The sequence below is a fragment of the Qipengyuania atrilutea genome (assembly GCF_013370205.1).
GTDB lineage: Bacteria > Pseudomonadota > Alphaproteobacteria > Sphingomonadales > Sphingomonadaceae > Actirhodobacter > Actirhodobacter atriluteus.
Genome location: NZ_JABWGV010000002.1, coordinates 168,638 through 226,308, shown reverse-complemented (window position 1 = coordinate 226,308; position 57,671 = coordinate 168,638). Strand labels below are relative to the sequence as shown.

The 57,671-nt window shown below is 64.4% G+C and carries 49 protein-coding genes and 1 tRNA gene (2 of these 50 running past the window's edge); 27 read left to right on the top strand and 23 right to left on the bottom strand.

Annotation, left to right across the window (positions count from 1 at the left end; all coding sequences use genetic code 11):
• The 3 genes in view from HUV48_RS06115 to thrS are tightly spaced (at most 3 nt apart) and all read right to left on the bottom strand, a layout consistent with a single transcriptional unit that may run on beyond the window.
• A protein-coding gene (locus tag HUV48_RS06115; protein ID WP_176266914.1) for a sulfite exporter TauE/SafE family protein crosses the window boundary here: on the bottom strand, positions 1 to 3 show its 5' end (the start). Its footprint begins 735 nt before the window's first position; only the first 3 of its 738 coding nucleotides appear in the window; the start codon lies at positions 1 to 3; its stop codon lies off the left edge, out of view.
• Positions 4 to 750, bottom strand: a complete 747-nt coding sequence (locus HUV48_RS06110; protein WP_176266913.1) for a TSUP family transporter — start codon at positions 748 to 750, stop codon at positions 4 to 6. It lies immediately after the preceding gene.
• A 3-nt stretch (positions 751 to 753) separates the two neighbouring features.
• Positions 754 to 2,769: a threonine--tRNA ligase gene (gene thrS / locus HUV48_RS06105; protein ID WP_176266912.1), complete on the bottom strand. Its 2,016-nt coding sequence runs from the start codon at positions 2,767 to 2,769 to the stop codon at positions 754 to 756.
• 347 nt (positions 2,770 to 3,116) lie between these two features.
• Between thrS and HUV48_RS06100 the strand changes: the two genes are divergently transcribed.
• The 10 genes from HUV48_RS06100 to HUV48_RS06055 all read left to right on the top strand — a co-directional run bounded on the left by HUV48_RS06100 (position 3,117) and on the right by HUV48_RS06055 (position 15,337).
• Positions 3,117 to 3,287 carry a hypothetical protein gene (locus HUV48_RS06100; RefSeq protein ID WP_176266911.1) on the top strand — a complete coding sequence of 57 codons (171 nt, stop codon included), beginning with the start codon at positions 3,117 to 3,119 and terminating at the stop codon, positions 3,285 to 3,287.
• On the top strand, positions 3,284 to 3,892 hold the full coding sequence (locus HUV48_RS06095; RefSeq protein WP_176266910.1) for a hypothetical protein: 609 nt from the start codon (positions 3,284 to 3,286) through the stop codon (positions 3,890 to 3,892). Before HUV48_RS06100 ends, HUV48_RS06095 begins: the two co-directional genes overlap by 4 nt.
• On the top strand, positions 3,889 to 4,083 hold the full coding sequence (locus HUV48_RS06090; RefSeq protein WP_176266909.1) for a helix-turn-helix transcriptional regulator: 195 nt from the start codon (positions 3,889 to 3,891) through the stop codon (positions 4,081 to 4,083). The genes HUV48_RS06095 and HUV48_RS06090 overlap by 4 nt, the downstream gene beginning before the upstream one ends.
• Positions 4,084 to 4,191: 108 nt before the next feature.
• Complete coding sequence (locus tag HUV48_RS06085) at positions 4,192 to 5,274, top strand: YjgN family protein (RefSeq protein WP_176266908.1); 1,083 nt, start codon at positions 4,192 to 4,194, stop codon at positions 5,272 to 5,274.
• Positions 5,275 to 5,278: 4 nt separating this feature from the next.
• Positions 5,279 to 6,358: a M48 family metallopeptidase gene (locus HUV48_RS14610; RefSeq protein ID WP_176266907.1), complete on the top strand. Its 1,080-nt coding sequence runs from the start codon at positions 5,279 to 5,281 to the stop codon at positions 6,356 to 6,358.
• A gap of 55 nt (positions 6,359 to 6,413) precedes the next feature.
• Positions 6,414 to 7,181 (top strand): alpha/beta fold hydrolase, encoded by a 768-nt coding sequence (locus HUV48_RS06075; RefSeq protein ID WP_176266906.1) that lies wholly within the window; start codon positions 6,414 to 6,416, stop codon positions 7,179 to 7,181.
• Complete coding sequence (locus HUV48_RS06070; RefSeq protein ID WP_176266905.1) at positions 7,178 to 8,062, top strand: tetratricopeptide repeat protein; 885 nt, start codon at positions 7,178 to 7,180, stop codon at positions 8,060 to 8,062. The genes HUV48_RS06075 and HUV48_RS06070 overlap by 4 nt, the downstream gene beginning before the upstream one ends.
• Positions 8,059 to 9,066, top strand: a complete 1,008-nt coding sequence (locus tag HUV48_RS06065) for an LLM class flavin-dependent oxidoreductase (RefSeq protein ID WP_176266904.1) — start codon at positions 8,059 to 8,061, stop codon at positions 9,064 to 9,066. Before HUV48_RS06070 ends, HUV48_RS06065 begins: the two co-directional genes overlap by 4 nt.
• A 157-nt stretch (positions 9,067 to 9,223) precedes the next feature.
• A complete protein-coding gene (locus tag HUV48_RS06060) occupies positions 9,224 to 14,056 on the top strand; it encodes an NAD-glutamate dehydrogenase (RefSeq protein WP_176266903.1) in 4,833 nt (1,610 codons plus the stop codon).
• 51 nt (positions 14,057 to 14,107) lie between these two features.
• Positions 14,108 to 15,337 (top strand): NAD(P)/FAD-dependent oxidoreductase, encoded by a 1,230-nt coding sequence (locus tag HUV48_RS06055; protein WP_176266902.1) that lies wholly within the window; start codon positions 14,108 to 14,110, stop codon positions 15,335 to 15,337.
• Here the strand turns inward: HUV48_RS06055 and queG are convergent.
• Positions 15,321 to 16,397, bottom strand: a complete 1,077-nt coding sequence (queG, locus tag HUV48_RS06050; RefSeq protein WP_176266901.1) for a tRNA epoxyqueuosine(34) reductase QueG — start codon at positions 16,395 to 16,397, stop codon at positions 15,321 to 15,323. The two genes, HUV48_RS06055 and queG, sit on opposite strands and share 17 nt — an antisense overlap.
• Positions 16,398 to 16,442: 45 nt before the next feature.
• Between queG and HUV48_RS06045 the strand changes: the two genes are divergently transcribed.
• The 4 genes from HUV48_RS06045 (at position 16,443) to msrB (ending at position 20,691) form a co-directional block, all read left to right on the top strand.
• Positions 16,443 to 17,468, top strand: coding sequence for an ABC transporter ATP-binding protein (locus tag HUV48_RS06045; protein ID WP_176266900.1), 1,026 nt, complete (start codon positions 16,443 to 16,445; stop codon positions 17,466 to 17,468).
• Positions 17,465 to 18,712: an ABC transporter permease gene (locus tag HUV48_RS06040; protein ID WP_176266899.1), complete on the top strand. Its 1,248-nt coding sequence runs from the start codon at positions 17,465 to 17,467 to the stop codon at positions 18,710 to 18,712. The genes HUV48_RS06045 and HUV48_RS06040 overlap by 4 nt, the downstream gene beginning before the upstream one ends.
• 110 nt (positions 18,713 to 18,822) lie before the next feature.
• On the top strand, positions 18,823 to 20,148 hold the full coding sequence (locus tag HUV48_RS06035) for a cytochrome P450 (RefSeq protein WP_176266898.1): 1,326 nt from the start codon (positions 18,823 to 18,825) through the stop codon (positions 20,146 to 20,148).
• Between the two features lie 33 nt (positions 20,149 to 20,181).
• Positions 20,182 to 20,691 carry a peptide-methionine (R)-S-oxide reductase MsrB gene (gene msrB, locus HUV48_RS06030; RefSeq protein ID WP_176266897.1) on the top strand — a complete coding sequence of 170 codons (510 nt, stop codon included), beginning with the start codon at positions 20,182 to 20,184 and terminating at the stop codon, positions 20,689 to 20,691.
• Between the two features lie 27 nt (positions 20,692 to 20,718).
• On the opposite strand, the gene HUV48_RS06025 is transcribed toward msrB, so the two are convergent.
• From HUV48_RS06025 to HUV48_RS05995, 7 genes are all read right to left on the bottom strand, one after another.
• Positions 20,719 to 22,503 carry a hypothetical protein gene (locus HUV48_RS06025; protein ID WP_176266896.1) on the bottom strand — a complete coding sequence of 595 codons (1,785 nt, stop codon included), beginning with the start codon at positions 22,501 to 22,503 and terminating at the stop codon, positions 20,719 to 20,721.
• Positions 22,503 to 22,928 (bottom strand): GtrA family protein, encoded by a 426-nt coding sequence (locus HUV48_RS06020; protein WP_176266895.1) that lies wholly within the window; start codon positions 22,926 to 22,928, stop codon positions 22,503 to 22,505. The genes HUV48_RS06025 and HUV48_RS06020 overlap by 1 nt, the downstream gene beginning before the upstream one ends.
• Positions 22,929 to 22,958: 30 nt before the next feature.
• Positions 22,959 to 24,566 (bottom strand): NAD(P)/FAD-dependent oxidoreductase, encoded by a 1,608-nt coding sequence (locus HUV48_RS06015; RefSeq protein WP_176267309.1) that lies wholly within the window; start codon positions 24,564 to 24,566, stop codon positions 22,959 to 22,961.
• A 182-nt stretch (positions 24,567 to 24,748) separates the two neighbouring features.
• Positions 24,749 to 25,399: a PilZ domain-containing protein gene (locus HUV48_RS06010; protein ID WP_176266894.1), complete on the bottom strand. Its 651-nt coding sequence runs from the start codon at positions 25,397 to 25,399 to the stop codon at positions 24,749 to 24,751.
• Between the two features lie 142 nt (positions 25,400 to 25,541).
• Positions 25,542 to 25,626: transfer RNA gene (locus HUV48_RS06005), tRNA-Leu, on the bottom strand.
• Between the two features lie 80 nt (positions 25,627 to 25,706).
• Complete coding sequence (locus HUV48_RS06000) at positions 25,707 to 25,985, bottom strand: integration host factor subunit beta (protein ID WP_176266893.1); 279 nt, start codon at positions 25,983 to 25,985, stop codon at positions 25,707 to 25,709.
• A gap of 210 nt (positions 25,986 to 26,195) precedes the next feature.
• Positions 26,196 to 26,537 carry a GntR family transcriptional regulator gene (locus HUV48_RS05995; protein WP_176266892.1) on the bottom strand — a complete coding sequence of 114 codons (342 nt, stop codon included), beginning with the start codon at positions 26,535 to 26,537 and terminating at the stop codon, positions 26,196 to 26,198.
• Positions 26,538 to 26,755: 218 nt separating this feature from the next.
• Here HUV48_RS05995 and HUV48_RS05990 point away from each other — a divergent pair, with 218 nt between their 5' ends.
• From HUV48_RS05990 to HUV48_RS05975, 4 genes are all read left to right on the top strand, one after another.
• Positions 26,756 to 28,450 carry a peptide MFS transporter gene (locus HUV48_RS05990; RefSeq protein WP_176266891.1) on the top strand — a complete coding sequence of 565 codons (1,695 nt, stop codon included), beginning with the start codon at positions 26,756 to 26,758 and terminating at the stop codon, positions 28,448 to 28,450.
• A gap of 76 nt (positions 28,451 to 28,526) precedes the next feature.
• Positions 28,527 to 29,924, top strand: coding sequence for an amidohydrolase (locus HUV48_RS05985; RefSeq protein WP_176266890.1), 1,398 nt, complete (start codon positions 28,527 to 28,529; stop codon positions 29,922 to 29,924).
• Positions 29,921 to 31,306: an amidohydrolase family protein gene (locus HUV48_RS05980; RefSeq protein WP_176266889.1), complete on the top strand. Its 1,386-nt coding sequence runs from the start codon at positions 29,921 to 29,923 to the stop codon at positions 31,304 to 31,306. The genes HUV48_RS05985 and HUV48_RS05980 overlap by 4 nt, the downstream gene beginning before the upstream one ends.
• Before the next feature lie 117 nt (positions 31,307 to 31,423).
• The gene (locus HUV48_RS05975) at positions 31,424 to 31,783 is read left to right on the top strand and encodes a response regulator (RefSeq protein WP_176266888.1); all 360 of its coding nucleotides are present in this window, start codon (positions 31,424 to 31,426) and stop codon (positions 31,781 to 31,783) included.
• A 5-nt stretch (positions 31,784 to 31,788) separates the two neighbouring features.
• Here HUV48_RS05975 and dxs read toward each other — a convergent pair whose 3' ends face one another.
• The 7 genes from dxs to rpe form a co-directional block, all read right to left on the bottom strand.
• Entirely contained in the window at positions 31,789 to 33,711 is a 1,923-nt protein-coding gene (dxs, locus tag HUV48_RS05970) for a 1-deoxy-D-xylulose-5-phosphate synthase (RefSeq protein WP_176266887.1), read from the bottom strand.
• A gap of 59 nt (positions 33,712 to 33,770) precedes the next feature.
• Positions 33,771 to 34,238 carry a Fur family transcriptional regulator gene (locus HUV48_RS05965; protein ID WP_176266886.1) on the bottom strand — a complete coding sequence of 156 codons (468 nt, stop codon included), beginning with the start codon at positions 34,236 to 34,238 and terminating at the stop codon, positions 33,771 to 33,773.
• Positions 34,239 to 34,299: 61 nt separating this feature from the next.
• Positions 34,300 to 34,980 carry a peptide-methionine (S)-S-oxide reductase MsrA gene (gene msrA, locus HUV48_RS05960; protein WP_176266885.1) on the bottom strand — a complete coding sequence of 227 codons (681 nt, stop codon included), beginning with the start codon at positions 34,978 to 34,980 and terminating at the stop codon, positions 34,300 to 34,302.
• On the bottom strand, positions 34,977 to 35,111 hold the full coding sequence (locus tag HUV48_RS14495) for a hypothetical protein (protein WP_263970489.1): 135 nt from the start codon (positions 35,109 to 35,111) through the stop codon (positions 34,977 to 34,979). The genes msrA and HUV48_RS14495 overlap by 4 nt, the downstream gene beginning before the upstream one ends.
• Before the next feature lie 212 nt (positions 35,112 to 35,323).
• Entirely contained in the window at positions 35,324 to 36,913 is a 1,590-nt protein-coding gene (gene purH / locus HUV48_RS05955) for a bifunctional phosphoribosylaminoimidazolecarboxamide formyltransferase/IMP cyclohydrolase (protein WP_176266884.1), read from the bottom strand.
• A 6-nt stretch (positions 36,914 to 36,919) separates the two neighbouring features.
• A complete protein-coding gene (locus tag HUV48_RS05950; protein ID WP_176266883.1) occupies positions 36,920 to 38,812 on the bottom strand; it encodes a heparinase II/III family protein in 1,893 nt (630 codons plus the stop codon).
• Positions 38,809 to 39,483 carry a ribulose-phosphate 3-epimerase gene (gene rpe / locus HUV48_RS05945; protein WP_176266882.1) on the bottom strand — a complete coding sequence of 225 codons (675 nt, stop codon included), beginning with the start codon at positions 39,481 to 39,483 and terminating at the stop codon, positions 38,809 to 38,811. Before rpe ends, HUV48_RS05950 begins: the two co-directional genes overlap by 4 nt.
• A gap of 164 nt (positions 39,484 to 39,647) precedes the next feature.
• Here rpe and HUV48_RS05940 point away from each other — a divergent pair, with 164 nt between their 5' ends.
• The 5 genes from HUV48_RS05940 (at position 39,648) to HUV48_RS05920 (ending at position 44,450) form a co-directional block, all read left to right on the top strand.
• Positions 39,648 to 39,923, top strand: coding sequence for a PqqD family protein (locus tag HUV48_RS05940; protein ID WP_176266881.1), 276 nt, complete (start codon positions 39,648 to 39,650; stop codon positions 39,921 to 39,923).
• A 68-nt stretch (positions 39,924 to 39,991) separates the two neighbouring features.
• Positions 39,992 to 40,138, top strand: a complete 147-nt coding sequence (locus HUV48_RS05935; RefSeq protein WP_176266880.1) for a hypothetical protein — start codon at positions 39,992 to 39,994, stop codon at positions 40,136 to 40,138.
• Positions 40,139 to 40,153: 15 nt separating this feature from the next.
• On the top strand, positions 40,154 to 42,076 hold the full coding sequence (locus HUV48_RS05930; RefSeq protein ID WP_176266879.1) for an asparagine synthase-related protein: 1,923 nt from the start codon (positions 40,154 to 40,156) through the stop codon (positions 42,074 to 42,076).
• Between the two features lie 51 nt (positions 42,077 to 42,127).
• Complete coding sequence (locus HUV48_RS05925; protein ID WP_176266878.1) at positions 42,128 to 43,876, top strand: ATP-binding cassette domain-containing protein; 1,749 nt, start codon at positions 42,128 to 42,130, stop codon at positions 43,874 to 43,876.
• A 94-nt stretch (positions 43,877 to 43,970) separates the two neighbouring features.
• On the top strand, positions 43,971 to 44,450 hold the full coding sequence (locus tag HUV48_RS05920; protein ID WP_225871557.1) for a DUF2141 domain-containing protein: 480 nt from the start codon (positions 43,971 to 43,973) through the stop codon (positions 44,448 to 44,450).
• A 5-nt stretch (positions 44,451 to 44,455) separates the two neighbouring features.
• On the opposite strand, the gene HUV48_RS05915 is transcribed toward HUV48_RS05920, so the two are convergent.
• Together HUV48_RS05915 and HUV48_RS05910 are read right to left on the bottom strand one after the other, a co-directional pair.
• Positions 44,456 to 45,373, bottom strand: a complete 918-nt coding sequence (locus HUV48_RS05915; RefSeq protein WP_176266876.1) for a hypothetical protein — start codon at positions 45,371 to 45,373, stop codon at positions 44,456 to 44,458.
• Positions 45,370 to 46,470, bottom strand: coding sequence for a diacylglycerol/lipid kinase family protein (locus HUV48_RS05910; protein WP_176266875.1), 1,101 nt, complete (start codon positions 46,468 to 46,470; stop codon positions 45,370 to 45,372). The genes HUV48_RS05915 and HUV48_RS05910 overlap by 4 nt, the downstream gene beginning before the upstream one ends.
• 177 nt (positions 46,471 to 46,647) lie before the next feature.
• Here HUV48_RS05910 and HUV48_RS05905 point away from each other — a divergent pair, with 177 nt between their 5' ends.
• Positions 46,648 to 47,049, top strand: coding sequence for a hypothetical protein (locus HUV48_RS05905; protein ID WP_176266874.1), 402 nt, complete (start codon positions 46,648 to 46,650; stop codon positions 47,047 to 47,049).
• On the opposite strand, the gene HUV48_RS05900 is transcribed toward HUV48_RS05905, so the two are convergent.
• From HUV48_RS05900 to HUV48_RS05890, 3 genes are read right to left on the bottom strand one after another with little or no spacing between them, the layout of a single operon-like run.
• Positions 47,046 to 47,267, bottom strand: coding sequence for a hypothetical protein (locus HUV48_RS05900; protein WP_176266873.1), 222 nt, complete (start codon positions 47,265 to 47,267; stop codon positions 47,046 to 47,048). The two genes, HUV48_RS05905 and HUV48_RS05900, sit on opposite strands and share 4 nt — an antisense overlap.
• Positions 47,267 to 51,517 carry a translocation/assembly module TamB domain-containing protein gene (locus HUV48_RS05895; protein ID WP_176266872.1) on the bottom strand — a complete coding sequence of 1,417 codons (4,251 nt, stop codon included), beginning with the start codon at positions 51,515 to 51,517 and terminating at the stop codon, positions 47,267 to 47,269. Before HUV48_RS05895 ends, HUV48_RS05900 begins: the two co-directional genes overlap by 1 nt.
• Entirely contained in the window at positions 51,517 to 53,769 is a 2,253-nt protein-coding gene (locus tag HUV48_RS05890; protein WP_225871556.1) for an autotransporter assembly complex protein TamA, read from the bottom strand. The genes HUV48_RS05895 and HUV48_RS05890 overlap by 1 nt, the downstream gene beginning before the upstream one ends.
• A gap of 85 nt (positions 53,770 to 53,854) precedes the next feature.
• Here HUV48_RS05890 and HUV48_RS05885 point away from each other — a divergent pair, with 85 nt between their 5' ends.
• The 3 genes from HUV48_RS05885 to HUV48_RS14605 form a co-directional block, all read left to right on the top strand.
• Positions 53,855 to 54,955 (top strand): YihY/virulence factor BrkB family protein, encoded by a 1,101-nt coding sequence (locus HUV48_RS05885; protein WP_176266870.1) that lies wholly within the window; start codon positions 53,855 to 53,857, stop codon positions 54,953 to 54,955.
• Between the two features lie 118 nt (positions 54,956 to 55,073).
• On the top strand, positions 55,074 to 55,634 hold the full coding sequence (locus HUV48_RS05880; protein WP_176266869.1) for a PAS domain-containing protein: 561 nt from the start codon (positions 55,074 to 55,076) through the stop codon (positions 55,632 to 55,634).
• Positions 55,631 to 57,671 carry the 5' portion of a chemotaxis protein CheB gene (locus HUV48_RS14605; protein WP_176266868.1) on the top strand. It continues 1,361 nt past the right edge of the window, so 2,041 of the gene's 3,402 nt are visible here — the first part of the coding sequence; its start codon is at positions 55,631 to 55,633; the stop codon falls past the right edge of the window. Before HUV48_RS05880 ends, HUV48_RS14605 begins: the two co-directional genes overlap by 4 nt.

Genomic DNA, 57,671 nt, shown 5'->3' with positions numbered 1-57,671 from the left:
CATCTAGCCGAACGCCTTCCACAAGGCCGCCACGGCTGCGCCGCCCAGAACCACGCCGACGCAAATGCGCCAGCTCCGGTCTGCGATGTGGCCCGAGGCCTTGTCGCCCAGCCAATTGCCCAGCAGAACCGCGGGAAACAGCAGAAGTGCGAGAAGCGCCTGGCGTGGATCAAGCACACCAATAACTGCGCCGCTCGCCAGCCCGCATGCCGATGCACAGGTGAAGATCAGCAGCATCGAGGCCTTTGCCGTCTCGCGCGAAATGTCGCGCCCCACATAGTAAGGCACGACCGGCGGTCCGGGCATGCCCGCATAGCCGGTGAGCAGCCCGCTCAGCACGCCGACGCCGCCGGTGGTGGCAACATGATGCTCGAGCGCGCCGCGTCGGGGCAACAAGATGGCTACGAATGCAGACAGGGCGACGAAAGCGATAATCACGCGGGCGATTGCGGGTGTCGTGGTGCTGAGAAGATAGAGGCCGACAGGCGTCGTTACTGCCACGAGGGCGATGATGATCCATGCCGACCGCTCCGCACCGCGCAGCAGCCGCCGTATCTCCGACAGCCCGATGAATACGGACAGGAAGTTCGCCAGCAGCACAGCATCGAGCGGCGCTACCGCCAGCGCAAGGATCGGCACGAGCAGGATCGCCATGCCGAACCCCGTCAGCCCGCGCACGAACGCGGAGCCGAGTGCCGCGAAGAGCGCAGCTGCCAGCTGTAGCGGCGCATAGCCTGCCAGCAACTCCACTCGTCAGCCGCGTAGGTCTGGCGGCGTCGCTTCGACCTTCAGCATTGCGACCGCCTCGTCCAGCGACATGGTCCGCTGATCCTTTTCGCCGAGCGTACGGATGGCGACCGTACCCTCTTCCGCCTCGCGCTTGCCGACGACGAGCAGGTGCGGGACTTTCGCGTGGCTATGCTCGCGGATCTTGTAGCCGACCTTCTCGTTGCGCAGGTCCGCTTCGGCACGCAGCCCGGCCGCCTTCAGCTTGCCGACCACGTCGTTCGCATAGCCGTCGACATCGGATACGATCGGCGCGACCACCGCCTGCACCGGAGCGAGCCACAGCGGCAGCTTGCCGGCGAAATGCTCGATCAGGATGCCGATGAAGCGCTCGTAGCTGCCGAAGATCGCGCGGTGTAGCATGACCGGGCGGTGACGCTCGCCGTCCTCACCGACGTAGCTCGCATCGAGCCGGTCGGGCAGCACGCGGTCGCCCTGGATCGTGCCGACCTGCCATGTGCGCCCGATCGCATCGGTGAGATGCCATTCGAGCTTCGGCGCATAGAACGCCCCCTCGCCCGGCAGTTCCTCCCAGCCGTATTCCTCGTTCGCCATCCCGGCTTCGGCGACCGCATCGCGCAGTTCCTGCTCCGCCTTGTCCCAATCGGCATCGCTGCCGAAACGTTTTTCGGGGCGCAGAGCGAGCTTCACATCGTAGGTGAAGCCGAAGTCGGAATAGACCTCGTCCGCGAGCTTGCAGAACGCGCGAACTTCCTCGACCACCTGGCTTTCGGTGCAGAAGATATGCGCATCGTCCTGCGTGAACTGGCGCACGCGCATCAGCCCGTGAAGTGCGCCATGCGGCTCGTTTCGGTGGCAGCAGCCCATCTCGCCGAGCCGAATCGGCAGGTCGCGGTAGCTGGTGATACCCTGTTTGAAGACGAGCACGTGCGCCGGGCAGTTCATCGGCTTGATCGCCATCCAGTCCGCATCGGGCGCAACCGCAGGATTGGCCGGCCCATCGCCGAGTTCGTCCACCTCCGGAACCATGTCGGGCACGGCGAACATGTTCTCCGCATATTTGCCCCAGTGGCCCGACTGCTCCCATTGGCGCACGTCCATGAGCTGCGGCGTCTTGATCTCGCGGTAGCCCGCGCCGTCCATCTTGCGGCGCATATAGGCTTCGAGTTCGCGCCAGATGAGATAGCCGTTGGGATGCCAGAATACGCTGCCGTGTGCCTCTTCTTGGAGGTGGAACAGGTCCATTTCGCGGCCCAGCTTGCGGTGGTCGCGCTTGGCGGCTTCCTCCAGCCGGTGAAGATGCGCGTCGAGCTGCTTCTTGTTGAGCCACCCCGTGCCATAGATGCGCGTCAGCTGCGGATTGTTCTGGTCGCCGCGCCAGTAAGCGCCTGCCACCCGCGTCAGCTTGAAGGCCTGTGGATCGAGCTTACCGGTGCTCGCAAGGTGCGGGCCGCGGCACATGTCGAGCCAGTCGTCGCCCGAATGATAGACGGTCAGTTCTTCGTCTTCGGGCAGTTCCTTGGCCCACTCGGCCTTGAAGACCTCTCCGTCGGCTTCCCACTTTTCGATGAGCTGCTGGCGGCTCCAGACCTCGCGCCGGAGAGGCTTGTCGGCCTTAATGATGCGGCGCATTTCCTCTTCGATCGCTGGAAGGTCGTCCATCCCGAACGGATCGCGGCTGTCGGGCGCTTTCACGTCGTAATAGAAGCCGTCGTCGGTCGCCGGCCCGAAGGTGATCTGCGTGCCGGGAAAGAGCGACTGCACCGCCTCGGCCAGCACGTGCGCGAAATCGTGGCGCGCCAGTTCGAGCGCGTCGTCCTCGTCCTTGCTGGTCACGAGCGCGAGCTGAGCGTCGCCGTCAAACGGGCGGTTGATGTCGCGCAGTTCGCCGTCAACGCGCGCAGCGATCGCGGCCTTGGCGAGCCCCGGTCCGATGGCTGCGGCGACGTCGTGCGGGGTGGAGCCGGGTTCCATCTCGCGCACCGATCCGTCGGGCAGGCTGATCTTGAGTAATTCCGTCATCGCACTCGCTCTTTTCTCGTCTCGGCGCGCAATGGCACAGGCCGCGCGAACCGCAAAGTCCGGCGTCGTGAGGAAAAGGCGAATTTACCGGGAAGCGACGCCGACCGCCCGGTAACGCCCGGGCAGCGGTTGCCGCGTCAGATGGCCGCGACGATCCGCCCCCGGGCAGCGCCCGTGGTGGTGGTAGTCGTGCTGGTCGTCAGAATGGCCATCAATGGGCGGGATAACCCCTCATCTCTCTTCGCGCAAGCGACAGTGAAGTTCGCTCGCCTTTATGTAAATCGTGCTTGACACCAAATTGGTCTTGTGACAACCAAGCTTTACACAAAAGAAAGGGAGCTTGACTAATGAAGAACATCGCACCGTTTGCCTGGGGCCTCGCTATCCTAGCGACAGGCCTGCTCAACATCGCTGGCGTGCTTCCGGATTGGACGACGGTCGCCGCCATTCTCACGCTGCCGTTCGTAGCTCTAAAAACGAGCATGAAGTGCGAACTGCCGTTCAGGCGCGCGCGATGAGCGACGCCGATCAGCCAAGCTTGCTGCGCCGACCGGGGGCTTGGGCGGGCTCGATCTTCGCGTCGTTCGGCATTATCGCCGGGCTTCGCATGAGCAGCGCGATCAATGCGACCACCGGGTTCATCCTCATGGCGTTCTCGATGGTCCTGCTGATCCCGCTAGTGAAGTCCGCCATGGCGCGCCAGCGGGCACAGGGCTTTCTAAGCCCGGCAATCACCCGCTATAACAAGCGCTTCCTGCTCGCATCCTTCGGCTATGTACTCGGACTCGGCCTAGCGGTAACGATCAACGACCGGGTTGAACTGAGCCAAGGCGAAACCATCCTCATCGCGCTGTTACCGATCATCCCGATATTCGCGATGATCTGGACCATGGCGCGTTACATCGCGGAGGAGCAGGACGAGTTTCTGCGACACCGCGCAGTGATGGCCAGCCTGTTCGGTCTCGGCGTCGTCTTGAGTATCGGAACATTCTGGGGCTTCCTCGAAACCTTTGAGGTCGTTCCGCACATCTGGGCGTGGTGGGTCTTCCCGGCGTGGGCGCTGGGCCTCGGTTTCGCACAGTGCTGGATGACGTGGCGCGACCGCACGGAAGCAAGCTCGTGAAAAACCGGCTGAAGGTTCTGCGCGCCGAGCGGGACTGGAGCCAGCAGGCGCTTGCCGAAAAGCTCGAAGTCTCGCGGCAGTCGGTTAACGCGATCGAGACCGGACGATACGACCCGTCCTTGCCGCTTGCCTTCCGCATCGCGCAGCTGTTCGAATTGCAAATCGAGGAAATCTTCGAACCGGAAAGGTAGTCAAAACCTTTGCTCTGTATTAAGCGTGCAAGCGAAAGCACAGGGCTTCGCGCTTGACTCGCTGCACGCCGAATGAAATGCCCCGCAGTGTACGGGGGGTCGTTTCTCATGGAATATCAGGATACGGACACCGACAGCGCGTTCGGTTTCGACGGCACCTGGAAGGAGTTCGCGCCGATCGCGTTCACCAACCTGCTGCTCACCATCGTCACGCTTGGCATCTACCGCTTCTGGGCGACCGCGCGCGAGCGGCGGTATCTTTGGTCGCGGAGCCGGTTCGTAGACGAGCGGCTCGAATGGGCCGGCACCGGCATGGAGCTTTTCATCGGCTTTCTGCTGGTCACCTTGCTCTTCGGCCTTCCCTTCGTTCTCATCAACTTCGCCCTGCAGGCGCTCGCCATGCGCGGAGAGCAGGCCTGGGCAGGCGCCCTGACACTAGTCCTGTTGCTGGGGGGTCTCTACCTCGTCGGATTGGCCCGGTACCGGGCGCTTCGATACCGCCTGTCGCGCACGCGCTGGCGCGGCATTCGGGGCGGCAGCAACGATCCCGGCTTCAAGTTCGGCTTCAGCTATCTCTGGAAAACGATCGCCGCGTATATCCCGCTCGGGCTTCTCGTCCCGTGGTCGATGACAAGTCTATGGAACCAGAAATGGCGAGAGATGAGCTTCGGCCCGTACAAGTTCGACGCTCATGCCGAAGCAGGCCCGGTGTTTGCTCGTTATCTGCTGTTCTATCTGGCTCCCGTCGTTATCTTCGCATTCCTCGGCCTGCTCGGCTCGTTCGCGCCGACCCTGAACGCAATGCTCGAAGGACAGGATCCAACCATTGGCCTCGTTATCGGACTGTTGCTTTTCCTCTTCATCTTTTACGGCATCCTCGGCATCATCGCGGTCGCCTTCTATTCGGCGTTCTACCGCGAAGCCGTAGGGTCGACGACGTGGGGGCATCTTCAATTCTCGTTCGGCGCATCGACGATGGACTGGATCAAGCTCATCATCGGCGACGCCGCGCTGGTGGTGTTCACGCTCGGCATCGGGTGGATATTCCTGAGCTACCGGCACTGGAAATTCTTCATGATCCATCTCGAAGCGGGCGGAGAAATCCTGCTCGACGAACTGACCCAGTCGACGACTGCTACTGCGAAACACGGCGAAGGGCTGCTCGAATCCTTCGACATCGGCGCGATCTGAGCCGGTGACCGAGCCCTCCTTCCGCACCCCGGCCCATTGGTACGACGGCAAGACCGCGATCCGCCGCGAAGGTTTGGCCGTATGGGACGGTGCCGGCGGACTGCGGCTGGAGGAGGAAGGCGAGCCGCCGGTCACGGTCGATCTCGCCAGGCTGCGCTATCAGGAAACGCGGCGGCACGAGATCGTCTACAGCGCGGCGGACGAGGCCGATTTCCGGCTCGTCATGCCCGCCGACATGCCCCCCGGCCTCGCCGCGAAGATGCCCGCCAAGGCCGAGTACGGCAGCTGGATCGACCGAATCGGCCTCGGGCGTGCGGCAGTGGGTTTCGCCGTTGTCAGCGCGGCCGCGGTCGCATTGTTCGTCACTCTGCCTGAGTGGTTAGGGCCCATGGTGCCGCAGACATGGGAGCGGCGGATGGGCGATGCCATGGTCGGCGATCTCGGCAACCGGCTCTGCCATACGCCAGCCGGAGACGCGGCGCTCGCCAAGCTCCTGAACGAGGTCGATCCGGCGCGCGACAAGGTCCGCGCGGGCATCGCCAATATCGACATGGTCAACGCGGTCGCCCTGCCCGGCGGTCAGGTGTTGCTGTTCGACGGACTGGTGCAGGAAGCCGAAAGTCCGGAGGAACTAGCCGGTATCCTAGCGCACGAAGTCGGCCATGTGCGCGAGCGCCACGTGATGACCGCGATGCTGCGCCAGTTCGGCCTCTCGATCCTGTCGAGCGGCATCGGCTCGAACGTCGGCGGCGGCATCATAACCGCCGCAAGCCTCAGCTATTCGCGCGATGCAGAAGCGGAGGCCGATGTCTTCGCACGCACGCAGTTGGCGCGTAGCGACATCTCTCCGACCGGCGCGGCGCGCTTCTTCGAACGCAAGCTGGAGGAAGCCGGCGGAGAAAGCGAGAACGCCGTGACCGGATGGATTGCGACCCATCCAGCGAGCGGCAACCGCGCAAGGGCCTTTCGCGAAAGCGCGGTCGAAGGGAAGACCTATCCCCCGGTGCTGACCGATGCCGAGTTCGAAGCCCTCAAGACGATGTGCGAAGAGGATGACGACGTGGAGGACTTCGACCTCTTTTGAGGGTTCGGAATCACGCACGGTTCCTGCTGCACCCATGAGGTGCTACCCTGCGCAAATGACGACAGAAATTGCGCCGCCTCAGTTCCACACCATGTCCGATGGCCGCCGGATCGCCTACCGCAGCAGCGCGAGCAACGGACCGACTATCGTCTTCCTTCCCGGCTACATGTCCGACATGGACGGCGGCAAGGCGACCGCGATCGCTTCGTGGGCGAAAAAGCGCAGACACGGAACGCTGCTGCTCGACTATTCGGGGTGCGGTCACTCGGACGGTGACTTCGCTGACGGAACGCTCACCCAATGGCGCGACGAGGTGCTCGAACTGACGGATGCCTACGCCAAGGGGCCGTTGCTGCTTGTCGGCTCGTCGATGGGCGGATGGCTGATGCTGCTGGTTGCGCTCGCCATGAAAGACCGGCTCGTAGGCATGATCGGTATCGCGCCTGCGCCCGACTTCTCGGACTGGGGCTTCGACGAAGGACAGAAATGGGCACTCGCCGAAGGGAAGACCGTCTACGAGGACAATCCCTATGGCCCCGCACCCACCCCGACCCATGGGAAATTCTGGCAGGATGCCGAGACGCACCGGCTGCTGGACGGCTCCATCGACCTCGCCTGCCCGGTTCACCTGATCCACGGCCAGCAGGATAACGACGTACCGTGGCAGGTAAGTGTGCGACTGGCCGAAGCGCTTCGTTCGGAACAGGTTCAAGTCACGCTCGTCAAAAGCGGTACGCACCGTTTGTCCCGGCCCGAGGATATCGCCTTGCTGCTTTCCGGCATCGCAGCGATCTCGCAGGCCGCCGCCAGAGAGACACCATGATCCTTACCGCTCTTGTTCCGCTGCTCCTCATGCAAGTGGGCCCCGATCCGACCGCGAGCGACTTGCCCGATCTGCCGATCGATCCCGAAGGACGCGCACGTTCGCAGCGGGCGGAAGAAGCAATCCCGCAGGCACGGCCCGCCGTACCTCCGCGCCTGCGCGAATGCCTGCAATCGGTCCGCGCCGATCCTGCCGCCGCAGAACGCGAAGCGATGAGCTGGCTCGGTGAAGCAGGCGGTAGCGATGCCGCGCTTGCCGGTCAGTGCCTCGGCATGGCGCATTACGTGCGCGGAGAGTTCGCCGAAGCGCAGACCGCATTCATGGAAGCACGCGACCGCGTCCCGGAGAGTGATCCGGACATGCGCGCGCGGCTAGGCACACTGGCAGGCAATGCCGCCCTCGTATCGAACGACTACGAGGGCGCTGTAGCCGCGCTCAATGCCGTGGTGGAAGATGCCCGGACGGCGGAAGACACAGCGGCAATGGGGCAAGCCCAGATCGACCGGGCGCGGGCGCTGGTGGCGTTGAACCGCAGTGAGGAGGCAGCCGCCGCTTTGACCGAAGCGCGCGAGGCACTGCCCGAAAATGCCGACGCGTGGCTCTTTTCCGCGACGCTCAGCCGGCGGCTGAACCGGCTCGCCAACGCGCAGGAGCAGATCGAACGCGCGGCAATGCTCGCTCCGCGAAGCGCTGCCATCGGCCTCGAAGCCGGCGTGATCGCGGCGACGGCGCGGCGCTACGATGACGCGCAACGCAGCTTCGAATCGGTCCTGCTTGTCGCCCCTGACAGCAGCGAGGCAAGCCGCGCACGCGCCTATCTGGAACAGCTTGGCGTCCCCCGCGCTGATCAGCCAGACACAGACGAGGCTCCGACACGATGACCGATATCGCCGACATTCCGCTTTCCATACTCGACCTCGTCAGCGTGCGCGAGGGCGGCACGGTTGCCGAAGCGCTCGAAAACGGGATTGCGCTGGCGCAGGCGGCCGAGCGGCTCGGCCTGAAGCGGTTCTGGGTGGCAGAGCATCACGCAATGGAAGGCATCGCGGGCGGCGCGACCTCGGTCGTCCTCTCGCGCATCGGCGCCGCGACCAGCACGATCCGCATCGGATCGGGCGGGATCATGCTGCCCAATCACACCCCGTTCCAGATCGCCGAGCAGTTCGGCACGCTCGATGCGCTCTATCCCGGCCGGGTCGATCTCGGCCTGGGCCGTGCACCCGGTGCCGGGCCGGAATTGCAGCGGGCGCTGCGCAAGGACCTTCACCACGCAGCGGAAATGTTTCCGCAGGACGTCGCCGAACTGCGAGCCCTGCTGACCGGCGAGCCGCGGCTACCCATAGCCGCCACGCCGGGCCTCGGCGCAAACGTCGAGATGTGGATGCTCGGCTCCAGCCTGTTCGGCGCTCAGCTCGCTGCCCGCCTCGGTCTGCCCTATGCCTTCGCCGCGCATTTCGCGCCCACGCATCTGGACGAGGCGCTGGAGGTATATCGCTCGCGCTTCGAACCGTCCGCCGCGCTCGAGGAGCCGCACGTTATGGTGGCGATGAATCTGTTCTGCGCGGAAACCACCGAGAAAGCGGAACTGCTTGCCTCATCGCAGCTGCAGAGTTTCGTGCGGCTACGCACCGGAACGCCCGGCAAGCTGCCGCCGCCGGTCGAGAACTACCGCGACAGCCTGCCGCTTCAGGCGCAGGCGATGCTGCGCCAGATCTCGGTCGCCAGCGCCACCGGAACGCCGGACGAGGTGCGCCGCCAGATGACCGCGCTGGCAGAACGGACCCAAGCTGACGAGTTAATCCTTGCCGGCGCGACCTTCGATCCTGCCGCGCGTATCCACTCGCTCGAACTGGCGGTCGGCGCGTTGACGGCGGAGCATGCATAGGAATGCGCGATTTCGCGATGCGGCGAGCCTTTCATGCGCCCGCTACGCTTGCTTCACCCCTTGCGTAAGCCTAAGCGCCCTAGCGTAACCCGCCCCGTCAAGGGGTAATAACCCGATGAAACGGCCTGCGAAAAGACGGGTCGACGGAGCCGCAGGAATGGGCGCTAAAGCCAAGACGAAACCGGGGCGCGATGCCGCCGGCAAAGCAAAACGTATCTCTCCCCAACTCGTCAAGGAACTGACGCAGCGGATCCGGAGCAGCGAGCTGCCCGGCGACGCGGCTTTCGACGACGCGCATTTGCAGGAAGCGGTTCGCTTCATCCTCGCTACCGGCGGGTCACGCGAATTCGGCAAGGCGGCGATCGGACTGGAAACGGTCAGCGAAGGGCGGCGCTTCATGCGGATCGCCATCGTCAACGACGACATGCCGTTCCTGGTCGATTCGCTGGCGGCCACGGTCGCGGCGCAGGGCCTCTCGATCGACCGGCTCGTCCATCCGATCGTGCCGGTGAAGCGCAAGCCGGACTGCTCGCTGCAGACCATCGTAGATGGCGAACCGGACGACGCCGTCTACGAATCGATGATCTACATGGAGACGAGCCGCGTCGACGCCAAGCACCGCCGGGCGATCGAACTCGCCATCCGCGAAGCGCTGGAAGACGTGCGCGCTGCCGTCGCAGACTGGCCGAAGCTTCAGGACGCGATGGAAAAGGACGCGGACGCCATCGCCGACACGCAGGGCAGCGCCGTATTGAGCTGGCTCAACAAGGGCATGCTGACGCAGCTCGGACATGTCGTGCGGATGCGGAACGGAAGCCAGAAGGGGGCGCTTGGCATCTGCCGCAAGAGCGCGAAGAGCTTGATGGTGGACGAATCCTTCGAGCGCGCCTTCGCCTGGTTCGACGGCGAGGGGCACGAGGGGCGCAATCTCCTCATCATCAAGGCGAACATCATGTCCAAGGTGCACCGCCGGGTGCCGCTGGACCTGTTCATCGTTCCGCGCCGCGACGGTGAGGGCAAAGCCGCCAGTCTGTCGGTCCATGCAGGCGTCTGGACGTCGGCCGCGCTTGCCGCTCCGCCGCGCAGCGTGCCGCGCCTCAGCGACCGGATCGAGGCGCTGATGGACCGCTACGACTTCGATAGCGGCAGCCATGCGGGCAAGGCGCTCGTCCATTCCTTCACCGCCCTGCCGCACGATCTTCTGATCGGTTTTTCCGACGAGGACATCGCGCGCATCGTCACCACCATGATGAGCCTCGTCGACCGCCCGCGCCCGCGACTGGCGCTGGTGGAGGCACCGCTCGCCCGGCACCTGTTCGCATTCGTGTGGATCCCGCGCGACATGATGGCGACGCAGATGCGGCTGCAGATCCAGGCGCTGATCGAGGAAGAGACGGACGCCTCGCTCCTCGACTACAGCCTCGAGGTCGAAGGCGGCAGCCTCGCCATGATGCGCTTCGTGCTCGACAACCGCGAGGCACAGGCGGCGGTCGACGAGGAGCGGCTCGAAGAGCGGCTTCAGGTGATGCTGCGCGGCTGGTCCGAAGCGGTCGAACAGGAACTGGCCAAGACGGAGGAGCAGGGCCGGGCAGCGGCCATCGCGCTTCGCTATGCGAACAGTTTCCCGAGCGGTTACCGCGCGGAATACGGGGCAGCGGAGGCGGCGAGTGATATCATCCGCCTTCGCGCGCTTCATCCGCACGAGGTCCACGGCGAGGGAGAGGACGATCGCCGCGAACCTGACCAGGCGGACACAGGCCGCCGCGTCGCGGGTCGGACCGATACCGGACGGCGCAACAGCCCGCACGGCGAAGAGCGCGACGTACGCATCTATTGGCGGCCCGATGACAACGAAAGCCAGCTGCACCTAAAGATTTATCAGCCCAAGGGCAGCCTCCCGCTGTCGGATGCGGTCCCGTCGCTCGAGAACTTCGGCTTCACCGTCTGCACGGAGATCCCGACGCATCTCGACGAGGGCGATCTCGGCACGATCCACGACTTCAAGCTCGCCCTCGCACCGGGCGTCGACGCATCGAGGCTGATCGACCGGTCCGACGCGGTCGAAAAGGCCGTGGCGACCGTCCTGAACGGAACGCAGGAAAACGACCCGTTCAACCGGCTCGTGACCGAAATCGGCCTGGAAGCACGCGAGGCGACCTGGCTGCGCGCCTTCTACCGCTATCTGCGGCAGGCGGGCATGGGCTTCACCATCTACACGGTGGTCGACGCACTGCGCCACGCCCCCCAGGTGACGCGCGCTCTCATCGCGCTGTTCACCGCGCGGCACGATCCGGAGTTCACGGGCCAGCGCGACGCCGCGATCGAGGAAGCGCAGGACGAGATCCGCACGGGCCTTGCCGCGGTTCAGGCGATCAACGACGACCGGCTGCTGCGCCTCTATCGCTCGCTCATCGACGCGATCCTGCGCACCAATGCTTTCGCCCCGGCGGCAGACGAAGCGCTTGCGTTCAAGATCGACAGCGCGCTGGTGCCCGGCCTGCCCCGCCCCGTTCCGTGGCGCGAGATCTTCGTCTATTCGCAGCGAGTGGAGGGCATCCACCTGCGGGCCGGCCCCATCGCCCGCGGCGGACTGCGCTGGTCCGACCGGCGCGACGACTTCCGCACCGAGATCCTCGGCCTGATGAAAGCGCAACGCGTAAAGAACGCCGTCATCGTGCCGACCGGCGCGAAGGGCGGCTTCTACCCCAAGAAACTGCCGAACCCGGCGCGCGACCGCGAAGGCTGGGCGGCAGAGGGTCAGGCGAGCTACGAAGTCTTCATCCGTACGCTGCTGTCGGTCACCGACAACATCGTGAAGGACAAGGTCGTTCATCCCGAGGGCGTGCGCATCCTCGACGGTGAAGACCCGTATTTCGTGGTTGCAGCGGACAAGGGCACGGCGCGCTTCTCCGACGTTGCCAACGCGATTGCGGAGGCGCGCGATTTCTGGCTGGACGACGCCTTCGCCAGTGGAGGATCGAACGGATACGACCACAAGGCGATGGGAATTACCGCTCGCGGCGCGTGGATTTCGGTCCAGCGCCACTTCCGCGAGATGGGTGTCGATGTTCAGACCGAGCCGGTCCAGGTCGTCGGCTGCGGCGATATGTCTGGCGACGTGTTCGGCAACGGGATGCTGCTGTCCAAATCGATCAAGCTGGTGGCCGCGTTCGACCACCGGCATATCTTCATCGATCCCGATCCCGATCCCGAAGCAAGCTGGCAGGAACGCCAGCGGATGTTCGAATTGCCGCGTTCCAGCTGGGAAGATTACGACGCGAAGCTGATCTCACGCGGAGGCGGCGTCTATCCGCGTACCGCGAAGACGATCGCGCTCTCGAAGACCGCGCAGAAGCTGCTCGACATACCCGAAGAGCACCTGTCCGGTGACGGGATCGAACCGGACAAGCTGATCTCGTCCATCCTTACCGCTCCGGTCGGGCTGATCTGGTTCGGCGGCATCGGAACCTACGTCAAGAGCTCCACGGAAAGTAACGCGGATGTCGGCGATCCGACGAACGATGCGCTGCGCGTGAACGGAGAGGATCTGCGCGCCAAGGTCATCGGCGAAGGCGCGAACCTCGGGCTGACGCAGCCGGGCCGGATCGAATTCGCGATGAACGGCGGCCGCCTAAACACCGACTTCATCGACAATTCCGCCGGGGTCGATTGCTCCGACAACGAGGTGAACATCAAGATCGCGCTCGCCGATGCGCGGCGCGCTGGCCGGATATCGGAAGCCAATCGCAATGCCCTGCTCGAGGAAATGACCGAAGAAGTCGCGGCGCTGGTCCTCGAAGACAACCACGACCAGGCACTCGCCCTATCGATCGCCGAAACCGGCGGCGCGCGGGCCGTCGATTCGCAGTTGCACCTGATCGAAACGCTGGAAGGCATGGGGGCGCTCGACCGGAAGACCGAAGGCCTTGCCGACCGGGAAACCTACGTCCGGCGTTCGGGCGAAGGCGGGGGCCTGACCCGCCCGGAAATGGCCGTGCTCCTGTCTTCCACCAAACTGGTGCTACAGGACGCGATCGAGGGCAGCGACATGGTCAAGGACAAGTCGCTGGAACCGGTCCTCATGAACGCGTTCCCGAAGCCCATGCAGGAAAAGTTCGCCAAGCAGATCCGAGAGCACCGCCTGCGCGACGAACTTATCGCGACCAAGCTCGCCAACCGGGTCGTCAACCGCCTCGGACTGGTGCATCCCTTCGAGCTGGCGGAAGAGGAAGGCGCGACGCTCGATCAGGTCGTCACCGCCTATGTCGTGGCGGAACGTCTGTTCGGCGTCGACACACTGTGGGAGACGCTGGAAGCGGCAGCAATGCCTGAAAGCGCGCGTCTGGTGCTGCTCGACCGGCTCGCCAAGGTGATCCGCAGCCAGATGGCCGACCTGCTTCGCGTGGGTGCGGGAACCGCCTCGCCGAGCGAGACGATCGAACATCTCGAAGAGCCCATTCGCCAGCTTTCCGAAGCGACCGGCGAATTGCTCGGCGCGGAAGGTCGGCACCAGTCCGGACGTTTGGAGGCGGAATTCGCCGAAGCCGGCGCACCGCAAAAATTTGCCGCGGACGTCGCGCATCTCTTCGAGATGGACGGCGCCGTCGGGATCTCTTCGCTCGCCCGAAAGGCGGAACTTCCCGCGGATCAGGTCACGCTCGCCTTCACGCATATCGGCAGCGAACTCGGCCTCGACTGGGCCCAGAGCGTCGCCGCGCTGATGAACCCGTCCGATGTCTGGGAACGCCTGCTGGTCGCAGGACTGGCGCGCGACTTCCAGCAGATGCGGCTCGAATTCCTGCGCCGCATCGCGCGGCGAAAGGGCGCGAAGGACGATCTCGTGCAGGCGGCGGAAAAATGGCTGGAAGCGAACGAGGGCTCGGTCCGCCAGTTCCGCAGCATGATCGACCGCGCGCACGGTCAGGCCTCGGTCGCGCCCGCGATGCTGGCCCAGATCGCGAGCATGGCCCGGAACCTTCTAGCGCGCTGATGGCAGCCTCGTTCTTGACGCATCGCCCGTTTCCCATAACGGTCCGGCGCGATGGATAAGTTCGATGTCATTATCGTGGGGTCGGGGCACGGCGGGGCGCAGGCCGCGATTGCCTTGCGCCAGAACGGGCACGACGGATCGATCCTGATGCTGACGCGCGAGCGCAGCACTCCTTACGAGCGCCCGCCGCTGTCGAAGGAGTATCTGAAGGGCGAGAAAGAGTTCGAGCGGATTCAGATTCGCCCAGCATCCTTCTGGGCGGAGCGCGGCATCGAAATCCGGATGGGCGTCAACGTGTCCGAAATCGACGCCATGGCGCATGAAGTCGTGCTCGGCGACGGAACGCGCATCGGTTACCGCAAGCTGATCTGGGCCGCGGGCGGAGAAGCGCGACGCCTGTCGGTCTCAGGAAGTGACGCAGAGGGCATTCATGCGGTCCGCACGCGTGAGGACGTCGATGCTCTGCGCGCCGAACTAAGCGGCGGAGCCAAGCGAGCCGTAGTCGTAGGCGGCGGCTACATCGGCCTCGAAGCGGCAGCGGTGATGCGCGCGCTCGATTGCGAAGTGACGGTGGTCGAAGCGCGCAACCGGCTGCTCGCACGGGTTGCCGGAGAAGACCTCTCGAGCTTCTACCTCGAACAGCACCGCAGGCACGGCGTCTCGTTCCATCTTGGCGCCGGTGTCGCGCGCATCGAGAACGACGCGTCCGGGCGCGTGAGCGCAGTGATACTCGAAGACGAAACGGTTCTGCCCTGCGACGTCGTCATCGTCGGGATCGGCATCGTGCCGAGCGTAGGCGCGCTGATTGCCGCTGGCGCTGTCGGCGCCAACGGCGTCGACGTGGACGAGTTCTGCCGCACCTCGCTCGACGACATCTACGCGGTCGGCGACTGCGCGGCGCATTCCAACCGCTATGCCAACCGGGCGGTCATCCGCCTCGAATCGGTGCAGAACGCGAATGACATGGCAACGACCGCGGCCAAGGCGATTTGCGGCGACAAGCAGCCCTACGACGCGGTGCCGTGGTTCTGGTCCAACCAGTATGACCTGCGGCTGCAGACGGTCGGTATCTCGACCGATTACGATACGAGCGTGCTACGCGGCGATCCTGGAAGCGGCAAATTTTCGGTCGTGTACCTGCGCGAAGGTAAGGTGATCGCGCTCGACTGCGTCAACAATACGCGCGATTATGCGCAGGGGCGCAAGCTGGTCGAGAACGAAGCTCAGATCGATCCCGAACTGCTCGCCGACGCCGGCACGCCGCTCAAGGAAATGCTCTAAGCCGCTCCGCCGCCCATTGCGCCGCCTCCGCGACGACTGGATCATCGTCATCGGTTAGCGCCGCCACCAACCCGCGCAAATCTGGATTACCACTGTTTCCTGCCGCGATCAGGCAGTTGCGCACGAAGCGGTTTCGTCCGATCCGCTTGATCGGAGAACCGGAGAACATCTGCCGAAACGCCGCGTCGTCGAGCGCCAGAAGCTCGGCAAGGTAAGGCCCGTCCAGTCCCTCGCGCGGAGCGAACTTTGCATTGGCATGCGCGGCATCGGCGAACTTGTTCCAGGGGCATACCGCAAGGCAATCGTCGCAGCCGTAGATGCGGTTGCCGATCGCCTCGCGAAATTCGTGCGGGATCGGTCCCTTGTGCTCGATCGTGAGGTAGGAGATGCAGCGCCGCGCATCGAGCCGGTAGGGCTGCGGGAAAGCATCGGTCGGGCAGGCATCCTGACACGCGCGGCAATTGCCGCAGCGATCTGGGTGCGGCTCATCCGGCGCGAAGGGCAGCGTCGTATAGATCGCGCCGAGGAACAGCCAGCTGCCGTGCTCGCGGCTGACGAGATTGGTGTGCTTCCCCTGCCAGCCGATGCCCGCGGCCTCTCCCAGCGGCTTTTCCATCACCGGCGCGGTATCGACGAAGACCTTGAGTTCCGGGTGTTCGAAGCCTGCCTTCTCCGCCTCGGCGATCAGCCAGCGGGCCAGCGCCTTGAGCGCCTTCTTGACGACGTCGTGATAGTCCTTGCCCTGCGCATAGACCGAAATGCGTGCGCGGTCGGGCGATCCTTCCAGCGCGAGCGGATCTCCCGCGGGCGCATAGCTCATGCCGAGGGCGATGACGCTGCGTGCATCGGGCCACAGGCGAGTGGGCGCGCTCCGCTGCTCCACGCGCGTCTCCATCCAGTCCATGGTGCCGTGATGGCCGTCCGCAAGCCATTCATGGAGGTGCTCGGTGCGTTTGTTGTCCGGCTCGGCATCCGTGAAGCCCACGCTGACGAAACCCAGACGCGCCGCTTCTTCGCACAAGGCATCTTGCAGACCTTCGATTGAAGCGGAATTTACCAAACTTGCACTTGCTCCCTTACGATCTGGCGCTGTAACTCCGCCGCTATGAACCGGGCGCTAAGCGATACGCTGCCGGCAGGCAATGATGCGGAGCTTGGCGCCTCCACCGGCGCCGGCCGCCCGCTCGCGATTCAGGCGCAGGGACTGGTGAAGCGGTTCGAGGGCACACTGGCGGTCGACGGGGTCGACATTGCCGTCCCGGAAGGCGCGATATTCGGCATTCTCGGTCCCAACGGCGCAGGCAAGACGACGACGCTGCGCATGCTGCTCGGCATTATCGAACCCGACAGCGGGACACGCACCCTGCTCGGCCACCGCCGCCCGGCAGACGTCGCGCGAGCAGTCGGGTATCTGCCCGAAGAGCGCGGCCTCTACCCGAGTATGAAAGCGTTCGAAGCCATCGCCTTCATGGGCGCGCTGCGCGGATTGCCGCTCGCCCAAGGGCGCAGGCGGGGGCGCGCTTTGCTCGAGGAGAATGGGCTGGGCCATGCAGCCGACCGGCAGATCAGACAGCTATCGAAGGGCATGGCGCAGACCGTCCAGCTGCTCGGCACGCTGGTGCACGAACCGCGGCTGGTTGTGCTGGACGAGCCGTTTTCGGGCCTCGATGCGATCAACCAGGGCAAGCTGGAGCGGCTGATCCGGCGGCTCGCGGCGAACGGAACGACGGTTATCTTCTCCACCCACGTCATCGCCCATGCAGAGCGGCTGTGCGAGGAAATCGCGATCATCGCGGGCGGCAAGGTGCCGTTCGCAGGCGGCGTCGACGAAGCGCGCGATCGGATTCCCGCGCAAGTCCGCCTCGAAACGCGGCGCGGCGAGGGTAGCTGGCGCGCGGCCCTACCGGCAGATACCGAGCACGACACCAAAGCGGACGGCACGCATCTGTGGAGCTTCGACCTTCCCGATGGCGGGCCCGAACCGCTTTTGCGTAAATTGATCGAAGGCGAAGCGGGCATCCTGTCGCTCTCGATCGAGCGCGCCGGCCTGCACGATGCCTTCGTCGAGATTGCGGGCGAAGCAGCCGCGCGGGCCCTCGAAGTCGATGAACAGGTAAAGGCGTCCGAATGAGCGAATCTGCCGCCCCGCCGACCGAACGCCTGCCGCTGTGGCGCGCAGCATGGGTGATCGCCCGCCGCGACTTCGCCGCGATTCTGTTAAGCCGCGCATTCTTCTTCTTCCTGCTAGGTCCGCTGTTTCCGATCATCGTCGGCGGCCTTGCTGGCGGGATCGGTAGCCAAGTGCGCGAAACCGCACCGCCGCCTGTTCTGGCTGTAGCGATGACTGCAAGCGATACCGAGCGGATCGAGGCGGCACGCGACAGCCTCGAAGGCAGCGCCGGGCTCTCGCTGCCTGAACTTGCCCCGGTTGAGGAGGGGTCAAGCAGCCCAGAAGAGGTGCTTAAAGGCACCGAGCGCAACTATGGCGCGGTTCTGAGCGGTTCACTTGCCGAGCCGCGCTTGACCGGATCGAGCGGGCAACTCGAACGCTGGCGAGGCGACATTGCGCTGCTGCTGTCCGAAGCGGTCCGCAGCGAAGCGACGGTATTTCCTGCGATCGAGGAAAGCGCTGTCGCGGCCGCCACCTCGGACCTCAACCGCAGCCGCCTGATCACCGCTCAGGCGAGCCAAGTACTCTTGTTCCTACTGTCGATGCTGCTGGCCGGGATGGTTTTGTCCAACCTCGTCGAGGAAAAGGCGAACAAGATCATCGAGATCCTTGCAGCGTCGATCCCGATGGATGCGGTCTTCCTTGGCAAGCTGTTCGCCATGCTCGCCGTTTCGCTGGTCGGTATCACCGTCTGGGGCGGAGTTGCCGGCATTTTCCTGCTTCTCGGAGGGGATGCCCTGCCCGCCTTCCCTGCGCCCGTCATCGGCTGGACCGGGTTCATCGCGCTCGGCATCCTCTATTTCGCGATGAACTACCTGCTGCTCGGTTCGATCTTCCTGGCGATCGGTTCGCTCGCGACGACGGTGCGCGAGGTGCAGACGCTCTCCATGCCGGTGACGATGAGCCAGATACTCATCTTCTTCGTCGCCAGCCTCGCCGTGACCCAGATCGAGGGATGGATGGGGATCGCGGGAATGATCTTCCCCCTGTCGTCGCCCTACGTCATGCTCGCCTATGCGGCGCAGGAAGGCGCGCTGTGGCCGCATGTGCTGGCGCTCGCGTGGCAGGCGCTGTTCGTTTATTTGTTCATCAAGATCGGCGCTTCGCTGTTTCGCAAGCGGGTGATGAAATCGGGTAGCCAGCCACGCGGTGCGGGGCGGCGCTGGCGCTTCCCCGGCATGGGCCGAAAAGCGGAGCGCGTCTGACCGTATCGCTATTGACATAGCTGTCAGTTAGCGCAGGATACGAGCCAGCGCCTCAGTATGCGCGACCGCCGGGAACAGGCGGCGCCGCGGCGCGAAGCGGAGACAGGAACATGGCTACGAACCCCAGCGCGCCTGCGCATCAGTGGCGCACCTCGCCCACCCCCTACGAGGCGCTGAATGCGCATTTCGCAGAGCACCCCGAACACAGCCTCGCGCATCCCGAACCCTTCGACACCAGCCGCAGCGACATCTATGTCGAGCACCGCTGGCAGCCCATCTTCGCCGAAATGCGCCGCGAAGGCCCGCTGCACTACATTCCCGAAAGCCCGTTCGGTCCGTATTGGAGCGTGGTGCAGCACAAGGCCGTGCAGCACGTCGAAAGCCTGCCCGAACTGTTCTCTTCAAGCTGGCAGCACGGCGGGATAACGATCCTCGACCGCGCCGAACCGGCGGAGGGCGAGGAGGCGTTCGAGCTGCCGATGTTCATCGCGATGGACCGCCCCAAACACACCGGGCAGCGGCGCACCGTTGCGCCTGCTTTTACGCCGGCCGAGATGAAGCGGCTGGAAGGCGATATCCGCGCCCGCACCGGCGAAGTGCTGGACAGCCTGCCGCGCGGCAAGACCTTCGACTGGGTCGATACGGTCTCCATCGAACTGACGACGCAGATGCTCGCGATCCTGTTCGATTTCCCGTGGGAAGACCGGCGGCTGCTTACCTTCTGGTCCGACTGGGCAGGCGATACCGAGCTTGCCGCCGTGCCCGGGCTCGAAATCGAGCGGCGCGCAATCCTGTTCGAAATGGCCGCCTATTTCCAGCAGCTCTGGGCGAAGCGCGCAGAGCTCGGTGAGGCACCCGATCTCATCTCGATGATGATCCATTCGCCCGAAATGAACCAGATGAGTCCGCAGGAATTCATGGGCAATCTGGTCCTTCTGATCGTCGGCGGAAACGACACGACGCGCAACACGATGTCGGGCATCGTCCACGCGTTCGACCGCTTCCCCGATCAGCGCAAGGCGTTCGAGGAGAACCCCGACCTCATCCCCAACGCGGTACAGGAATGCATCCGCTACCAGACGCCGCTCAAGCACATGCGGCGCACGGCGAGCGAGGATACCGAGCTGTTCGGCCAGCAGATCAGGAAGGGCGACAAGGTCATCCTGTGGTACAATTCGGCGAACCGCGACGAGCAGGTGTTCGACAACGCCGACGATCTCGACATTCGGCGCGAGAATGCGCGCCGCCACCTCGCCTTCGGTTATGGCATTCACCGGTGCGTCGGGGCGCGGCTGGCCGAATTGCAGCTGCGGATCCTGCTCGAAGAGATGCACCGCCGGCGGATGCGCGTTCATGTCGCAGGCAATGTCGAGCGGGTGCGCGCGAACTTCGTCGAGGGGTTCCGTAAGCTCGAAGTAGAAGTCACGCAGTTCTAATCCGGTTCAGCTTGGCTGCGCTATGGTGAGCCCATGACCAAGACACGAGACGACACCCCCGAAACGAACCGCCGCACACTGCTCGGCTGGCTGGGCGGAACCGCCGCCTTTACCGCGCTGACCGCCTGCGGATCGGGCAAGGCGAATGCGAAGGAATATCCGGTTTCGCTAAGCGAGGCGCAGTGGAAGAAGCGCCTCACCGATCAGGAATTCCGCATTCTGCGCAAGGCCGGAACCGAGCGCCCCTATTCCTCGCCGCTCAATGACGAGAAGCGCAAGGGCACCTTCATCTGCGCGGGCTGCGACAATGCGGTCTATTCCTCGTCCACCAAGTTCGACAGCGGCACCGGCTGGCCGAGCTTCTGGAAAGCCATCGGCGGATCGGTCGGAACCTCGACCGATTACAAGATCGGCATTCCGCGTACCGAAGTGCATTGCGCGCGGTGCGGCGGGCACTTGGGTCATATCTTCAACGACGGACCCAAGCCGACCGGCAAGCGGCATTGCATCAACGGCGCCGCACTCGACTTCCGTCCGGCGTAACCGGGCGCGTTCCCGGCTGCGGAGCCGTCAATTGGCGACCCGGTAGACCTTTAGCAGCTCGCTGGAATACTGCGGCATCGGTGTCAGCCAGTTCGGCGTATCGTCGGCGCGAAGCCTTGCCGCGAGGCCGTCTTCGTTCTGCTTCTCATAGAGCTGCGGCTCGGGGAGGTTCTTGCAGAACACGACATATTCCGCGCGATGCGCTGCTACTGTCCTCTGCGCGTCCTCGGGCCCCCCCATGAACGTCGCGATGATGTCGTGCATACCGGCTTGCGCCCGGTGATGCCCGGTAGCGACGACCGAATGATGTGTCCGCAGAAGCAGATCGGGTCCGATGTCTATTGGCGCGAAGATGAGCGCAGGCGGCAAAGCGTTCAGTTCCGGCAGGGTTTCGTGCAGATTGCAGGAAGTTTCCGTACCGGCGGCTGCGGTATCGTCGTCAGAACCGTCCTCCCCAATCTTGCCCACTTCGCTCGCCTGGACGAACAGGCTCGGCAAGAGAAGGAAGGCAATCGCCACCGGCCCGACGATCTTGACGGCGATCTTGCGGCTGCCGGTCCACCATCCGAGCAATCTCATGGCAAGCCAGCCAAGCGGAATGGCCGCAATGGCCCCTGCGAATGCGAGCGATCGCGTGGTGACGACGCCGCCGATGATCGCTGCCAGCAGGATGAACGTATATTCGGCCCACCATACCCGCAGCCATGCCTTGTTCGTCAGCACCAGTGCAGCCGAGGCTCCGAGCGCGATCACGACCTGTAGAATTTGCGGAACCCAGAAACTCCACGGATAGACCCAGATCGGCCGGCCCTCGAAGACGTTGAGATACCAGTGCTCTTTCACCAACGGGTCGAGATTGCCGAAGGGGCTTCCCACGCAAACCGGCGACGCTGCCGCGAACAGGGCGAGCCCTACAGCGCCCGTGATCGCGAGCGCCGCCGCCGCTTTCAGCGGGGCGATGGCGGGCTTGGATGCGATAAGGGTCGTGCTGAGCGCGGCGAGGATAAAGAAGCCGAGATGGCTCGGCGTGATCACGTCGCAATGCGATGCCAGATCGCCGATTCCCCGCGTCAGAAGGAACAGCACCGTCATGCTGGCGGCAAGCGCGTTCAGGAAAGCTACCAGGCCGAACCGGTCACGTGCGTCGCGCATCCAGCGGAAGAAGAAGACGAGGCCGATCACTGCCGTCATCGGCAGGAGTTCGATTGATACCGACAGGCCTGTACCCAAGGCTATGCCCGCGACTATGCCGCTGTGCTTCATCGACCGCCACGACAGCGCCCAAACGGCGACGAGCAGGGCGAGGATCTGGTACGCGTGATGGTCGATCCGCATGGGCTGGATTTGCATCAGTACGAGCGGATAAAGGCCGAGGCTGAGACATGCAAATGCAGCGCCTTCGGTCCCGAAGAAGCGCCAGGCGAGCCTACCCACCACGGCCATGAACATGCCGAGGAGCAGCAAGGGCACGATCGCGAGCGTTATCGTTTCGGCCACGCTCGCGCCGAATATCGGGGTCAGCGCTACGATCAACAGGGCAAGGGGGACATCGACGATGCGCGACCAGTGCATGAGCACGCCTTCAGGCGGAGAAATCCGGTATTGATGCAGATCGAACCAGCCCTGTCCGCCCAGCAGATCGCGCACCTGAACCAGCCGCAGCAGATCGTCGGGATCGGGCGACACGCCGGAAACGATGTTCGAAAAGGTCATGCCGAGAAGAAGGCACGACACGAACAGCCAGGCCGCGACTATCGCCAGTGTCGGACGCTCGTCGCTGCGCAAGCGGCGATCGGTCAGCGGCCCGTGCACTATGCCGCCTCCGGCGCGATTAGATTGCGAAAGACGAGCTTCGCGCGGATCAGGTAGGTCACGCTGAAGCTGACGACGATGGCAAGGCATTTGGCCACGACCGGACTGAAGCCGATCGCGTCGGCCGCGCCCACGATCGCAATGGTAAGCACCAGTCCGACGAGGGCGGAGACGACGAAGAACGCCTTCTGCCGCGAGCGCTGGCTACCCCGGTCCGCGACGCCGTCAGCGAACACCAGCCTGCTCGAAAACAGCCAGTGCACCACGATGCCGAGCGTGTAGCCGGCAGCAGAAGCTGCGGCATCCAGCATTCCGGCTTGCACCAGAATGAGGAACGCGGCGAAGTCGGCTGCCAGCGCGGCGACGCTTGCCGCTAGGTAGCGCATCGCCTGCCAGTCCCCCAGTTTGCCGATCACTTCGCTCATCCCCTGACGCCCCTGTGTCCGCTACGCCGATCAAGCCGCGTCGCGCTTGTCCTGTGCGTCGGTGTCCGGTTCGGCAGCGATCCGCTCGGGCACGCCGCGCAGGGAGTTCAGTGCCGCAGCCTGGTCCGGCGTGATAGCCTCGCGCCGGTCCGCGATGCGCTTCTCCGCACCTTCGTCGCCCGCTTCGTGATACTCGGCGTCCTCGTTCACGCACCACGTATCGTAGATGCGCTCTCCGGCGAGAATGTTCTCGACCGTCAGCATCGCGGTCATCATTGCGTGATCCTGGTTGTTGTAACGGTGCATGCCGTTGCGTCCGACGAGGTGCAGGGTGGGGAATTTCTCTTCGAGTTCGGTGCGTACCTTCTCGACATTGGCGGCATAGTCCTCGTCATAGACGGGGTAGGCCTTTTCCTGCCGCACGACCGCGCCGCCGAAGACCTTTGCCGGATCGACGAGGCCGAGGATATCCATTTCCTTGGTGGCGAGAGCGACCAGGTCGTCGTCGCTCATCGACCACAGGCCGTCGCCTTCGAAGCAGAAATATTCGAGCCCGACGCAGGCGACATCCTCGTCCGGCACCATCTCCGGCGACCAGGAACGGAAGTTCTGCACCCGGCCAACCTTCACCTTGTCGTCGTGGATGTAGATCCAGTTGTCGGGGAACAGGTCCTCGCTGCGGATCATCAGCGCCACGGTCAGAAAATCGCGGTACTTGAGGTTCGATGCGTCGAGCGTCGTCTGGGGCAGCGGCTGGATCGAGCGAGCGAGCTGCCGCATCGGTGCGGAGGAGATCGCGTGTTCCGCCTCGATCACGGTCAGACCGTCCGGGCCGCGCGCGCTCATGCGCCAGCCGCCCTTGCCGTCGCTCGCGAGGTTCTCGAGTTCGTGCCCCATGATGACCTCGCCGCCCATGGCGATGATCTTGTCACGCGCGGTTTCCCACATCATGCCGGGGCCGAGGCGCGGATAGCGGAAGGTCTCGAGCAGCGTCTTCACCGCCTGCCCGTCGTTGGGTTTCTTGTTGAGGCCGAGGCTGCGCTTCAGACCATCGGTGACCGCACCCCATAGCGACAGGCCCTTGATACGCTGTGCCGCCCAATCCGCGCTCATCGTGTTGCACGGCATGCCCCACACTTTCTCGGTATAGGTCTTGAAGAAGATCGAATAGAGCTTGTGGCCGAACTGGTTGACCGTCCAGTCCTCGAAGCTTTTGACGTCCTTCTTCGGGAACAGCTTGTAGCGCAGGTAGGACACCATGCAGGCAGTCGAGCGGAGAACCCCGAGGTTCCACAGCGCCTCGAACGCGCGCAGCGGATAGCTGTAGAACTTGCCCTCGTAATAGATGCGACTCATGCGCGGACGCTGGATAAAGTCGTCGGGCAGGATCTCGTTCCACAGATCGACGACCTGCTGGCTCTTGGAGAAGAAGCGGTGGCCGCCGATGTCGAAGCGGTAACCCTCGTGCTCGACCGTGCGGCTAATCCCGCCGACGTAGGTTTCGTCCTTTTCGATGATGGCAACCGACTTGCCCTGTTTCGCGAGCAGATAGCCGGCGGTCAGGCCCGCGGGGCCGGCACCGATGATTGCGACGTCGACCTTCTTCGCACCTCCGCGATTGGCGGTGCGGGCGCTCATATCAACTGTGGACGTATCGGACATTATTTCCCCCTCGAACTGATGCTGCCCCGCCTGGGAGCCACGACTGGCGCGAAACGCTGCGCCGACCATGTTTCGAGGAGTGAAGGATATTGGTTAAAGGAAGCCTAACCGGGGATGTAAAACCGAAGGCAAGCGCAGAAAGCCTGCAGGGAAAGCGGTTAAACCTCCGGCCCGCCATAGGGTTGCTCGAGCAGGAACGGACACTGCAGCGACACGGCAAGCTGCGCGAATTCGCTCATCGAGAAAGTTTTGTCGAAGACGCAGCCATATAGCGAATCGCGCCGCCAGCGGATGGTGGCCCGAATTTCCGGCAAGGCGTCGGTTTCAATGCGAACCGTCTGGTCGACCGCGAAGATCTCGTCGGTCTCGAGCCGCGCGCCCTGCTGCGACAGGTTGCTGATCATCGCGTCCTTGCGGCCCGTCAGCATGACGATCTTGATCGGCAGGTGGATGCCGAGGCGCAGCTGGCGCTTGGGATAGTTCCAGTCGTCCTTCAACAGCCGCTCGATCGTGACGCGTTTCGTGAAGCGGAAGCTCGCCTGACCGGCTTCTTGCCGCACGAGGTGCATGTCGAAACTGTCGCCGTTCTGAAGCTCCAGCGTCATCGGCAGCCGGGTGGGCAGCGGATGGAATATCTTCACGCTGACGCCGGTCGCCGAGACATCGCGAATCACGCAGACGAACTCGCCCTGCGCGCAGACCAGTTTTGCGGCGCGGATCAGCGAGGTGAAGCGCTTCGCTCCGCGCTGTTCGCCGCTTTCGTCATCCGTATCAACTGACAAACTGCGCGGCGCTGACTGAAAATCCATTGAGCGAGTTTCCCTTTGCCGGCCTCCTCCGGACAGGATCGGCAGGGGTCGGCCCTGCAGATGTCCTCAAGGCTAGGAGGCAAGGGTTAATGCCCGGCTAAAACAGCCCTTTGCGGCGTTCTCGATTGCGTGCAATAAATGTTGGTGCGGGTGGCGGGACTCGAACCCGCACGATCAAGGATCAGGGGATTTTAAGTCCCCGGCGTCTACCATTCCGCCACACCCGCTGACGCTTCGCGCTTAATGGCGAGTGCGCGCATGGGCAAGGCAAGAGACGGATCGGAGCTAAGTCGGCGTGAGCTGCGCGCTAGTCGTTCAGAAGCTTGCGCATTTCCTTGCCCGGCTTGAAATAGGGGACCCGCTTGGCCGGGACCGAAACGGTTTCGCCGGTTCGCGGGTTGCGGCCCTCGCGCGGTGCGCGTTCGCGCGTCGAGAAGGCTCCGAACCCGCGCAATTCGACCCGTCCGCCGTCGGCGAGCCGCTTGGCGATCTCGTCGAAGAAGATATCGACCACCTGCTCGATCTCTTCGGCTCGCAGTTCGGGATTGTCCTTGGCCAGCGCCTGCAACAGTTCCGATCTGATCATCAATATGTCTCCACCGCCGCTTATGACGCGACTTCGCAACGCGGGCTTCGAATTGGCGCACCATTGCCCTGAGTGGCAGCGCCAGCGACCTCACATCGCATCACTCTTGCAAGTGTGGACGCGGTTATCCCAGGTTGCTTAACATATCCATAAAAGTTGCAGCAAGCCCCTGTTAGCAATCGAAGAGCAGTCTTCGCTTCCGTAGTACCTTCAGGCGCTTTGAAGGAGGTCGGCCGGGTCGATGCCGAGCCGTTCCATGCGGTCGCGGATGGCGGGCCATTCCTCGCGCAGGAACTGCTCCCGCTCGATGCGGTAAAGCCGCTGCGCCGCGCCTTCGACCACGAACATTCCCACCCCGCGCTGGACCGCGACCATGCCGTCGCTCTGGAACTGCTGGTAGGCCTTGGCCACCGTCAGCGGGTTGGCACCCTGCTCTGCCGCCATCGCGCGCACGGACGGGAGCATGTCACCTTCCTTGTAGCGCCCCTCGATAATGCCGGCCGCGATGAGATCGCGAAGCTTGAGGTAAACGGGGCGGGACTGCTGCGACATGGTGGGAGCCTTTCGGTGCTTCAGTGCCATAATACACCGATGCGCGTCAAGTTCCGCAGGTTCGGGTCCGAGGCAAACGCCTGAACCGGTCGACCGCGTTTTCAACCGTTTCGCCTGAAACTAGAGCTTCACATGAACGAAACAAACGTTAGGGTGCGCGTTTTCGGGGAGGGTCCGCGGACGGCGGGCCGACAACGATCGAGGGATAATCTTTCGTCATGATTGAAGGCGTTTTCTTCACTTTCGGTTCCGCGTTCGAGATGTGGGCCTTCCGCATCGCCGTGATCGCATTGGCCGCTTTTCTTATCGGCGGTATCGTCATCATCACGCGTCCGCAGCCGGAAGTCGTGGGTCATCCCAAGGGGCTGTTCCTGCTTTTCTTGGCCGAAATGTGGGAGCGCTTCTCCTACTACGGCATGCGGGCGCTGCTGATCTTCTATCTCGTCCAGCACTGGCTGTTCACCGATAGCGAAGCCTCGATCATCTACGGTGCCTACACCGCGCTCGTCTACATCACGCCGGTCGTCGGCGGCTACCTCGCCGACCGGTACATCGGCCAGCGCAAGGCGGTGCTGTTCGGCGCGGTCCTGCTGACGTTCGGCCACTTCTTCATGGCGTTTGAAGGAGACGGCTCGCTCGGCCAGGACAACCCGATGATCAACGTATTCTGGCTGGCGCTGGCACTGATCATCGTTGGCTCGGGCTTCCTCAAGGCCAATATCTCGGTGATCGTCGGACAGCTTTACAGCCGGACCGACCTGCGCCGCGATCCCGCCTACACCATCTTCTACATGGGCATTAACGTCGGCGCCGCGACTGCCTCCATCATCTGCGGCTACCTCGGCCAGACATACGGCTGGCAGTACGGTTTCGGCCTTGCCGGTATCGGTATGCTGCTCGGTCTAGTCATCTTCGTGCTCGGCAAGCCGCTGCTTCTCGGCAAGGGCGAACCGAAGGATCCGGCGAAGATTGCCGGCGGCAAGGAATGGGTCATCTACGGCGCGGGCCTGCTGATGGTCGCGCTGTGCTGGACCGCGATCCAGTACCAGGAACTGGTCGGATACGTCCTTGGCGCGTTCGGCGGCGGCCTTGTGCTGTACGTGCTCTTCACGGCGGTTACCAAACTGCCTTCCGAAGAGCGCGACCGCATCTTCGCCGCAATGTTCCTGATCCTCGCCTCCATCGTCTTCTGGGCGTTGTTCGAACAGGCCGGTTCCTCGCTCAACCTGTTCACCGACCGCCACGTCGATACGCAGGGCGTCAACGCCTCGATGTTCCAGTCGATCAACGCGATCTACATCGTGCTGCTGGCGCCGCTGTTCGCGATGCTGTGGCAGGGACTGGCACGCAAGGGCGCGGAGCCCTCGACCCCGCTGAAGTTTGGCCTCGCCATCATCCAGGTGGGCCTGGGCTTCCTGGTGCTCGTATGGGGATCGCAGAGCGTCGGCGTCAGCGTTCCGACGCCGGTGATCTTCATCTTCCTGATCTACCTGCTGCACACCACCGGCGAGCTCTGCCTGAGCCCCGTCGGCCTAAGCGCGATGAACCGCCTCAGCCCGGCTCACATGGCCTCGCTGATCATGGGTACGTGGTTCTTCGCTTCGGCTACCGGTAACTTCGCTGCCGGCCTGATCGCAGCGGCGACCGGCGCGGAAGGCGTCGGTGAGGAAGCGGGCAAGCAGGTCGTACTCGGCGTCTATTCGACCGTCGGCTGGTACGCCGTAGCTATCGGCGTCGCGGTCATGGTGGTCAGCCCGCTGATCAAGAAGCTGATGCATCTCGACACGCTGGTCGACGAGACGGTGGACGACGACCTCGACGGTCAGGCCGGAGCCGGTCTCGAGGCGCAGGAAGCGGGCATGCATCCCTCCACCACTCCTCAGGCGCCGGGCAAGCACGAGGAAAACCGCTAAGGTTTGAAAAACACTGGGCCGGGGCGGAAAAGCCCCGGCCCTTTTCATTGCAGCAACTCCTATCGGACCGGAACAGATGACCGACCGCAAATTTCTTCCCGCAATCGCACTGGCAGCGCTCGCCGTAACCGGCTGCGCGACCACCAATAGTTCGAACGACACCGCGTCCAGCGCGAGCAGCAGCGAGGCTGCGCCGCTCGGCGTCGATGGCCGTGCGCCCTACGCCTCGACCTACGAAGCCTATCCCGGCACGCCCACCGCGCTGGTCGGAGCCACCGTCTATGACGGCAAGGGCGGCCGGATCGACAACGGTACGGTATTGTTCTCGGACGGAGAGATCGTTGGCGTGGGCGACGCATCGCTTTCGACCGACGGCTATACGGTCATGGACGGCCGCGGGAAGTTCGTGACCCCGGGTATCATCGACATTCACTCGCATTTGGGCGACTATCCGACGCCCAGCGTGGACGCGCATTCCGACGGCAACGAAGCGACTAGCCCGACCACGCCCGACGTATGGGCGGAGCATTCGGTCTGGCCACAGGACCCCGGTTTCTCGCGCGCGCTCGCCAATGGCGGCATTACCGCGCTGCAGATCCTACCGGGCTCTGCCAACCTCGTCGGCGGCCGCTCTGTCACGCTCAAGAATGTGCCGAGCCGCACGGTGCAGGGCATGAAGTTCCCCGGCGCGCCCTACGGCATGAAGATGGCGTGCGGCGAAAACCCCAAGCGTGTCTACGGCAGCCGCGGCCAGAAGCCGTCGACCCGCATGGGCAACTTCGCCGTCAACCGCCAGACGTGGCTCGACGCGCGCGAATATGCGACCGGAGACCGCAGCGACCGGGATCTCAAGAACGAGACTCTGGCCGGTGTGCTCGACGGTGAGATCCTCGTTCACAACCACTGCTACCGCGCCGATGAAATGGCGCTCGTCATGGATATGGCGAAGGAGATGGGCTACAAGGTCAGCGCGTTTCACCACGCGGTCGAAAGCTACAAGATTGGCGACCTGCTACGCGAAAATGACGTATGCAGCGCCATCTGGGCCGACTGGTACGGCTTCAAGATGGAAAGCTACGACGGCATTCCCGAAAACGGCGCGCTGCTGTCGCAGGCAGGTGCGTGCGTGGTTATCCATTCGGACGACGAGAACGGCATCCAGCGCCTTAACCAAGAAGCCGCGAAGGCACAGGCTGCCGGTGCGCGCATGGGGATCGACATTCCCGATGCGGAAGTCATCCGCTGGCTCACTTTGAACCCGGCGAAGGCGATGGGCATCGACGGCATGACCGGCAGCCTCGAAACCGGCAAGATGGCCGACGTGGTGCTGTGGAACGGCGATCCCCTGTCGGTCTATTCGCGGCCAGAGAAGGTCTGGATCGACGGCGCGCTGATGTATGATGCGATGGACCGGAGGCGAAGGCCGATCAGCGACTTCGAGCTTGGCCAGCCGGGCGAAGGAGACGTGAAATGAGCATCCGCAGCAAATTACTCGCCGCTCTCGCGCTGATCGCCCTGCCCGCTGCCGCTTCGGCGCAGGATATGGCAATTACTGGCGTCACGCTCGCCACGGGTGACGGCAGCGATCCCGTCGAAGGTGCCACGGTCGTCGTGCGCGGCGGACAGATCGTCGCCGCAGGGCGCGACGTTGCCGTTCCCGGCGGAATGGAGACGATCGACGGTAGCGGCAAATGGGTAACGCCCGGCCTCTTCTCGGCGATGTCGACGCTCGGCCTGTGGGATGTCGGTGCGGTCGAGGAAAGCAACGACGAGGCAGCAGGCGACTCGCCGTTTGGCGCCGCGCTCGATGTCGCCCCAGCACTCAACCCTGCTTCTCAGCATGTGGCTATCAGCCGCGCGGGCGGCATTACGCGCGCAAGCGTATTCTCGCGTCCGTCGAGTTCCATATTCGGCGGTCAGGGTGCCGTCGTCGATCTCGGCGCGGACCCGGATATGATCGAAAAGCCGCGTGCGTTCCAGTTCGTGGCACTCGGCGAATACGGCGCACGGATCGCGGGCGGCAGCCGCACGAGCGCGCACGCCCTTTTGCGTAATGCCCTACGCGAAGCCCGCCAGTACGGTACGGATTCGCGCATCTCCGGCGTTCCGTCGCGACCGCCCGAGCAGACCACGGGCGACGATATTCCGCTCGATCCGCGTCTTGCCGACAACCAGACCGAGCGCGGCGACGATGTCCTGCTGTCGCGCTTCGACGCGGCCGCACTCGTTCCCGTCGTGAACGGACAGCAGCCGCTGTACGTTTATGCGGAGCGCGCCTCCGACATTCGCGAGGTACTGGCTCTTAAGCGGGACTTCCCCAACCTGCGCCTCGTACTCGTCGGTGCAAGCGAGGGCTGGATGGTCGCGCGTGACATCGCCGCTGCGGGCGTACCGGTGATCGCCGACCCGCTCGACGATCTTCCCGCAAGTTTCGAGCAGCTCGCCGCCACGCAGAGCAACGTGCCGCGGATGGTCCAGGCGGGTGTCCAAGTGGCCATCGGGGGCCTGACCGGCGGAACCGGCGATCAGCCGCGTAATCTGCCGCAATTTGCTGGCAATCTCGTAGCGCTTTCGAAGATACCGGGCGCAAGCGGACTGACTTGGGGTCAAGCCTTCGCCACCATCAGCTCGGTCCCCGCTGCCATCGCCGGATACGGGGATCGCTACGGTGTCCTTCGCGCGGGCGCCGCGGGCGACGTGGTTATCTGGGACGGCGACCCGCTGGAGGTTTCCTCGTCGCCGGAGCGGGTGTTCATCGACGGTGTCGAGCAACCCCTCGTCAGCCACCAGACCCGTCTGCGCGAGCGCTACCGCGACCTCGACGAAAGCGACCTGCCCAAGGCCTACGACTGGTAAGGCGCGGGGGGCGTTCCGGGAACGGTTCGCCCCCTGCCGCGCTTCTTTTAGCAGAGACGCAAACGAGCCGCCGCGTAAGGCACGCGTGCGGCCGTTTTTGCATGTGCCGAGGGAGACATGACAGAGCAATTGAAGATTCTCGTCGTCGAGGATGACTATCTCGTGCTGCTCGGAACGGTCAGCATGCTCTCTTCGTCAGGCCATACGGTACTTCAGGCGACTTCCGGACCGGAGGCGCTGGGGATCATGCGTGAAACGGCGGATATCGACGTTGTCCTGACCGACCAGAAGATGCCGGACATGACCGGCATCGAACTGGCCGAGTTGCTTCACGAACAGGGTTCGCAAGTGCCGGTCATTCTCGTGACCGGCTACAGCGACATCGCCGAAGAAGAGCATCCGGCGATCGCCGCCTGCCTCGTCAAACCCTATTCGTCGAAGGCACTCAACGATGTCTTCGCGCGGCTTTTTGGCTGAAGGCGTTACGCGCGCGCCTCTTCCACTCCGGCGGAGTTGTGGCGCAGGGCCGTCAGGACCGTCTCGACGATCTGCGGCGCATTGAGGCCCGCCTCGTCGTACTGTTTTTCGGGTGCGTCGTGATCCTGGAACATGTCGGGCAGGCGCATGGTGCGCACCTTCAGCCCGTTGTCGGTCAGCCCGTTGTCGCTCGCGTAGGTAAGAACATGCGCGCCTAGGCCGCCGATTGCCGCTTCCTCGATCGTCAGGACGATCTCGTGGCTGCGCATCAGGCGCTCGATCAATTCGGTATCGAGCGGTTTGGCGAAGCGCATGTCGGCGACCGTGGTGCTAAGGCCCTTCGCTTCGAGGTCGTCGGCTGCCTTCTCCGCTTCCGCCAGGCGCGTGCCGAGCGACAGGATCGCGACCTTCTTACCCTCGCGGATGATCCTGCCTTTGCCGATCTCCAGCTTCTGCGGCGTGTCGGGCATTGCGACGCCCGTGCCTGCTCCGCGCGGATAGCGGAACGCGATCGGTCCATCATCGTATTCCGCTGCGGTGTAGGTCATGTGGACCAGTTCGGCTTCGTCTGCCGCCGCCATTACGACGAAGTTAGGCAAGGTGGCGAGATAGGTCACATCGAAGCTGCCGGCGTGCGTGGCACCGTCCGCTCCGACCAGTCCGGCGCGGTCGATCGCGAAGCGCACCGGCAGGTTCTGGATCGCAACGTCGTGGACCACCTGGTCGTAGGCGCGCTGCAGGAACGTCGAATAGATCGCGGCGAAGGGCCGCATTCCCTGCGCGGCTAGGCCTGCGGCGAAGGTCACGCCGTGCTGCTCGGCTATGCCGACATCGAAGGCCCGGTCGGGATGCGCCTGCGCGAACTTGTCGACGCCGGTCCCGCTCGGCATCGCGGCGGTAATGGCGCAGATGCGCTTATCTGTTTCAGCCAGCTTGGCGAGTGTTTCGCCGAAGACGTTCTGGTAGTTGGGCGGTCCGCCGCTCGATTTCTTCTGCTTGCCGGTGATGACGTCGAACTTCGCGACGCCGTGGTATTTGTCGGCGCTCGATTCTGCGGGCTCGTAGCCCTTGCCCTTCTTGGTAACGACATGGACGAGCACCGGGCCCTGCCCGCTATCGCGGACGTTCTCGAGTACGGGCACGAGGTGGTCCAGATTGTGGCCGTCGATCGGGCCGACGTAATAGAAACCGAGTTCTTCGAACAGCGTACCGCCGGTCACCATCCCGCGGGTGTATTCTTCCGCTTTCTCGAGACCCGAATGCACCTTCCCCGAAAGCTTCTTGGCGAAGCGCGAGGCAAGGCTGCGCAGGCCGAGATACTCGCTCGAGGATACCATCCGCGCGAGATAGGCGGACAGTCCGCCGACCGGCGGCGCGATCGACATATCGTTGTCGTTGAGGATCACGACGAGGCGGTTGCCCGCCTGCTCGGCGTTGTTCATCGCCTCATAGGCCATGCCGGCGCTCATCGCGCCGTCACCGATGACGGCAATCGCCTTGCCCGGCTGGCTGTTGAGCTTGTTGGCGACCGCGAAGCCCACACCTGCGCTGATCGAGGTCGAGCTGTGCGCTGCGCCGAACGGGTCGTATTCGCTCTCGCTGCGCTTGGTGAAGCCGCTCAGCCCGCCGCCCTGCCGCAGCGTGCGGATGCGGTCGCGCCGCCCGGTGAGGATCTTGTGCGGATAGGCCTGATGGCCGACGTCCCAGATGAGCCGGTCGTCGGGTGTATTGAACACGTAGTGGATGGCGACGGTCAGTTCCACCACGCCGAGACCGGAGCCCAAATGGCCGCCGGTCGATCCGACGGCGTCGATCATCTCGGCACGGAGTTCGTCCGACAGCTGCCGCAGTTGGGCTTTGTCCAGCTTCCGCAGCTGGGGTGGCTCGTTCACGGTGTCGAGCAGCGGGGTAGAGGGTCTCTCGCTCATCACCCCGGTCTAGCCGGAGCACGCGCGCTTGTCGATGAACCGTTTTTACCGGCGATACGCTATGCGCATTCGTTGCAGATGCCGCGCAGTTCCACCACCGGGCGGACATTGCTGAAGCCTTCCAGACGGCCACTGTCGCGCAGCGCACCGGTGAGCTTGTCGTCGTCGAAATGGCTGGCCGCGCCGCATTCGTCGCAGATCAGGAAGATGCAGTCATGGCGGCAGCCTGGATGGGTGTTCACCAGATAGGCGTTGGCGCTCTCGATCCGGTTGGCGAGATTGGTCCGCACAAACAGGTCGAGAATGCGATACACACTGTTCGGCGCGACGCGCTTGCCACGCGACTTTGAGAGATTGTCCGCAATGTCGTAAGCCGAAGCGGGCCGTTCGTGCCGCGCCAACTCCTCGAAAACCGCTTCGCGCATACCCGTCCACTGTTCGCCGGAATCGGTCAGCGATTGCCGGGCCGCGCCGACGAGATCGCTACCGGAGTGTTCTTCGTGCGAATGGTGGGAATGCGCGTTCATGGACCTCGAAATAGGCGCGGCCGTACGCGCATTCAAGCGCGGCGGCGTGACAGCGCCTGCGTCAGTCGCGCTTGAATTCGGCGCGGTAATGCTTCGGGTAAAACTTCTTCAGCGCGGCGATCTTCGGCTTGTCCCAACGCTGAATATACCCGTGGCGCGGGTTCTTCGCCGCGAAATCCTGATGATAGTCCTCTGCCGCATAAAAGGTGCGCGCCGGCTCGATCGAAGTCACGATCGGCTTCTTCCACAAACCCGACTTCTTCAGCTGCCCGAGATAGGCGGCAGCGACGGTCCGCTGCTCCTTGCTGAGGGGTACGATCTCGGCATCGTAATGCGCGCCTCGGTCCGGTCCCTGCCGGTTCTTGAGCGTCGGATCGGCAACGACCGAGAAGAAAATCTGCAGCAGTTCGTCATACCGCACGACCTTGGGATCGTAGGTGACTTTGACCGCTTCCACGTGATCGGTAATGCCTGAAGATACGAGGTTGTACGAAGCCTGCCGCTTCGTGCCCCCATGATAGCCAGAGACGGCGCTGTGGACGCCCTTTACGTGACTGAACACGCCTTCGACGCCCCAAAAACAGCCGCCGGCGAAAATCGCAGTCTTGAGGCCGTAGCCTTCGGTTGCCTTGCGAGCGGCAGCCGGTGCCTCGACCGGATTGTCGAGCGCGAGCGCGGGCTGCCCGCAGGCCGAGAGCGTCAGCGCGGTAGCGGCTGAAAGGATAGCTACGCGAAACTTCACAGGTTAATCGCGGCCATCGCCTGCGGAATAACAGCGCCGAGATCGAAATTGCCCTGCGACACGACGAACGCGCCGCCAACGGCGAAGCCGATTGCGAAATTGCGGAACAGGTCGGAGCGGAGGAAGCTCATAGCGTTATCTTTCTGGTCTTCTTTTTCTCGTTTCGGTTTCGAACCTACCGCAAAGCCACTTTCAATATAGTGAATGCATCGTTTAGCTTTGGTTCGGCAAACCCGCCTCTCGGTAGGTCCGATATGGCAGCTACGTGGGATTTGGCCGTTTGGATGCAAGGCGCGGCCCCGCGCGCTGGTCGGGCGCGGTCGGCGTTCCGTCGAACGGACGATCAGTGGCGGAAGTGGCGCATTCCCGTGAACACCATCGCAAGACCTGCTTCGTCGGCGGCGGCGATGACTTCCTCGTCGCGGATGGAGCCGCCCGGCTGGATGAGCGCGGTCGCGCCCGCTTCGGCGGCGGCGAGCAGCCCGTCCGCAAAGGGGAAGAACGCATCCGAGGCGACCGCGCTCCCCTTGGTGCGCGGCGCGTCCCAGCCGAAGGTCTCGGCCGCTTCCTCGGCCTTCATCGCGGCGATCCGGGCGCTGTCGCGGCGGTTCATCTGGCCCGCTCCGATGCCTGCGGTCGCGCCGTCCTTCGCATAGACGATGGCGTTCGATTTGACGTGCCGCGCGACCGTCCAGGCGAAGAGGCAGTCCTTCATTTCCTGCGGGGTCGGGGCGCGCTTCGTAACCACCTTGAGGTCGCCTTCCGCAACTGCGCCAGCGTCGCGGTCCTGCACCAGTATTCCGCCGGCGATAATCGCGAGCGTCTGACCCGGTCGGCGCGGATCGGGCAGGCCATCGGTCAAGAGCAGGCGCAGGTTCTTCTTCTTCGCGAAGACCGCGCGCGCGGCCTCGTCCCCGCCCGGCGCAACGACGACTTCGGTAAAGATTTCCGCGATCGCTTCTGCCGTCTCCTTGTCGAGCGGACGGTTGCACGCGACGATCCCGCCGAATGCCGAAACGCTGTCGCAGGCGAAGGCCGCCTTGTAGGCCTCAAGCAAGCTGCCTGCCTGCGCCACGCCGCATGGGTTGGCGTGTTTGACGATAACGACTGCCGGATCGCCATCGCGGAACTCGGCGGCCAGTTCCAGCGCCGCATTGGCGTCGTTGTAATTGTTGTAGCTCAGTTCCTTGCCCTGCACCTGCTCCGCCTGCGGAAGGCCGTTCGTGTGCGGACCCGACGGCAGGTAGAGCGCCGCCTGCTGGTGCGGGTTCTCACCGTAGCGCAGCGAGCCCGCGAGCTTACGCGTCATGCTGACCGAGGCCGGGAACCGCTCCGCCTGGTCGGCATAGGCGAACCACTGGCCGATCATCGCGTCATAGGCGGCGGTCGCCGCGAAGGCCTTCCCGGCCATGCGCTTGCGGAACGGATGAGAGGTTCCACCGCCTTCACGCTCCATTTCCTCGACCAGATCGCCGTAGTCAGCAGGGTCGGTCAAAATGGTGACGAATTCGTGGTTCTTAGCCGAGGAGCGCACCATGCTCGGCCCGCCGATATCGATGTTCTCGATGATCTCTTCACGCGGTGCGCCGCGCATGACGGTCGCCTCGAACGGATAGAGATTCACCACGACGAGGTCGATCGCGCCGATTTCGTGCTCGTCCATCGCCGCAGCGTGTTCGGGATTGTCTTGAATGGCGAGGAGACCGCCATGCACCTTGGGATGCAGCGTCTTAACGCGTCCGTCCATCATCTCCGGAAAGCCGGTCAGGTCAGATACGTCGCGCACGTCGAGCCCTGCTTCGCGAAGTGCCTTCGCCGTCCCGCCGGTCGAAACCAGTTCGACGCCGCGCTCAGCCAGCGCCTTGCCGAGTTCGGCAAGACCAGTCTTGTCGGATACGGACAGGAGCGCCCGTTTGATCGTACTATCGTGCAAAGTAATTCAGCCCATTTTCTTGAGCAGCCAGGGAAAGCGTCCCCCGCCGCGTGAGGTCAGCCCGCAGATCACGATCTGCTGCGTGGGGCGCGGTTTGCCCTGCGCATCGATCCACAAGCTCTCTTCGATTTCGATCTCGCCGTCGTCGGCATCGCTACCGAGCCGCATCTGCCAGTACGATCCGTCCGGTAGCGCCAGCCCCACGCCGCGCTTGTCGTCCGAGAGACCTGCCTCGACGCCCGGGCCGAGGTGGAAGCGGATGGCGAAGCCGATCTTGCCGCGCTTGCCCTTCTTCCCCTGCGGCACGAGCAAATCCTCGCCGCGCAGTTCCTCGCCGTCGTCGCGCAGGATCAGAATGCGCCGGTGGAGCAACCCGTAGCGCGAGGCGTAACCGTCGTGGCTCGCCTCCAGCTTCACCGCACCGATGTCGCGCTGACGGATGGTGGCGCGGGCAATGTCCACTTCCTCGACGCCCTTCCCGATCTGGCCCTTGATGAGGATTGCGGTGGAGTTCGCATCGTCCAGCGTCAGCGTCGAATGCGCTGCCGTGGCACGCAGCCCCTGCTCGATCCGTACCGGCGTCAGTCCGCCAGCGTATTCGGCCCCGCCGCAGTTCACGATGATCCGGTGCGCGCCGCTCGAAAGCTCGAATGCGAGAGTAGAGGCGCAGCCGAAGCGCGCGTGCTTGCTGCGCGGAGGAGGCGCTGCATCGAACTGCAGCACCGTCTTGCGCGCTCCGATCCGCTGATAGCCCCACTGGCGCATGTCCTTGCCCGGCCGGGCGCGGATATTGCTCGCATCGATCAAGGCAGAGACCTGCGCGGCAGATACTGCGCCGGCACCCTGCCAGCTTCCGAGACCCCCATCTCCGTGCCGCAGCGCGAGCAGCGGCGGCACCAGCAGCGCCATCATCGTATCGACCGCCTGCGGCGGATCGCGGTCCATCGCCGCGTAGCAGGCGGTAAGGTCGATCAGGAGCGCGATCGCATCCATCTGCGCGAGCGGACTGCGCGAGAGGACGCCGCCGTCCTCGCTCGCCAGATCGCCGAGCGCGCGGATCAGCCCGGCCTCGCCGAACAGTAGCCGCGCGCGCCCGTCGGGAAGCAGCAGGCCCGCCGCGACGATACCGCACCAGCCGGCAAGCGCTCCAAGCTCGTCATCCGCAGACTTCACATGCCGGTCGAGCCAGCGTGCCGTATCCTCCATCGCACCTAGCGTCCGCAGCCGCAGCGCTTCGTCTTCGCCCGACAGGAGCAGCGGCGCGTGGACCATCCAGTTCAAGAGGCGCCGCCCGGTGTTCTCGACCGACCACGCCTGCCCCTTTGCAGGCTGCGGGTTGGCGTCGAGCCAGCGCGTCAGGATGCGCTGCGCGACCGGAACGCACTGCTCGCGCGGGGCACATCCGGCAAGATCGGGCAGCCAGGTGAAGCCGTGGATCGTGCGCTGGAACGGCGGCGTCAACCGGGCGGAAGACTCCATGTCCACCTGCGACAGCGGCGCCTTGAGGCCGTGAACGAGGAAATGTCCGGCTCGCAAGGCGACCCCGGCCGCGCGCTCTCCGGCAAGCGGGCTCTGCGGGGTACCGAGTAGCCGTGGCTTGGCGGGCTTGCGAAACGGCGAGGCCAGCACCGAACCCGGCACGCCGAGGCCATAGGCGAAGCGCATGAACGCTTCGAGCGGATTGCCGAGCGGCGCGCTGAAATCCGCGATCGCCAGCGACTTGGATGGTTCGAGCGGCTGATCGTCCGCAATATGCGTGTGCGGCTGTTCCACCACTTCCGCCTCGACTGTTTCGCGCCGCGTCGGCTCGCGTTTTTTCTTTTCGAGCGGCAGGGCTGGCTGGACGCTGGCAGGCGCACGCACCGCCTTGTCCTTCTCGATCTTCTGATCGACGCTCATGCTGCCATCCGTCCTTCGCGGCGCAGCGCCGCGATGTTGTCGGCATATTGCGCCGCCCCGCCTTTGAAGGTCGCCGAGCCTGCCACGAGCACGTCGGCTCCCGCCTCGATGCATCGACGCGCCGTCTCCGGATTGACGCCGCCGTCCACTTCGAGGTGAATGTCACGGCCCGATGCATCGATCCGCGACCGGATGTCGGCGATCTTGGCGAGCTGGTTCTCGATGAAGCGCTGCCCGCCGAACCCCGGATTGACGCTCATCACCAGAACGAGGTCGATCTGGTCGATGAGGTAGTCGAGCGTATCGACCGGGGTCGCCGGATTGAACACTACGCCGGCCTTCTTGCCGAGCGCCTTGATCGCCTGCACTGTGCGGTGGATATGCGGTCCAGCCTCGGGATGGACGGTGAGGATGTCCGCGCCGGCCTCCGCGAAATCTTCGAGATACTGGTCGACGGGCGAGATCATCAGATGCACGTCAAACGGCTTCGATGTATGCGGGCGGAGCGCCTTCACGACCGCGGGACCGATGGTGATGTTCGGTACGAAATGCCCGTCCATCACGTCGATATGGATCCAGTCCGCGCCGGCCTCGTCGATTGCGCGCACTTCCTCGCCGAGCCGCGCGAAATCGGCGGACAGGATGGAGGGAGAAATCAGCGGGCTTGTCATTCGGGACGACCTGACGTGGAAGACTGACGGAAAAGCGCGTGCGACCACTGGCGGCGATATATTGTGGGTGGGGGGCCTCACAAGCCGCTAGCCGCCTCTTTTCCACACCGTTCCCAGCCGGGGAGCGATTGCAACGGTCTGGCTGCTGGTCCAGAACCGGTGCCATGACGGCTTACCGAAAATGCACCGAGCGCTTTCTGGCGACCGAAGTCGATGACGAACTGATCCTGCTCGACATGGAAGGCGGCGAACTGCTGTCGCTCGAAGGATCGGCGCGCGCAATCTGGGGCGCCATCGACGGTAGGCGCGGCGAGGCGGAAATCGCTGCTGAGGCTGCCGCCGGTTTTGCAGGCGATGCGCAAGCGATGGAACGTGAGGTGCGCGACTTTCTCGGCGAACTGACCGCCGCCGGCCTCGTCCGCAAGGAGGGTCGAGCGTAGCGGCAGAGGCCCGTCTTGCGAATGACGGGGTAGCGCGTTACCTATCCTGGACAGCCACGAGCGAGACCATGCCTGAAACGACCGCCTCCGAAACCGCCCGCCCGACGTGGAGCAAGCCCGAATTGCGGCGGCTCGGCACGGTGCGCGATATTGCGCAGCCCGGCGCGAACCTCGATCAGGGCGCGAGCGGCAAGGGCGTTCCCATCGCCAGCTAGGCGGATCGCGGCCGCATGATCGCCGCTTCCGTACATGTCGCCAGTCCGCCTGCGTGGTTCCGGCCCGACCGTATGACGTCGTCGCTCGGCCTGTTCGCCGGCGCTTCGGCGCAAAGCTGGTCGCACGACCACATCGACGCCGCTTTTCTGCCGGTACCCCGGGCATCATCGGGCGGCTTCGCCCGGGGCTGGTCGCCCGCACGGCACAAAAGCGGGCTCACAACCCTTTTCGACGGCGCGATCGACAACCGGGCGGACCTAGCGAAGTGCATCGGCACGGGCGAGCATCTGGCGGACGACGCGCTCTACGCCGCGGCGGTGGCTACCTTGGGTGCGGACGCAGACAGCTTCGTTATCGGGCAGTACACCTCCATCGTCATCCGCCCCGATCGGTCGATGCGGCTGGCCCGTTCGCCGTGGAACGGACCCTCGCTGTTCTGGATGGCGAAGGACGACGTGCGCGCCGCTTGCAACATCCCGCGCCCCCTGTTCGCCTGCGGCTTTCCGAAACGGCTGAAGCCGGACCAACTTGCCGAAAGCCTGTTCTGGATCGAGAACCACGAAGGCGGTTACTTCTACGAAGGCTTGCAGTACGTCCCGCACGGCGCAATCGTGGACGTTGCGCCGGACGGAAGCGCGAAGACGCACCGCTGGTACGATCCGCACGACGTGCCGCACACGCGCTTTGCGAAAGACAGCGATTACGTCGAGCAGGCGAACGAACTTCTCGCAGACGCTGTCCGTGCGGCGCTTGCTCCGGCGAAGCGGCCCGGCATTCTGTTGTCAGGCGGGCTCGACTCTGCGATCGTCGCGGACGGAATGCTGCGGCAACTACCGGACGACCGGCGCCTACACAGTTTTACCTTCGTCCCGCAGCACCCTTTTGCCGATACCGCTGCGCCGGGCCTGTTCAACGACGACGAGCCGCGCGTTCGCGCCTTCGCTTCGATGCATCGGCGGCTCGATCCGCACTTCAGCGACAATGACGGGATCGATTTCGACGGACTGGCCGACAAGTTCATGGCCGCCTGCGATATAGCGCGGCCCGGTATGGCGATTTCGGCGGCCTACCACGGACCTTCGCTCGATGCGGCTAAGAACGGCTGCGACTGGCTGTTCCACGCGGCGATGGGCAACAATTCGTTCAGCCAGGACGGGCGGTGGGCCTATCTCGAATTTGCTAAGCAAGGGCGCTGGAGCGAGCTCTGGCGGATGCTGCGCGACCATCCCGGGGACGGCCGACCGATGTGGCGACGCCTGCTTGCCCGGTCTTTCCTTCCACAGCTTCCCGCCCCCGTGCGGCACTATGCGCGAAGCGTGGTCCACGGAACGCAGGAGCCGCTCAATGCGCAGGCTTCGCTAATTCGCCCCGAAGCGCGTGAGGCGCTCGGCCTCGACCGGCTTGCGGAGCGCACCGGCGATCTGCGGCGCGGCGAGTGGTTCCGCTCGCGCCGCGAATGGCTCGATTTCATCTGGCGCTCGCACGATCTGGGCGCGGAGCAACATTACGCGGCGGAGCAGGTCTACGGTCTCAAGATGCGCGACGTGACCGCCTACCGCCCGCTCATCGAATATTGCGCGGGCCTGCCGACGGACCAGTTCGTGCGCGGCGGGGTGCAGCGTTTTCTCGCCCGGCGCATGGCAGCGAACCGGATGCCTGCCGAGCAGGCGGCGAGCACCGACTACGGTCAGCACAACGCCGACTGGCATCTGCGCATGACGCGGCGGTTGCCCGGACTGCGCGCCGAGTTCGAGCGGATGCGCCACAACGATGTCTTAAAGCGCCTCATTGATGTCGAGGCGGGGCTTAAGCTGCTTGAGGAGTGGCCGGACCGCACACCTGCCGACCCGCGCGTAATCCGCCGTCACTTCCACGCGCTCACCGGGGCGATCCTGATGGCCAGCTTCTACCGCTTTACCCACGGTTCGAACGAGTAAGGTATATCGGCCGCCCTTGAGTGCGGCGAGCGGTTGCCGCACAACGCGTTCATGCAAACCGCCGCATGGTCCGAACTGGCTCGGCTCGCCTCATGGCGGCGGATTACGGTGCTCTGCGTGCTGTCGCTGGCGATGGCGGCGAGCGAGGGGGCGGGCTTCATGCTGCTGGTCCCGCTCGCGGCGTATCTTGCCGGAAGCGCGGCTTTGCCGGGTCAGCTTGCCTGGTTGGCGGAGTGGTTGACTGGGCTGGGGTTCACACTCGCGCTGTTCGTGGCGCTGGTCGCCCTTCGCGCCGCGCTCGATTACGCTTACCGCATAAGATCGCTCGACCTGACCGTTCGCATCGTCGACGGACTGCGCTTGCGGGCAGTGGAAGGCCTGCTGAACGCCGAATGGAGCGCGTTGTCGAAAATGCACCAGGCGGAAAACCGGGCGCTGCTCATCACGACCATCGACCGGGTATCCTATGCGGTCACTCTGCTGACCGGGCTGCTGCGCCTGTCGCTGCTGTGCGCGGCGCTACTGCTGGCGGCGTTGGCGATCGCGCCGGCAGTTGCGGCTATCATGATCGCGGTCGCTGGCTTACTGGCGCTGCTCTACGGCGTCGTGCGCCGCCGCGCGCGGCATTGGGGGGCGGAGACGGGGCGGCATTACACAGCGCTCCATGCATCGCTCGAAGAAATGCTCGGCGCGCTGCGGATCGTCAAAAGCTACGGACGCGAACGGCGCAGCCGTGACGAGACAGCCGCCGTTTTCGGGCGACTTCGCGATGCCGAGCGGCGCTATCTGGAGCATACGGCGCTTGCCCGCGCTGCCTTCCAGATCGCCATGGCCGCGGCGCTGGCGGCGCTGGTCTTCGCGGCGAGCGAATACCGGCTGCTTGCGATGTCCGCGCTCCTGCCGCTCGTCGCCGTTGCCGCGCGCTCGGCCAGCCAGTTCGGCGCGCTGCTCGAGCACTGGCAGCAGTGGAACCATGCCGCACCGGCGCTCGACCAAGCCCGCGCCGTCATTGCGGAAGCGGAAGCGAATGCCGAGCCGCGCATGTCAGCGCCCGCTCCGATCCGGCTCGCGCAGCGCCTCACGTTTTGCGGCGTGCATTACGGGCACCGCGGGGGCACCCCGGTTCTTGCCGGCATCGATTGCAGCATAGGCCATGGCGAGATCGTCGCGCTTTCCGGGCCATCCGGTGCGGGCAAAAGCACGTTCGCCGACCTTGCCGCAGGATTGCTCGCGCCGGATGCCGGGACGATACTTATCGACGGCAAGCTGCTCGGCTCCGAAGAACGGCAGGCATGGCGCCGCCGGGTCGCCTATGTGCAGCAGGAGCCGGTGCTGTTTTCCGGCACGGTCAGGGGCAACCTGCTCTGGGGGTCGGCCGACGCCGAGGAAAGCGAACTTGTGGCCGCACTCGACCGGGCGAACGCTACCTTCGTGTTCGATTTGCCGAACGGGCTCGACTGCGACCTCGGCGAGGCTTCTAGGCATCTTTCGGGCGGGGAGCGGCAGCGGATTGCGCTTGCCCGCGCGCTGCTGAGAACGCCGGACCTGCTGATCCTCGACGAGGCGACCAGCGCGCTCGACGACGACAGCGAAATAGCTATCGCGTCGGCCATCGGGGCGCTGCGCGGCGACTGTGCGGTCCTTGTAATCAGCCACCGGGGGCGCCTTTCCGCGGCGGCGGATCGGAAATTCGAGCTAGCGGGCGGCCGCTTGCGCCAGTCGACCGGACATCGGCACTCACTGCCGCCTGAGCCTGCGCTAACGCAGCAATTCAGCGCAAATTCACCGCTTTTGCCGTAGATGCGAGGGTAACTTACGGCGCAGTGCGACTGCGCGCTTAGACAGGGTTTTGCTTATTATGACTTTCGGAACGACCGTTTTTAGGACGGCGGGCTTGGTCGCCGCGCTTGGACTGGGCCTCACCGCTCCCGCTATCGGACAGGCCCGTTCGGGTACCGATTATCGCAACGAGATTGCGCACAACCGCGCAGCCTGCGCACCCGGCAAGGGTGCCAGCGCGCTCATTACGATCACCAATATCGAGGCGAGCAAGGGCAAGCTGCGGATACAGGCGTACCGCGGGGTGAAGTCCGACTGGCTCGAAAAGGGCAAGTGGCTCAACCGGATCGAGATACCGGCCTCGGCCGGGACGATGCGCGTGTGCATGCCGCTTCCGGGGCCAGGCAGCTACGGTATCGCCGTGCGGCATGACGTGAACGGCAACGGCAGCACTGACCTTACGCAGGACGGCGGCGGGATGTCGAACAATCCGAGCATCAACATCTTCAACCTCGGCAAGCCAAGTTACACGAAGACCCGCTTTCAGGTAGGCGACGGGCCGCAGAGCCTCACGATCCAGATGCGCTACATGTAAAGCGCTCAGCGCCGTTCGCGTTTGATCCGCCAGAGGGCGAACAGCACGGACGGCGCAGCGAGTAGCGGGTATTTGCGGCGGAAGGGCGTAACCTCCAACCGCGTGCCCGTATGCCGCTCGATCTTCCAAGCCGCGTAGTCCGCTGCACCTTCGAAGGTGGTGCTGGCTTTCGCGAGCCGCAGGAGGTTGAGCGGTTTGCCGAGGCGGCGTCGCGCGTTCCACCAGCGCAATACACGGCTTCTGCGATCGGCCGGCAGTCGCGGTCGCAGCAGCCCTTTCCCGCAATCTTCGAAGGCGATTCCGCCCGCGGCCCATGCGAGCGGCAGAAGCCCGGCGAAATGCGCCCGGTTCGCCTCGACGATCGAACCGGCCCGCGCCTGTTTCTCGACCCGGAATTCCGCGCGGTAGGTGGCTTCGAACAAGGACTGCCAGAAGACTTCTGCAGTACCGCTATCAGGACCGAGAGCGGCAGCCAGTTCGCCCGCGGTGACAGCCGCATCGGTAAGCGCGTTCTCCACGCTCTCAGTTGCGGTTGCGTCCCGGGACCATACAAGTGCGCTCGGCTGCACGAAGCGCGCCCAGATCGTCGTGTCACGCGTTTCGCCGCGGCAGGCGGCGGCGAACTTTTCGAGCGACATGACGGCAATCTTAGCGCGCAGCATCGTCTCGCCCGCAGTCCATTCGCGGTATCCGATGCGCGGCCAGATACGTTCTTTCTGCGCGCCCGGCAGCAGGACGTAGAAGTCGAGCACGCCGTCGAGCGAGCCGGTGCGCAGGTTCGAGCCGTAGAACAATACGGCGCAGGCATCCGCTTCCCGACCGAGCATCGCGCCGAAGTTGGCGACTTCGGGCGCTACGGTCGCGCCGAGGCGCTCCGCTATCCGCTGCTGGAGTTCCGAATTACCGGAAGCCGCCGCAGTCATCCGGTGCGGAAGGTCAGCTCAGGGCCGAGCGACACGCGGTACGCGCCGGGCGGAAAGACCTCGCCATCGAGAATGAACTCGTCGCCCAGCGTCAGCTCGAAACTGGCCGCCTCGACGCGGTGGAAGCCGCTTTCGGAAAGCCAGTCGGGCTCCCAGCCGGCAAGGATTGCCGGCATCGAGAGCCAGACCTTGCGGAGCGGGCGGTCGATGGCCGCGATTTTCAGACCATCGCGCGCATTGCCGAAAACCTTCAGGTCCATCGGCATCTTGTGAAGGCTGGTGGCGACAAGAATGCTGCGCCGGTCCGCTTCGCCGTGCCCGCTATGCGGCATCGGTTTCCGGTCCGGGCCGAGCGCAACCGTCATCTCGACACCGCGTCGCCAGCGATTGCGCTTCGTTCCGAAGATCATCTGCGCGGCGCCCCAAATCGCCGTGAGCGCCACGGCGAGCCCTCCGAACGCGCCTAGCTTGTGTGCGTCCTGCGCTGTACGGATACCGGTCGTGAATGCGCCTGCGCCGAGGATGAAGCCGGCGACGGGCTGCATCGAGCCGTCCATACGCTCGATCTTCAGCGGCCGGCGCCGCTTGCCCGGTGCCGTACCGATCGCATCGACCGCGCGTTCCAAAGTCCAGTCGCGCGGGACTCCGAGGTCTTCGGTCAGCGCGTTGGTCTTGCCCCGCGGCATGACCGCGAGCAGCGGCCAGCCGTCCGCGAATATCCGCTGCCCCGCGCTCAGCATGTCGCGCACGGTTCCGTCGCCGCCGTTGACGATGAGATAGTCGATGCCGCCGCGCTTGAAGTCGAGCAGCGCTTGCCCGATCTCGTTTCTCGTCGTGGGCGAGATGCATTCGACGTTCGCCCGGTCCGCGACGCTCTCGATCTGACCCGCGGCCGCCTTGCGATTGCCGTGGCTACGCGGATTGTGAAGTATCCCGATCCGCGGAGCGTCCTGCGCGGCCTGGGGCCAGAGCTTCCTCTGCGGCCGCGTAGCACTCTTGCTCGCATCCGTTCCCGAGCGACCGCGATACGGTGCACCGGGGCTACCCGGCACGACATTGCCGGCCGGTTTGCGGCTGATAGGTTCGCTCCGGTTCATGACGGAGCGGCATTAACGATACGGCGGCTGTCGTCACCATGAATTTTAACATCGGGACGGTCGGGGCCATCAGCCAGCGCCTTGTTATCCTATCTGGTTAATTAGCTTTCCTACTTTAACCTGGATATCTTAGCGTCTGCGGTATGTCGAGCGAGTCGCACAAGGCAGGACCGGATCATGACCGAATACAAGGAAGCGAGCGCAGCGGACCGCGAACAGATCAGGCGCGCGGCGCGCTCGGTCTTTCACGTGACGCCTGACGATACCGTGCTGACGCTGATGAGCGCGCAGGTCGACGACAAGATCGACGCGAAGATCAGGACCGCCATCTCTTCGGTCAAGCTCTGGGCGTTCGGCGGCGTTGCGGCGAACCTTTTGCCCTTCATCTTCCTCGCCTACGAGTTCGGTCAGTTCTCCGAAACGGTCAACCGCTCGCTCGAGGTGGTGGAGCGGCAACAGACCACACTCGAACAGCGCGGTGCGTGGATGGGCGAAACCGATCGCCGGATCGGAGCGCTTGAGCAATGGGCCGAACCGCAGGGCTTCGTTCCCCCGCGGCAGGGCCATATTCCCGACTAGCTCGCCGCGTCCGCAGCGCTGCCCTCTTCAGCCTCCGGCGTAGCAGAGGGAGAGGCTTTGGCAGCGTCTTTCCGCGCCTTCTCCAGATCGCGCTCGATCTCGCGCGCGGTCTGCTCGATTTCCTTCTGCGCCTTCTCGTAGCGTTCGTCGAAATCGGGCTCGCTCTTGCAGCCGGCGAGAGCGAGCAACAGCGTCAGCATAACACCAGCGCGCCGCATCAGTAGTTCTTGCGGTACTGGACGTTCACATCCGTTCCGCCCGACCCGCCGGCTTGGCTGAGGATCGACAGGAACGGCGTCAGGCTGATCTCGATCTGCGTGGCGGTGAAACCGCGCGCATCCGTGACAAGCTCTACATAGATGTCGTCCGTGATGTACTGGCCCGCGGCGAGCGCCGTCCCGCGGCCGCTCGTTTCGTCTGCGCCCAGAATGCGCAGCCGGTCGATACCGGTGGCCGAGCGCAGCTTGCCCAGCGGATTGAGCCCGCCGCCCGAACCGCGCAGCGAATTGAGCGATGATGCGAGCTGCACCGCCTGGATCGCGGAGAGGTTACCGACCGAACTGCCGAACAGGATGCGCGAGACGATCTCGTCCTGTGGCAGGCCGGGAACGCTGGAGAAGGATATCTGCGGGTTCATCGCGCGCCCCGTCACGTTCACATTGACCGTGACATCGTCGATATCTTCGGTCGCGGTGAGCGAGATGACAGGATCGATCGTTCGCCCGCCGGTGAACTGCACGCGTCCTTCGACGAGCTCGAACGAACGGCCCGCGAAGCTCAGCGTCCCGCGGATGAGGTCGACCTCGCCCGCCATCGTCGGCGCGGCGCTGGTGCCGGAAACCGTGAAGGCCGCGCTCCATTCGGATTCGAGACCCATGCCCGAGACGTAAAGCTCGTCGGCCGCGCGCAGCGATATGTCGAGCCGCAGCAGCGAGAACAGCCCGGGCTGCGTTTCCGCTTCCTCGTCGCCGGTGATCCGCGCCGGACCTTTCGGCGGCTTGAAGCGCACGCCGGTGAGTTCGGGAACCTGTGCGGCGCCCTGCCGCACGATCTCGTACCGCGTTTCGGGCAGCAGGATCTCGCCTGATAGCAACGCATCGGCGCCCGCCCGCTTGGTCAGCGAGAGGGTACCCGTTGCCGTCGCCGACAGGGCGTCGCTGCGCGCAAGGCGGGCATCCTGCAGCTGAACGTCGATGTCGATTGGATAACCGCTATCCGCGGCCAGCCCCACATAACCGCTGGCGCTGACCGTGCCCTCGCCCGCCGCCGCCTGAAGCTGCGTGATCTCCAGCCGGTTGCCGTCGAAGCGCGCGTTGATCTTCATGTCGGAAAGGCGCGTGCCGTATGTCTGGTTCTCGTAAGTCAGGCTGTTAGCTCGCACGATCCCGCTGAGGCACGGATCGGATACGCGGCACGAAAAGTCCGCGGCCACGCCGATCGGACCGGACAGCCGCTGGTCGGGCTGGCCGGCAAGCGAGAACAGCGTATCGGCTGGGCCGTTGTAGCGGATGCCGCCGCCGAGCGGCGCTTCGAGCAGACGCGTTAGCCACGGCCCAGAGCCGGGCGGCAACGGATTCAGCGAAGCGTTCATACGCCCGATCACCGACCCGCGGCGGCGGATGACCGCGCGCGCTTCGCCGCCATCGGCCAGCAGCTTTCCGACGAAGTTCACATTGACCGGCTGACTGACCGACACCGCCGTCGTGCGCGTGAAATTGCTGATCGAGAGGCGGGCATCGGCGCGCGGGAATGCGTTCGGATTCGCCTGTGCGAAATCGAGGCTGCCGGTGGCCGAGCCGTTTAGGCCGAGGCCCGGCACGAAGGCGTTGACCAGCGCCATGTCGAGATTGTCGAGCCGGCTCTGCACCTTGATCCCGTCGCCGTAGGTTCCGGCAAGGCGCAGATTGCCCTGGCCGAAGTCGATGCGGGTCGGCAGCAGTTCGTAGCTGCCCTCTCCCGGAATGATGCGCGCCGGGTTCTGCGTCGCGAAGGTGATGCCCCGCGCCCGGCCTCGGATCGCCGCGCGCCATAATTCGGGTTCCATCTCGGCATTGAGCGCGACGCGGAACGGTACCCCGCTCGTTCCTTCGGCCAGCACCTTGGCCGAACCGCGCCCGCCGCGGTAATCGACTTCGGCGCGGGCGGCATTGATGAAAAAGTCGCCGGAGCGGGCCTGAGCGATCTGGCCCTCGGCCACGACATGCGGCGTATCGTAAAGGACCACGCGCGCATCGATGATCGCGGAACCGATCGAAAGCTGCGCCGGGCCGGGCAGGTTCGCGTTCCGGGCGCGGAGATTGACGAGCGCCTCCTGATACTGGCCGCGTGCATTCAGGCGCACGATGCCTTCGAACCCATTGCCGTTCGCATCGAGCCGCCCGGCAAACGGTCCGGCGGGAAGCTGGCGCAGCGATCCGCTGAAATCGATCCCGCCGAGATTGGCGCTGTTGATATCGAGCGTCAGCTGATTGCCTGTTCCCAGCACCACATCCGCCGTAAGCGGGCCGTAATCGGTGTCGCCGCTTGCATCGAGGCGGTAGCCGCCCGGCGCACCGGTGATGTCCGCGCGCAGATTGGCGAGACCGATACCGAGATCGGGCCGCTCTGCCGTGATGCTCGCGCGCGGATCGGTGATCGTTCCCGCGACTCGTACGCCGACTGCACCGTAGGCTTGCGTCTGCGCATCCGCATTGAACACGATCTGGCCGTCGGGAGAATAGGAACCGCTGCCGCCGGTCACGCGCACCAGCGGCGCCTCGACCGTCAGGTTGCGGAACAAGATGCGCCCGTCGGAGCCGTAGCGGATATCCGCACCCGCGACCGCATTGCCGCCGAGGAAGTCGCGCACGCTCTCATTCTCGATCTGGCGTGAACGCAGGCCAACCCGCCCTTCGAGCGCAAAGCCCTCGCGTTCGGTCTGCAGGTCGATGTCGGTCGTGATGTCGAAGATGCCGACGCTTTCGACCCGGTAATTGTCGATCCGGCCGTCGACCGCGCCGGTGTAGAGCCCGGTCGACAGATCGGCGAGCAGGACGAGGTTGGCGTCGATCCGATCGGAGCGCAGACGCATATCGTCGGACAGGACGCGCGTTCCCTCGATAGCCACCTCGCCGTCCAGCCTGACGTTGGTGAGCGAACCGCCCGCCACGGTGTCGAGTCCGGTAATGCGCGCAATACGGGCATCGACGGGTATCACGATGCGATCGGAATCGATGCGCGCTTCGCCTTCGGCCGTAAGATTGACCAGCCCCATGTCGTTCATGACGAGGCGGTTGGCGTTGAGGGTGTAATCGACCACCGGGGTCGCGAAGGGTCCTGAAAGGGTCAGCACCCCGCGAAGGCCGCTGCCGCTCAGGTTCTCCGCGAGCACCGACGGCCGCAGCAGGGCGAAGGTCGCCTTGAAATTGTCGAAGCTATTGTCGGAAAGGTCGACGATGCCTGCCGTGTTCAGCCGGAAAGCGTCGCTCGATATCGAACCGCCCAGATCGATGCGGCGCTCTTCGGGCGTAGCGGACAGGTCGATGGTGGTAACCGGTCCGAGCAGCGCCGCAGTTGGTCCGTCGAACAGGCGCGCAATGCGGGTCGGCCCCTCGACGGCGAAGGTACCGTCGCGCGCGGCGAGGTCGAGCCGTGCGAACTCGCTGCCTGCCAGGTTCGCAGCCAGCGTGCCGTTCCATGCTTCCCAGTCGCCGCGGCCCGAAATTTCGAGCGACAGCGGCTCGGTCAGTCCGGCAAGTGCCGCGATCACGCCGTCGCCCGGCGCCTGCAGGTCGAGATCGAGAGCGAGGCGGTTCTCTTCGGGCACCGCATCGAGCACCAGCGCAAGCCGGTCGCCGCCTGCACGCCCCGGCCCTTCGATCGTCTGCCCGTTCAGCCGGACCTGCGCGCGGCCGTCGGAAATATGCGCTTCGCCAGCAAGCGAGGCCACGCGCCGCTCGCCCGAAACCGGCGCCTCGGCGATGAAGCGATCGATCCTGAGTTCGCCGATATCGATGTCGAGATCGGGCAGAAGCGGCTCTTCGCTCGGCGGGGTCTCGTTGAATTCGGGCAGCCGCTCCAGCGTCATGCGCTCAGCCGTCAGCGAGCGGATGTCGACGTGGTTGCCCACGAAAGCGAACGGGCGCCAGTCGACGTCGACTTCGGGCGAAGTGAGGAACACGCCCTTGGGATCCGACAGCGTCAGGTCGTGGATCGTCATCGCGCCGTAGATCGAACCCTCGATCCGGCCAATGCCGATGGATAGGCCCGATTCCATCTCGAGACCCTGGATCTGGTCGGTGATGAAGCGCTTGCCGGGCCCGGTATTGAGCCCGAGCAGCAGGAGCGCCACCAGCGCCGCGATGCCGAGCAGAACAATACCCACCCACTTCGCGATAATCAGCGGCCAGTTGCGGTGCTTGCGCGTTTCCTCATGCTCTTCGGGAGCATCGTAATCGTCCTCGGGCACGGTCTGGACGCTATCGACCATCAGAACGCCTGCCCGATGGAGACGTATACGTTGATCAGCGGCTCACCTTCGCGGCGATCGAGCGGCGTGGCGATATCGACGCGCAGCGGCCCGAAATTGGTGTAATAGCGCCCGCCGATACCCACGCCGTAGCGAAGGCCCGAAAAGTCCGGGATGGTATCTTCGTAGACCTGTCCCGCATCGACGAAGCCGACGACCCCGAAATTGCCGAAGCGGTAGCGAACCTCGGCGGCGAGTTCGTTCACGCTGCGTCCGCCGAGCGGGCGCTGGATGAAGGGATCGCGGTCCTCGTCCGGATCGTCGGGGTCGAAGCGCGGATTGGGCTCGATCGATTGCGGCCCGAGATCCTGATAGGCAAAACCGCGCACGGAACCGCCGCCGCCCGCGTAGAAGCGGCGCGAAGGAGCAAGGTCGAAGCGGTCGATGCCCTGGATCGTGCCAAGGCGAATGCGTCCTGCGACCACCAGCGAATCGCCGACCGGGTAATAGGCCGAGCCATCGACGCGGGCGCGCACATAAGGCGTGAAGCCGTCCTGCAGCGAACCTTCCGGTTCGATCAGCGTCGTCAGGCGAAAGCCCTCGGTGGGGTTCAACAGGCTGTCGGTGAAATCGAGACCGAGTTGCCCCTGCAATCCGCCGATGAAATAGGTGCGGTCTTCCCGCATCTGCGTTTCGGGATTGAACGCCTCTTCGACCGTACCGAGCAGTTGCACCCCGTATGCGTAGGTGAGCGTTTTCTGCCAGATTGGCGTCGAATCGTAGCTGACCCGCGCGGCCAGGCGGCCGGTGAAGGCCTCGAACGCGTCGTAATCGCTGTGGAGCGCTTCGGCGACGATGGCGAAGGTGCGGTCGCGCTGTCCGGCGTTCGAGCGGCGGAAGGTGGCGCTCAGTCCCTGTTCCTTGGTGCCGAGGATCGCCGAGCCGATCAGCGCACCTTCCGGCGGGAAGAGGTTGCGGTGCGTCCAGCTGCCGGACACGCGAAAGCCTTCACCAGTACCGTAGCCGGCCGTTCCCGCGATGGTTCGCGGCGGACCGGCATTCTGCTCGACCTCGACGGTCACGAACTCGGTTCCCTCGCCCGCATCCTCGCCCGTGCGTTCGGGCTGGACGGAAACCGTGTTGAACAGGCCGGTCGCGACCAGTGCCTGTCTGAGATCGTCTACGAGACGGCTGTCGTACAGTTCGCCGCGCTCGAACCGCGCGAGGGTATCGACGTGCTCGGCATCGAAAGCGAGATCGCCGCTCGTAGTGATACCGCCGAACCGGGCGCGCGGTCCGGTATCGACCGGGAGCGTGTACACCCCGTCTTCGGTATCCTGATCGAGCAATATGTCCCGCTGGCCGATCTCGGCGAAGGGATAGCCGTTCTCCGGCAAGGCGACCGCGAGCTGCGCTTCGGCGGCCTGCACCCGTGTCGCGATGATCGGCTCGCCGACTTCGAGCGCGAAGTTGTCCGCGATCAGCGTGTCGGGGACGGTCGGGTCGGCATCGACATTGATCTCGGCGAAAGTGTAGCGCGCGCCGGTCGCGACATCGATTACCGCGGTCAGCGGCTGGCCGTCCGCTTCCTCGGAGCGGTCGATGCGCGTTTCGACGCTGGCATTGTACCAGCCTTCGGAGGCGAGAATGCGCTCGATCAGGCGGCTGTCTTCCTCCAGCCGCGCGGCGACCTGCGCGATGTTCGCCGCCGTGCCGTCTCCCTCACGCAAGGCGGACAGGCTGTTGAACATCGCGCGGATGCCGGCCTCGGTTTCCTCGTTCGCCTCTTCGATTCCGGTGAGAACGGTTTCGTAGCGAACTTCGAGGACTTCCTGGTCGCTTTCGGCTTCGGCGAACTCGACCGGATCGACTTCGAAGGCGTCGATCGGCGGCAGCGGCGCGGTCAGTTCGGCATCGCGGATCGGCGCGTCCCCGATCTCTTCGGTAGCATCGCCGTCCGCCAGTGCCGGATCGCCGAGCGGCGCTGCCTGCCCGTCCTGGGGGTCTGCATCGGCTTCGTCAGCCGCTTCTGCCGCAAGTCGCCGTTCGAACGCCTCGATCGATTCGAGCGGTCCGTCGAGTTCGGGGTCTTCATCGACGTCCAGTGGAGGAATTTCGCTCTCGAACTCGTCCTCGGTAATGACCGGCTCGATCTGTGGCAGGTTCGCGCCAGGCGGCGGGGCAGGCACGTCTATTTCCGCCTCGTCCTCGGACCCGGCCTTCTGCGCATGGGCGGGCAAAGCGAGCAGCGCGCAGGCCGCTGCACCCGCCATGAGCGCACGTTTTCCAGAAAGGCTAAAAGCTGAGGGACGACGCCCGCGCATTGTATTCGACCCTTGTCCGTGGCACGGGAACGCCATGTCGCCTGAAGATACTTCCGATACCCCTTCCCAGAAGGCCGTTAACCAGCAAGTCCCACAGAACGAAGACGATATCTCGCCGATACAGACGCCCGGCGCAAGGTCAAAATCGCCGTGGAAGATGCCGCGCAAGGCTTGGGTGCAGGTCTTGAAGCGGACCTGGGTAATGGCAGGTTTCCATAATCTGAACCTGCTGGCGGCCGGTGTTGCCTTCTTCACCTTCCTGTCGATCACCCCCCTCATCGCCGCCACCGTGATGATCTACGGCCTCGTCGGAGACGTGGAAACGGTACAGCGGCAGATGGCCGGACTGACCGACGTTCTGCCCGCCGATGCAAGCACGCTTATCGAGGAACAGCTCGTCAGCGTCGTCACGACTAACGCAAGCGTGACCGGTTTCGCGCTAGCGGTTGCTTTGTTCTTCGCGGTCTACGGGGGAATGCGCGCCGCGAACGGCCTCGTTTCGGCGCTCAACGTCATCAACGAAGAGCACGAAACGCGCAATATCATCCAGGTCACCTTGCGCGCAGCGAGTCTGACGCTGGCGGCGATCGGGATCGCGATCGTCGGCGTGTCTAGCGGCAGCCTGTTCGCATGGCTGCAGACCCAGTCCACCGACCTGATCGGGCCGGTGGCGCAGTTCTTCGTCAAATTGCTGACCTGGATCTTTGCCATCCTCCTCGCGAGTACGGGGTTCGCCACGATCATGCGTTTCGGACCCGATCGGGCGACCGCGCAGTGGCGCTGGCTCATGCCCGGAGCGCTGCTCGCCACGTTCCTGTTCATCGGAATCTCGTTCGGCTTCTCGCTCTATGTCGCCTACGTCTCGGATTACAACGCCACCTACGGCTCGCTTTCGGCGATCGTCGTGTTCCTGATGTGGCTGTTCCTGTCCGCTTACTGCATCCTTATCGGAGCACTCATTAATGCCGAGGCGGAGCGGCAGACGGTGCAGGATTCAACCACCGGCCCCGAACAGCCTCTGGGCGAACGCGGCGCCGTCATGGCGGATACGACGCTGATCGAAGGACACAAACTCTCGATGCATCAGAAGCGCTTGCGGCGAAAAGCGGACAAGGCCGCACGCAAGGCGACGTAGCTTTCTGACATAGATCACTGCGTGGCTACGGGTCTGCTTGGCGTAGCGGCTGTTTTCTTGTTGTTTGTCATCCTACTGCTTAAGGGGATGCTCGGTATCGCAAAGGATCGACTGAAGAATGCACTGGTCACAACAGGCTGATCCTGCTGCAATCGGGCTGGAACGCGCGTTCGAGAAGAGCCGCATTTCCCTTACCCTCGCGGACATGACCCTGCCCGATGCGCCGCTGATCGGCGTCAACGACGGGTTCTGCGAGATGACCGGCTACGAGCCAGAGCATGCGCTCGACCGCAACTGCCGTTTTCTTCAGCCCTCGGGCGGGGCCGGCCCGGTCCGCGCGCGGATGCGGCAATTCCTGACGGACGAGACGGTAGAGGAAGAGAAGTTCGTCGTCCCCAACGTGACCCGCAGCGGGGGGGAGTTCCTGAATCTCGTTTACATGACCAAGCTCAAACGGGGCGGCAAGGTGACCTATGTCCTCGGTTCGCAGTTCAACATTAGCGGCAAGAGCGCGAACGCGGTCGATATGTTCGACCAAGCGCTGAAGCAGGACATCGTCAACATCGGCAGTCTCGCCGGCGAGCACGGGATGATCGTTCTCGGCACCTATCAGTCGCTCGCATCGAGCCACTCGCTGATAGCAAAAACGCGCGTCGGGCAGGCGGAAAGCAGACAGTGACAACCCCGTTCCCAACCGTTCCGGTCGTCGGAATCGGCGCGTCTGCGGGCGGGCTGGAAGCGATACGGGAAGTTTTCCAGGCGTATGACGGACGGACCGGGTTGGCGTTCGTGATCGTCCAACACCTCGACCCTACGCATGAATCGCTGATGGCGCAGCTGATCGAGCGGTACACCGACATGAAGGTCACGCAGGCCGAGGGCGGGGAAGCGCTTGAGGCCGATCACATCTACGTCATTCCGCCGGGCCACGGCCTCGCGATCGAAGGCGGCGCGTTGCAGCTCACCGAGTTCTCCGACCCGCGCGGGCAGCGCCGACCCATCGACGATTTCTTTGAAAGCCTCGCGCAGGACCGCAAGCAGCTTTCGGCATGCGTCATTCTGTCGGGTACCGGTGCCGACGGCAGCCGCGGACTGCGCGCGATCAAGGAACTCGGCGGGCTTGCGATCGCGCAGGAACCCGAAACCGCACGCTACGACGGAATGCCGGTATCCGCCATCAGCACCGGCCTCGTCGATGTCGTTGCCGAGCCATCGGACGTCATCGAGGCGCTCCACAGTTTCTTCTCGCGCGCCAGAGATACGGACCTCGACAGTGAGGCGGGCGAAGTCACGGATCACATCGACGATCTGTGCGACGTGCTGCGCAATGCAGTCGGGCACGATTTCTCGCGCTACAAGCGTTCGACGATGACGCGGCGGGTCGCCCGCAGAATGCAGGTGCTCTCCATCAGCGACGCGCAGGACTACATCACGCGCATCCGCAGCGACGAGGACGAGTGCCAGGCGCTGTTCCAGGACCTGCTCATCAACGTGACGCAGTTCTTTCGCGACAGCGACGAGTTCGACGCGCTCAATCAGGTCGCCATCGACAAACTGGTCAAGCTGTCGCGCGACGGGCAGGAAATCCGCATCTGGGTGCCGGGCGCGTCGAGCGGCGAGGAAGCCTACTCGCTCGCGATCCTCTTCGCAGAAGCCATGCGCCGCAACGAGACGCGCCCGTATGTGCAGATCTTCGCGACGGATATCGACGACAAGATGCTCGATATTGCGCGATCGGCCAACTATCCGCTCTCGGCGCTGGGCGACATACCGATCGAATATCAGCACCGCTACGTCATCGGGAATGCCGATACGTTCACCATGGTCCCGCAGATCAGGGACATGGTGCGGTTCAGCGTGCACAACCTCGTGCGCGATCCGCCGTTTGCGAAGATCGACCTGATCTCGTGCCGCAACCTGCTGATCTATTTCGACGACACGCTGCAGAAGCAGGTCCTGCCGCTGTTCCATTTCTCACTGCGCGACAGCGGTTTCCTGTTCCTCGGTACGTCGGAAGGGATCGGGCGGTTCGAAGACCTGTTCGACACCGTCAACCAGCGCGCCAAGATTTTCCGCCGCAAGAACGTGAAGAGCAATTACTCGCTCCAGATCGGGCGGCAGACCGCACCGGTCTATGCCAAGCGTCGGCAGCGGCGTCAGAGCAGCGAAGATAACGGGAGCACGACCAAATCGCCTGAAATCGCCGCGCTGAGGCGTCTGGCGGAACGCTATGCGCCCGTGAGCCTGCTGGTGGACGAGGAAGGCGTGCTGATCCAGAAATGGGGCGCGGCGGGCAAGTTCCTCGAATTTCCGGACCGGATGGAGCGACACGTCCACGTGCCGACCCTGGCCCGGCCGGGCCTGCGCGAAACGATCGGCCCGATGCTGCGCAAGGTCGTGGACGGTCAGAACCGCGTCATCACGCGCGATCTCGAAATCGTCACCGAATACGGGTCGATTGCCGTCTCGGTCCTGTGCGAGCCGGTCAGCGACAGCGGCTATCTGATCGTCATCAAGGAGACGGGCGCGCTCAAACCGTTCGAAAACGAAGACGCGGAAGAGTTCGAGGCGGGCGACGGGCAGCTGCAGTTTCTTGAGGAAGAACTGCAGACCACCCGCCACCGCTTGCGCTCGACGGTCGAGGAACTGGAGACCACGAACGAGGAGCTGAAGAGCTCCAACGAAGAAATGATGTCGATGAACGAGGAGCTTCAGT

Coding starts and splice junctions, on each gene's coding strand:
- thrS (WP_176266912.1), bottom strand. CDS start 2,769: ATGACGGAATTACTCAAGATCAGCCTGCCCGACGGATCGGTGCGCGAG.
- HUV48_RS06100 (WP_176266911.1), top strand. CDS start 3,117: ATGAAGAACATCGCACCGTTTGCCTGGGGCCTCGCTATCCTAGCGACA.
- HUV48_RS06095 (WP_176266910.1), top strand. CDS start 3,284: ATGAGCGACGCCGATCAGCCAAGCTTGCTGCGCCGACCGGGGGCTTGG.
- HUV48_RS06085 (WP_176266908.1), top strand. CDS start 4,192: ATGGAATATCAGGATACGGACACCGACAGCGCGTTCGGTTTCGACGGC.
- HUV48_RS06075 (WP_176266906.1), top strand. CDS start 6,414: ATGACGACAGAAATTGCGCCGCCTCAGTTCCACACCATGTCCGATGGC.
- HUV48_RS06070 (WP_176266905.1), top strand. CDS start 7,178: ATGATCCTTACCGCTCTTGTTCCGCTGCTCCTCATGCAAGTGGGCCCC.
- HUV48_RS06065 (WP_176266904.1), top strand. CDS start 8,059: ATGACCGATATCGCCGACATTCCGCTTTCCATACTCGACCTCGTCAGC.
- HUV48_RS06060 (WP_176266903.1), top strand. CDS start 9,224: ATGGGCGCTAAAGCCAAGACGAAACCGGGGCGCGATGCCGCCGGCAAA.
- HUV48_RS06055 (WP_176266902.1), top strand. CDS start 14,108: ATGGATAAGTTCGATGTCATTATCGTGGGGTCGGGGCACGGCGGGGCG.
- HUV48_RS06045 (WP_176266900.1), top strand. CDS start 16,443: ATGAACCGGGCGCTAAGCGATACGCTGCCGGCAGGCAATGATGCGGAG.
- HUV48_RS06040 (WP_176266899.1), top strand. CDS start 17,465: ATGAGCGAATCTGCCGCCCCGCCGACCGAACGCCTGCCGCTGTGGCGC.
- HUV48_RS06035 (WP_176266898.1), top strand. CDS start 18,823: ATGGCTACGAACCCCAGCGCGCCTGCGCATCAGTGGCGCACCTCGCCC.
- msrB (WP_176266897.1), top strand. CDS start 20,182: ATGACCAAGACACGAGACGACACCCCCGAAACGAACCGCCGCACACTG.
- HUV48_RS06020 (WP_176266895.1), bottom strand. CDS start 22,928: ATGAGCGAAGTGATCGGCAAACTGGGGGACTGGCAGGCGATGCGCTAC.
- HUV48_RS06015 (WP_176267309.1), bottom strand. CDS start 24,566: ATGAGCGCCCGCACCGCCAATCGCGGAGGTGCGAAGAAGGTCGACGTC.
- HUV48_RS06010 (WP_176266894.1), bottom strand. CDS start 25,399: ATGGATTTTCAGTCAGCGCCGCGCAGTTTGTCAGTTGATACGGATGAC.
- HUV48_RS06000 (WP_176266893.1), bottom strand. CDS start 25,985: ATGATCAGATCGGAACTGTTGCAGGCGCTGGCCAAGGACAATCCCGAA.
- HUV48_RS05995 (WP_176266892.1), bottom strand. CDS start 26,537: ATGTCGCAGCAGTCCCGCCCCGTTTACCTCAAGCTTCGCGATCTCATC.
- HUV48_RS05990 (WP_176266891.1), top strand. CDS start 26,756: ATGATTGAAGGCGTTTTCTTCACTTTCGGTTCCGCGTTCGAGATGTGG.
- HUV48_RS05985 (WP_176266890.1), top strand. CDS start 28,527: ATGACCGACCGCAAATTTCTTCCCGCAATCGCACTGGCAGCGCTCGCC.
- HUV48_RS05980 (WP_176266889.1), top strand. CDS start 29,921: ATGAGCATCCGCAGCAAATTACTCGCCGCTCTCGCGCTGATCGCCCTG.
- HUV48_RS05975 (WP_176266888.1), top strand. CDS start 31,424: ATGACAGAGCAATTGAAGATTCTCGTCGTCGAGGATGACTATCTCGTG.
- dxs (WP_176266887.1), bottom strand. CDS start 33,711: ATGAGCGAGAGACCCTCTACCCCGCTGCTCGACACCGTGAACGAGCCA.
- HUV48_RS05965 (WP_176266886.1), bottom strand. CDS start 34,238: ATGAACGCGCATTCCCACCATTCGCACGAAGAACACTCCGGTAGCGAT.
- HUV48_RS14495 (WP_263970489.1), bottom strand. CDS start 35,111: ATGAGCTTCCTCCGCTCCGACCTGTTCCGCAATTTCGCAATCGGCTTC.
- HUV48_RS05950 (WP_176266883.1), bottom strand. CDS start 38,812: ATGAGCGTCGATCAGAAGATCGAGAAGGACAAGGCGGTGCGTGCGCCT.
- rpe (WP_176266882.1), bottom strand. CDS start 39,483: ATGACAAGCCCGCTGATTTCTCCCTCCATCCTGTCCGCCGATTTCGCG.
- HUV48_RS05940 (WP_176266881.1), top strand. CDS start 39,648: ATGACGGCTTACCGAAAATGCACCGAGCGCTTTCTGGCGACCGAAGTC.
- HUV48_RS05935 (WP_176266880.1), top strand. CDS start 39,992: ATGCCTGAAACGACCGCCTCCGAAACCGCCCGCCCGACGTGGAGCAAG.
- HUV48_RS05930 (WP_176266879.1), top strand. CDS start 40,154: ATGATCGCCGCTTCCGTACATGTCGCCAGTCCGCCTGCGTGGTTCCGG.
- HUV48_RS05925 (WP_176266878.1), top strand. CDS start 42,128: ATGCAAACCGCCGCATGGTCCGAACTGGCTCGGCTCGCCTCATGGCGG.
- HUV48_RS05915 (WP_176266876.1), bottom strand. CDS start 45,373: ATGACTGCGGCGGCTTCCGGTAATTCGGAACTCCAGCAGCGGATAGCG.
- HUV48_RS05910 (WP_176266875.1), bottom strand. CDS start 46,470: ATGAACCGGAGCGAACCTATCAGCCGCAAACCGGCCGGCAATGTCGTG.
- HUV48_RS05905 (WP_176266874.1), top strand. CDS start 46,648: ATGACCGAATACAAGGAAGCGAGCGCAGCGGACCGCGAACAGATCAGG.
- HUV48_RS05900 (WP_176266873.1), bottom strand. CDS start 47,267: ATGCGGCGCGCTGGTGTTATGCTGACGCTGTTGCTCGCTCTCGCCGGC.
- HUV48_RS05895 (WP_176266872.1), bottom strand. CDS start 51,517: ATGGTCGATAGCGTCCAGACCGTGCCCGAGGACGATTACGATGCTCCC.
- HUV48_RS05890 (WP_225871556.1), bottom strand. CDS start 53,769: ATGGCGGGTGCAGCGGCCTGCGCGCTGCTCGCTTTGCCCGCCCATGCG.
- HUV48_RS05885 (WP_176266870.1), top strand. CDS start 53,855: ATGTCGCCTGAAGATACTTCCGATACCCCTTCCCAGAAGGCCGTTAAC.
- HUV48_RS05880 (WP_176266869.1), top strand. CDS start 55,074: ATGCACTGGTCACAACAGGCTGATCCTGCTGCAATCGGGCTGGAACGC.